Source organism: Collinsella sp. LCP21S3_D3 (assembly GCF_052118305.1).
In the GTDB taxonomy this organism is placed as follows: Bacteria; Actinomycetota; Coriobacteriia; order Coriobacteriales; family Coriobacteriaceae; genus Collinsella.
This window is the reverse complement of sequence record NZ_JBQKHK010000008.1, coordinates 57,473-111,263: the sequence shown is the minus strand read 5'-3', so window position 1 is coordinate 111,263 and position 53,791 is coordinate 57,473. Positions and strand designations below refer to the sequence as shown.

The window sequence follows — 53,791 nt, the reverse complement described above, 5'->3', positions numbered from 1 at the left end:
CGGCGCGCTCGCCCGCTCGCTAAAAACGCTCCGCGTTTTCTTTACGCTCGCGCCTCGACCGAGGTTCGAATCCATGCATGGCTTCCAAAAAAGAAAAGCCCCCGTTGCCGGGAGCTTTAAAGTCAATTGGTGCGGCGTATAGGATTCGAACCTATGACGTTCTGATTCGTAGTCAGACCCTCTATCCAGCTGAGGTAACGCCGCAACGCACGGATTATTATGCACGCGAGGCCCCGACGGGTCAAGCGACAATTTGAAAAAATTTTACGATGTGGTGATTATGCTGCTTGCGCCTCGACCGAGGTTCGAATCCATGCATGGCTTCCAAAAAAGAAAAGCCCCGTTGCCGGGAGCTTTAAAGTCAATTGGTGCGGCGTATAGGATTCCGCGCATCCGCTTCGCGGATCCGCACCGGCTTCGCCCGCCTGCCGGCGCGCTCGCCCGCTCGCTAAAAACGCTCCGCGTTTTCTTTACGCTCGCGCCTCGACCGAGGTTCGAATCCATGCATGGCTTCCAAAAAAGAAAAGCCCCCGTTGCCGGAGGCTTCAAGTTCGATTGGTGCGGCGTATAGGATTCGAACCTATGACGTTCTGATTCGTAGTCAGACCCTCTATCCAGCTGAGGTAACGCCGCAGCGCAAGACATATGAAACCATTTTAGTTAATTGGAGTCAAGCACAATCTTGATTTTTTTCTAGACCATTTTCCTCATGCAGCTCCGCATGTATCACCGTTTCCCATACGATCGATCGGCTTTTCAACCACATCGAACCCAACACCGAGATCCCTCAATAGCGAGCGCACCCGCTGGGCGCAATCATACTCGGCAAACGAGATACTCAGCATGCGTGCCACCTGGTTAGAAGTCCCGACTCCATAGAACCGTTCGAGTGTTGCAAGCCCTTCGTGCGTCACAAAGGTCTCGGCTACATGCGGCGACTCCTCAAAGCACCATTGGGTCAACGGACCCTCGCTCGTTTGCCGCACCACCAAGCCACCCATACCCGATGGCTCACACGTAACTAGCAGGTGCTCCCCACCTTCATCGCTCTCAAACAAAACTACCCGCTCATCAAACAGGTCCATCACATCCCCCTTCTCTCGCTCGTATCTAGTAAAAGCATAGCAGGTAGACGATCGTATACAGAACATTTGTTCGTGTGTTTTCTATTGAGCTGTCCGCGCGACATGGTAAGGCTCCGCGCACAAAAAAGGCGCCCCGGATAGGGGCGCCCCCGCAAATCGCTTATGCAGCAAACCTACGCGACCGGCTCGATCTTCTCGAGGCCGCCCATGTAAGGACGCAGAACCTCGGGGATCGTAATGGCGCCGTCGGCGTTCTGGTAGTTCTCCAGAATGGCGGCCATGGTGCGGCCAGCCGGTAGACCGGAACCGTTAAGGGTGTGCAGGTAGCGCGAGCCCTTGAAGTTCTCGGGATCGCGATACTTGATGTTGGCGCGGCGGGCCTGGAAGTCGCCGCAGTTGGAGCAGGAGCTAATCTCCTTGTAGGCGTTGTAGCTCGGCAGCCAGACCTCGATGTCGTAGGTCTGACGGGCAGAGAAGCCCAGGTCGCCGGTGCACAGGCTAATCACGCGATACGGAAGACCCAGCTGCTGAAGCAGGAACTCGGCCTCGGCGGTCATGCTCTCGAGCTCCTCGTCGGACTCCTCCGGCTTGGCAAACTTGACCATCTCGACCTTGTCGAACTCGTGCTGGCGGATGATGCCGCGGGTGTCGCGACCAGCAGAGCCGGCCTCCTCGCGGAAGCAGGGGGTGAAGGCGGTGTAGCGGCGCGGCAGGGTGTCGGCATCGAGAACCTCGCCGGCGTGCAGGTTGGTAAGCACGACCTCGGCGGTGGGGATCAGGAAGTTATCGCCCGAGACATGATAGGCGTCGTCCTCGAACTTGGGCAGCTGGCCCGTGCCAAACATGGTCTGACGCTTGACGACGATGGGCGGCCACCACTCCTTAAAACCACGGCTGGTGTGCGTATCGAGGAAGAAGTTGATGAGGGCGCGCTCCAGACGGGCGCCGGCGCCACCGAGAACGGTGAAGCGGCTACCGGAGAGCTTGTTGCCGCGCTCGAAGTCGAGGATGTCGAGGTCGGTGCCCAGATCCCAGTGCGGTTTAAAGTCGAAGTCGAACACGCGTGGGGTGCCCCAACGACGGCGCTCGATGTTCTCGTCCTCGTCCTTGCCGTACGGGGTGGCCTCGCAGGGGATGTTGGGCAGGTGAGCCATAAAGTCGTACTGCTCCTGCTCGAGAGCGGTGCGGCGCTCGGCCAGACCGTCGATCTTCTCGTTGACGGCGCGCACGGCCTCCTTGGCGGCCTCGGCCTCGTCCTTCTTGCCCTCCTTCATCAGGGCGCCGATCTTCTTGGACTCGGCATTACGCGTGGCCTGGAGCTCCTCGACCTCGGTGATGACGGCACGACGCTCATCGTCGAGCTCAAAGAACTTCTCGCGATCCCAAGACGTCTGGCGGTTAGCCATGGCGGTATCGATGGCATCGGGGTTCTCGCGTACAAACTTGATATCAAGCATTAGATCCTCCGGCGATATACATTCCATTTAGGTTGCAACCTTGTACATGTATGGGCAAGTATATACTTATGAGCGTTTACGACCCAACTCAACTACGCAAGAAGGCACCCAATGGACGCAGTTTTTTCCTTTTTGTTTGGCACCCGCACCGGTTTTGCCATCCTTTTCGCCGGCGGCATCCTGCTGTTTGCGATTCTTGCCTTTGTAATGGAGAAGCGCACCCATAAGCTCTACGTCGACCGCGGGCCCAAATCCGAAGAAGATCAAGACAGCTTCTGGGACTAACCTGCCATTTAGGGACAGGTTTATTTTGGTCGGTTTTATCTGGGCAAACGCAAGCGCCCCGCAACCGGTATCAACCCGGTTGCGGGGCGCTTTTCGCTATAGAGATAAAACCGCAGGAAAAACCTGCCAAAATAAACCTGTCCCTAAATGGCAGGTTTACTGAAGGGTGGCGTCGATGGCCTTGACCAGGGCGCTGCGCATGCCGGCGTCCTCGAGCGCGACGACGCCCTTGATGGTTGCGCCGCCGGGCGAGCACACGGCATCCTTCATCGCCGCAGGATGCTGACCAGTTGCAAGCTGCAGTTTCGCCGTACCCAGAACCATCTGGCTCACAATGCGATAGGCGTCGGCGCGCGGAATGCCGTGCTTGACGGCCGCGTCGCCCAGGGCCTCAATCGCCATGGCAACAAATGCCGGGGCACAACCGCCCACGGTACCGCCCACAAACAGCAAGCTCGTATCGAGCTCAACGACAGTGCCAAGCTTTCCGAGCAGGTCGAGCACCACGGCACGCTGCTCGCCGTTGAGCGTAGAGGACTTCTCGCAGGCGATGACGCCCTCGCCCACCGAAACCGGTGTATTGGGGACCGTCGAGATGTGCGCGACACCCGGCAGGACCTGCTCCCACTTGGCACTGTCCCAAGTCCAGGCGACCGAAAGGACGACCTTATCGGCAAGAGTATCCTTGAGCGGAGCGAAGACCTTCTCGATCATGTACGGCTTGACCGCAGCAACCACGATATCGGATACAGCGACAACCTCCGCCGCATCACGACAGGCAAGTATCCCACGCGCCCCACAGCGCTCAACCAGGGCATCGTAACGGCCCGCGCAGGCACACATGTCGCTCGCAGCCACACCGGCGGCAATCCAGCCATCGGCCATAGCGCTCGCCATATTGCCAAAACCGACAAATCCAATCTTCATATCTCATAGTCCTCTCAGACAGGTTCTTCAAATCGAGAGCTATTGTCCCACGGCATTGTTTCGTGTTGCCGACCTATTTGTGATACGGCTCACCACGGCTAATCTTGCAGGCGCGGTAGACCTGCTCCAGCAGCACCACGCGCGCCAAGTTATGCGGCAAGGTAATGCGTCCAAAGCTGAGCATTTCGTCAGCTCGTGAGCGAACATCGTCGCTCACGCCGTCCGATCCGCCAATCACAAAGGCGATGTCGCTGTTGCCTCGCAACATAAGATCATCGAGCCGCGCCGAGAGTTCCTCACTCGAGCGCTCTTTGCCCTCAATGGCCAGCAGGATCACATGCGCTCGGGGCGGCAGGGCTGCAAGAATCGCCGCTCCCTCCTTGTCGCGCGCGGCATCCACGCCGCCCGCCTTGGCCGGGTCGATATCGGCCACCTCGCGCATATCCACCTTGGCATAGGCGCCCAGGCGCTTGGTGTACTCGGCGCAGGCATCCTTCCAAAAACGCTCTTTGAGCTTACCGACGCATACAACGGTGCACTTCACGCGCGCCTACTCCTTCGAATCGTTTTGAACTTTGCCGGCGGTCAGCATCTGCTCGAACATAGAGGCCGACTGCGAAAAGTCGCTCGGCAGCACGACCGTCGATGTTTTACCCGTGCGAGCGAACTCCGTCATCATCTCGGACCATTGCGTAAACATGAACAGCTGGTTGGCCTCATCGTTGCCGACGCCCGTCTCCTGGATAATCTCGAGCGAATCCTTGATACCCAGCGCGATGGCCTTGCGCTGGTTGGCGATGCCTTCGCCAGCCTTTTCCATTGCCTCGGCTTCGGCGGTCGCCTCGGTAACGCGCTTGATGCGGTCGGCCTCAGCGAGCTCCTGCGCAGCAGCGCGCTTACGCTGGGCGGCGTTGATGTCATTCATAGAGTTCTCGACCTCGGTCGGCAGCGCGATCTTGGTGATGAGCGTCGACACGAGGGTAAAGCCGTAGGCGGCCATCTGCTCGGATACGGTGGCGTTGACGTCCTTGGCAATGTCATCCTTCTTGGCAAAGACCTCATCAAGGGTATAGACAGGGATGGAAGAGCGCAGGGCATCGGTAATGAAGTCGCGCATCTGGTCGACGGGCTCCTGCAGCATGTAGTAGCTCTTGTAGATGCCCGAATCTGCCGGGCCGGCTCCCATGTCATAGCTCACGTGGTACTGAGCAGAGACCTCAAGGCCGATAGTCACGTTGTCCTGGGTCTTAACGTCGATCCCAAAACCGTTTTTCATGGTGCGCAGACTCACCGTGGCGGCCTTGCGGTCGATCACGGGCACCTTCATGTGGAAACCCGCGTTGACGATGCGGTTAAACTTGCCCAGGCGCTCGATGATCACAGCATGCTGCTGTTCAACGACATAGCAGGCGTTGGGAAGCAGTAGCAACAAAATGATGATGGGAAGTAGAAGGCTCGTAAGGGCAGCGATAATACCGGATAACAGCATGGTCTCTCCTCCGATGGGCACACGTTGGCACTAGGATACCCGCACAAAGCAGCCATGTGACACCATCAGGAAGCCCATAACAAAAAAGCTCCCATTGCTGGGAGCTCTTTCAATCAATGGTGCGGGCGAAAGGACGTCCGCGTATCCGCTGCGCGGATCCGCACCGGCTTCGCCCGCCTGCCGGCGGACTCGCCAGCTCGCTAAAAACGCTCCGCGTTTTCTTGACGCTCGCTCCTTCGCAGGTTCAAGTCCCTGCGATGGGCCCATAACAAAAAAGCTCCCATTGCTGGGAGCTCTTTCAATCAATGGTGCGGGCGAAAGGACTTGAACCTTCATGGGGTTGCCCCCATACGGACCTGAACCGTACGCGTCTGCCAATTCCGCCACGCCCGCGTGCAGGAATTAGAATAACGGAGCGCCACCGTGAACGCAAGAACTATTTTTGAAAAAGTTTGCGGGCATTGTCCCACGCAGCTTGCGCAATTGCCTCTGCTTTCTCTCCAGTACGATCGACACGGTCGTTAACCAGCGCGTTTGCTGTGATGGAAATCATTGCAGGCTCGCACTCAAGACCGCGAATGGGCTCCGGCGCCATATAGGGACAATCCGTCTCGAACAAAATACGGTCGAGCGGGGTCGCCGCGAATGCCTCGCGCACATCATTGTTGCGCTTAAAGGTGGCCGCGCCGCCATAGGCGATATAGCAGCCCAAACCCACAAAGCGCTCCATCGTGGCGCGATCCTCGCCAAAGCAGTGCAGTACGCAACCGGCCTGGGGCACGCCGACCTCGCGCAACACGTTGTACGCATCCACATGCGAGGAGCGCTCCTCGTCCGTGTCCTCATGACGCAGATGCAGCTCTACCGGCACATTGCGGCGTACGGCAACCTCGAGTTGGCGCGCCATACAGTCGATCTGCACGCTGTGGGGCGCCGGCGCGATGTCGTCGTCGTAATCCATGTGGTAGTCCAGACCTATCTCGCCGATACCGACGCATAAGGGATCATCAAGCGCAGCAACGACCTGTGCATGAATGTCATCGGTATAGTCCGGCGCGCCATAGGGGTGCACACCGGCGAGATACTTTATCTGCGGAATATCCCGCATCGGCAAAATCTCGCACACCAGCCAGTCGCTATAGTCCGTCACGCTGCGTTTGTCGGCAATGGGATCAAAAATCGTCACCAACAGGTCGACGCCTACAGCCTTGGCGCGCACAAGCGTCTCGGGTACTTCCTTGCCCCAAAACGAGAGCAAGTGCGCGTGCGTATCGGCAAGCGGCGCCAAGGGCACGGGGCAAGCAACCGTCTTCTTTTTCTTGGTAAACGTCACGCGCTCGTCATTAGGCATCATGGATTAGCTCCTGAGCCAGACGGACAAAATCGGCAACGCCAAGCGTCTCGGCGCGTGTGGTGGGCGCGATGCCGCAAGCCTCAAAGGCGGCATCGAGCACGTCCTTGGCAAAGCCGTTGGCGCTCATGGAATTGCGAATGGTCTTGCGACGCTGAGCAAACGCAGCGTCAATCACGCGGGCCACAAACTCGCAATCAAGCCCCTCGGGTGCTACGCCGTCAACACGGTCGATGCGCACGACGGCCGAATCCACATGCGGCGCCGGCATAAAGCAGCGCGGCGGCACCTCAAAGCGACCCGTCACCTGCGCATACAGGCCGAGCTTTGCCGTATAGCCGCCGTAGGTCTTGTTGCCCGGCGTTGCGACAATGCGATCGGCAACCTCCTTTTGAACCATGACGACGGCGCGCTTGAGCGCGGGCATCGTCTGGAAGAACTGCAGAATGATCGTCGCTGCCACGTTATAGGGCAAGTTCGCGACAAATACCGTCGGCTCACCGCCCGCGGCCTGCTCAATCTGCTCCGGGCACACCTTGAGCGCGTCGCCCATGATAAAGCGGAAGTTGGCATAGTCGGTGGCATGGGCATCGAGCACCGGCTCGAGCTCGGGATCGGCCTCAATCGACGTGACGCACGCCGCCTCCTGAAGCAGCGCAAGCGTGAGCGTTCCAACGCCCGGACCAACCTCGAGCACGCGCTCATCGCCCGCAAGTTCGGAAAGCTCGCAAATACGCTCGATCACATGGTTGTCGATCAGGAAGTTCTGGCCCAGGCGATGCTTGGTCGCAAGGCCAAACTCCTCCAGCAGCTCCCTTGTTGCCGTGGGGTTTGCCAAAGGCGAAGTTGTCATAGTTGCCTCCTTAGCATGGTGGCGGCGTCTTGAAACAAAAGGGCATGGACCGTTGCGGCCATGCCCTTACACCTAAACAGCAGATTGCCGATATGGCGCGCGGCGTCTTAACCCAGACGCGGGAACAGCGGCTCACCCTTCTCGACGGGCTGACCACCGGCAAGCAGACCCCAAGCGCAAATGCCCTTGAGGTCGTCGCTCGCGGCCTCGTCCTCGCACGACAGGCGGCGCAGGGCCTCGGTAGAAGTCTGGGGCATGAGCGGCATCAGCAGGTGAGCGGCAATGCGGATGGCCTCGAGCAGGTTGTAGATCACAAACGCCAGCTCGTCGGCCTTGGCCTCGTCCTTGGCAAGTGCCCAGGGCTCGGAGTCCTCGATGTAGTGGTTGGCGGCGTGGATGAGCTCCATAACCTCGTCTTTGGCTCCACCGTAATCGAGCACGTCCATCTTGGCCATGTAGCGCTCGGCCAGGCCATCGGCGATCTTTGCCAGCGGGTTATCGAACGCATCGAACGATGCGGGCTTGGCAGGCGCGCAACCATCAAAGTACTTACCGCTCATGTTGAGCGAACGCGAGATGAGGTTGCCCCAGCTGTTAGCGAGATCGGCGTTGTAGACCTGCTCCATGCGATCGAAGCTGATAGCGCCGTCGGTGCCGGGGACCACGTCGGTCATAAAGTAGTAGCGATAACCCTCGACGCCCAGCATGTCGATAACATCCTGCGGGGCAATGGCGTTGCCACGGCTCTTGGACATCTTCTCGGCCTTGCCAGTCTCGGCATTGCGCACGGTCAGGAAGCCGTGGGCAAAGACGTGCTCGGGCAGAGCCTCGCCAATGGCCATGAGCATAGCGGGCCAAATGACGCAGTGGAAGCGAATGATGTCCTTGCCCACAATGTGGAACTGCGCAGGCCAGCGATAGGCCAGCTCGGCACGGGCCTCGTCGGTGTCGACACCGTAGCCGACAGCCGTCATGTAGTTGAGCAGCGCGTCGAACCACACATAGGTCACATGGCCCTCATCGAACGGAACCTGGATGCCCCAGTCAAAGCTCGTACGGCTCACGGAAAGGTCGTTGAGGCCACCCTCGACAAAGCTACGCACCTCGTTCATGCGGAATGAAGGCTCGACGAAATCGGGATGCTCGTCATAGAGCTTGAGTAGCTTGTCCTGGAAGGCGGAAAGCTTGAAGAAGTAGGACTCCTCCTGCACGCGCTCGAGCGGACGATGACAGTCGGGGCACAGGTGCTGGCCGACGCTGCCGTATTCCTCGTCACCCTTCTGGACCTGCGTGTCGGTAAAGTAAGTCTCGTCGGGCACACAGTACCAACCGTCGTAGCTGCCCTTATACAGGTAGCCAGACTCCTTCATGCGCTCCCACAGATACTGCACCGCATGATGCTGGCGCGGCTCGGTGGTGCGGATGAAGTCGTCGTTGGAGATCTCGAGTTTGCTCCAAAGCTCCTTGAAGTGCGGAGCCTGGCTGTCGGTCCACTCCTGCGGCGTCATGCCATGCTTGGCTGCGGCCTCGGCGACCTTCTCGCCGTGCTCGTCCATGCCGGTCAGGAACTTGACGTTATAGCCAGCGGAGCGGCGATAGCGAGCCTGGACGTCGGCGATGATGGTGGAATAAGCCGTGCCCAGATGCGGATCGGCATTGACGTAGTAGATAGGCGTCGTGATAAAGAACGAAGGCTTGCTTTGATCCATGGGGTTTGTCCTCCAGAAAAACGTTGCATACAGGGGATGATTCTAACGCAAGGGCTGGATATCCTCCATCTATTGCATATTGAGCACCATGGCATAGACATCGCGCTTGCGGCGTGAATACTTCTGAGACAGGCGCTTGGCCACCGCAGAGGCGGGCTCCCCCTCCTCGAGCGCGGCGCGGATATCCGCGCGCAGGGCCTCATCGGGATCCGCTGCCGCTGCGCCAACCGGCACGATGCCGGCCTCCTCGTCTTCACTCGGTGGCGCGATGACCAGCGCAATCTCGCCCTTTACTTCGCCACGGGCACGCAGCCCCTCGGCAAGCTGGGCGGCGGGCCCGCGCAAGACCTCCTCGTGCAGCTTGGTGAGTTCGCGGCAGACGGCAACCTCACGCTGGGGAAAGACCTCCGCCACGGCCTCGAGCGTCGCCACGATGCGATGTGGAGACTCGTAGAAGATGAGTGCGCCGGGCACCACGGCAAGGCGCTGCAAACGGCGCACGCGGTCGCCGTGCTTTCGGCCCAAAAAGCCCTCGAAGAAAAAATGCTCGCAGGGAATGCCGGACGAAACGAGCGCTGTGACGCAAGCAGAGGGCCCGGGAATAACTTCGACGGGCACATCGGCCTCACGCGCCGCCTCGACCAGCGCCTGGCCGGGATCGGACACGCTCGGCATGCCGGCATCCGAGGCAAAGGCAAGGGTCTCACCCGCCAGCAGGCGGTCGACCAGACCGGTGGCGCGGCTGGCGATCACATTCTCGTCGCAACGGACAAGCGGCTTGGAAATGCCCAGGTGCATCAGTAGCTTTGAGGTCACGCGCGTGTCCTCGCAGCAGATCGCATCGGCGGCGGCAAACGCCTCGCCAACGCGCGGAGACAGGTCGCCCAGGTTGCCGATGGGTGTTCCGACCACATAGAGTTTGCCCGTATGGGCGCTGTTTTGCGTCATATCAACCTATTCAATCATGCCGCGCTCGAGCGTACCGAGCGCCGCGCGGGCGTCCCATGCTGCGATGCGTTTCTCGGTCTTCCACGTTTGGAAGAACCAACCGGCAGCCGGCGCAAACGAAGCCAGCTGATTGGCGATAAACACGCGCTCGTAGGCATTGCGGCCCTCGGGCGTAACCGACGAGTTGGCAAAGATCGCCGCGCCCGACCATTCGCCCACCAGCACGGGGAACCCAGTTGAAATCGCTTCTTTAAGCTCGCGCTTGTTACGCGAAATCGCCGTCGTCAGCCCGCGGGGGCTCGTGATGTCGAGCGCATGCTCGTCGCGGTAATGGTACAGGTGAAGGTCCATGTAGACGTTCTTGTACTTGGCGCCGCGCATAAAATGCTTCCACTCGCCGGGATGTCCCGACGACGAGAAGACGACGATCTTATCCTCGGGCATATACGAACGGACGAGCTCGTAGGCATCGCGATAGAAGTTGCGCAGGTAGTGCGCCGGAATGCCATCCGTCATGGTAAAGAGACTCTTGCGGACACTCATCTGCGGCGTATCCAGCAGCTCAATGCCCAGCAGGCTTTCGGCTTCGCCGTAGCGATCGGCCAAACGCTCCAGCACGTCGAGCGCAACGTGACGACCGTTGGTGGACGAATGCCACTCGGCAACAGCCTCCGGCGTGGTGGGCGAATCGTTGGAATCGCCCTGGCCACCGGGCACAGTCGCTAGATCGAGCAGCACGCGAATGTCGTACTTGGCAGCCCACTCAATTGCACGGTCAATGTAGTCGATAACCGAAATGTAGGACGCATCGGACTCCTGCGAGCCAAAGGCATACCAGGGCACCGGCAAACGCACGGCATTGAGACCAATCTGCGCCATACGGCGAAAATCATCTTCGCTTACGAATGTCTCATAATGGCGACGCATGCGCTCGTTATAGGCAGCAGTGCCCATGGCTTCTTGCAGTTCCGCCGCATTGGACGCACCTGTCGCCGCGTACAGCGACGGGGTCACCCAAGGCTCGGGAATAAACCAGCCAGAGAGATTAACGCCGAGTATCCTCTCCATCACGGCCCCCTTCGAATCGTGCAGGGCGAACCCGCATCGTATTGCATAGGAAAAGTATCGTTTTGAGTATACCCGCGCACACGGACAGCCGATCGAACGGTCTGCAAAGTGGCGCAAAAGTAGGAGTAATGTCTGGGCGGGCACACCCGAGATGGTACGCCAAGATGTGCACGCGCGCCGAAGGCAGGCGCCGGAAGGCGCATCCCGTTTTTTGCTCAATAATGGAATGCATTTTCCGCCAGCAGGCCCAACCGGAAAGCATGTCCCGTAATTTCACGTCATTCCGGGTCGCATTTTCCCAAGCGCCCCTAAAGCGGAAAGCGCATCCCGCTCAGGATTGAAATTCTGGGATGCGTTTTCCGCGGGTCCACATAAAAGAAAAGGACCCCTTTGCAGAGGTCCTAGTCAATTCAAGGTGGCGGGGAAGGGAATCGCGTCCGCGCGCTGCGCGGACGGACCGCTGCGGCGCTTGCGCGCCTTGCGAGCTACGCTGGCAAACGCTATCGCGTTTCCTCAGCTCCGCGCCCTCGCGGGGTTCGATTCCGTGCGGGGGCTACATAAAAGAAAAGGACCCCTTTGCAGAGGTCCTAGTCAATTCAAGGTGGCGGGGAAGGGAATCGAACCCCTGACACGAGGATTTTCAGTCCTCTGCTCTACCAACTGAGCTACCCAGCCATTTGAGGTGTGCCTTCTTTCAAGGCTTGATTAGTATAACCAAGGACGCGCTCCGGTCAACCGAGAATTTGAAAAAAGTTTTTGGACACCGCCTCGGTTCTGTAAAGCAGCACGTCAGAGACATCAACCGGCCGCAAGAAGTTTTTCGCTCAGGGCCTTCAAGCCTGCACTCGTTGCAAGACAGTGGGCGATACAAGGATTGAAAGGCGTTCCAGCACCGCCCAAGCACCGGGACAGGAGCACATGCGCCAGGGGCGGACATTTTCGTAGCGTGCAAGGATATTGCCGCTGCAATCAATAAAGGCAATGTCGATGGGATAAGCCATAAAACAGGTGTGGACCGAAGAGCAGGACGGAAACGCCATGACGAGCGGCAGTCCGTCAGCCGTAATCGGCACGCGGCCCAGCATGCCGCGCAAGCGTGCGCCAAACGATTCTGCCACCATAAACTCTGCCGGCGACCAACCGAGCCTATTGAGCGCACGCACGTAGGCGATATAAGACAAGACGGCGCTCACATGACCACCCCCGGTCGCCACGGATCGACCGTAACCGCGCGCTCGTGCGACAGCTTCGCCGGCGTCCCCAGAGAAACGCCGGCAATGCTAAGCAATCTAGGCCACGGCTCATAGTACATGACGCAGGCATAGGTCCTAAACGTCCCGGACAGAGAGAGCAAGCCGCCGTCAGACGACGCCGAGCTCTGCTCGCTCGAGACCTCGACCTGCAGATTATAGCCCTGCATAGCCGCCTGAATCTCGGACTGGACACGCACCGAGGCATCGACAGAGCTCTTGTCGCCCTCCCCTTCCGGCGCCACAGCGTGCGCCAGCACGATATCGGGCACCACGCGATCGAAGCGCGCAACGGCGCCGGCAAAGACCATGACGTTGTACACAATGAGCGCAAGCGCCAGCAAAGCGGGAGCGACCACTGCCATCTCGACCGTCGCCTGGGCGCGCTCCTCGCGCAGACGCATGCGGATACTCATTACGACCCACCGCCCAGAGCGCCAACCAGCGTGGCGACATCGACGGTAAGCGGGATGGAACCACCGCCGGGCAACGGAATCTCCGCAAGTGTGAACACTGTACCGCTAATGGTGCGTTCGACTTGATATTCCAACGCCTCGCAAAGCGCCTTGGGATCGGTCACGCCCAACGGAATACTTCGCAGTTTGTCTTGCGCTTGAGAGAGACCGGCAATGTCAGACCCCGGACTCTTAATGACGTTAGCGGAATCGGTCAGCACCGGCTTTCGCAGGCGCAAGTCGCACGGTTCCAAACCCAGCGCCGCCACGGACGCCGAAACGGTATCGCCGAGCCACGATGCAATGGAGCCCAACGCGCCGCTGCCCCCTCCTAGGTCTTTAATCATCTCGTCCATAAGTTCGTCGGCTGAACCTTGGATGTCTCCGTATCCCACAAGCAGGCGTCCCCAAACATCCATGACGCCATCGAGTACGCCGGCAACGCCGCCCGAGCGCTCTTCCAGTGTCGAGAAAAACCGCGAGAGCACGTTGTTTTGCGCCGTCGCGTTGTCGGGAGCCAAGACCGCGGCAGAGATTGCACCGCGACTGCCGAGCGTAACCGGCTTATTGAATGAAGAGTTGAGCTTACCGGGACTGGTCATATCGCCCGAGACCGCAAAGGCGACCACGCCGTTTCGGCCGGGCGGGGCGATACGCGGCCGCTCGCCCGAAAGCGCCTTGATGGCCTGGTCAAACGCATTACCCGCGCGATCGGCCTCGTCCTCGGTCTGACGCATAAGCTCGAGCTCTTTGTTGCGACATTCGACGTATTCTTCCAGAGCCCTTTTAAACTCGTCAAAGTGATACTCGAAGCCGTTTTCGATAAATGATGGAGGCATGAGGGCGCGACCCAGGTCAACGACGTCAAATTGGCACTCCTCGCACACATCGTGGCCATCGTAATCGACGACGGATGCCAACCCGCCCGGCGACCCATTCTTATAGTTGGGGCATCCGGTCCCATAGTGCAGGTATGTCTTGCCACCAATATCACTCGTAGGCCACATGGCATCGGTGTAGAGCTGGGTTCCCTTCACCTCATCTGGAGTGCGTGGCAGGAATGGAATCTGGGGTAAGATTTTTTCACCATCATCTTTAATATACGAGTGATCGAGTTCTTCGATTGCATAAGCGTAAAACGCTTTGCGCGCGACAGACTCCGCCTCCATCTCTACACCCCCACCAAGCGGCCTTTCATTCGCCAGGCGCCGGCGGTAATAGGCCTTCGCGCGATCGAGCGCCACTTGCGGCTCCCATGTGACACTCGAGGCATAGTGCGGATTCTCAATATCCGAAAGCTTCGCCAAGCTCCTCGCGCGTTCCCACATGCACGAACAGCTTCCGACTGCGCCTCTGTCCGATCCGCCGCAGTCGGCAAGCCAGGCGCGTTCCTTGGCCTTTGACGTTTTCTCGGACGCTTTCTTCAGTTCCTTGGCAGCATAGTCAAGGTCTTTTGAGGTGCTCTCGATGGCATCGGTCGAGATTTCTGACCCCTCGAGCGCAACAAAGTCCGACTCCGATGTCCTGGGCACGGCGAGCGCTGTGCCGGTATAGGTCACGTTATCGGTATCCTGCGCCGAAACAGCCTGCGTAGCTCGCGCGGCAACCAGATATGGCAGAGCCGTTTCGACTTTTTGCAAACCCTCCGACGCACTTTTGGCAAACCTATTGCGCGTTTTAATAATCTCAATCCCGGTATCGACCATATCGCTTGCGGCTATTTTCCCACCCGGCACCAGCATGGCAACCAAGCCGGTGCCGATTGTGGCAAACCCCGCCAGGCCCAAGCTCAAAATGCTCGCATCCACCACCGTGGCCGCTGTATGGTAGGACGATATCACGTTGGCACCCGCCAGAGCACCGCTATCGGCCGCCACCTGGGTATCCCCGGCACGCGACATACTCCATATCGCCGCCGTCGACGAAAACAGCAGCGTAAGCACCACAAGTATGACGACCGCCGAAGAAAGCGTAGTGTAGGCACCGTCCTCGATAAACAAGTCGATACCGGAGCGGCCCATGAAGCCGCCCCGCTTGCGGCGGGCATTCGACCGGCAACGGCACACGAGCCCTCGCATCATTCGCAGCAGGCGACGCCTAATCCCACGCGGCAATCCACGAATCATAGTCTCCCTCCAGCCATCCGGAACGCGATCGATACGAAACGTCGACTTTCAACTCAACATTCCCTCCTCCCCCCACATTGCCCATGGCCTGCGCGAACGCGCCGATCACGGGCAGCGGCTTTACATCACCCGCGATAGATACAGACGAAACGCCCCCTGCGTCCGCCCGGCCAAGCTCGATATCCCACGACAGCGGTCCGCCGGCGTGAAAGATCGAGACATCGGGCACCGCGGCGAGACGGCGGCGGGCAAACTCCTTGAGGTCGTCGTCCTCCGCCGTCGTCGTGGTCATGAGCCGCGCCGTCTCGGCGGCGGCAGACTCCATGACCGCACGCGTATAGAGCAGGCACACCGGCTGCAGCGCAAGCAGGATGAGCGTCAAAAACGTCGGCAGCAAAAAAGCGGCCTCGACCGTGGACTGCGCCCAATCCTCGCGTGCGATATCAATAGAGCGCGATGTCTTTGGCGCCTGCGGCGGCGTCGATAACCGATGTCGAGGCGACGCCATGGGACGCCGCCCGTGCAGCCAACGCCGCCAAGCGTCCGTCGGTGCCGGCGCGCCAAAGCCCCGCAATCGCCAGCACGATGGAAAGCAGCGCCATGGTGACGATGGCGTACTCAACGGTTGATTGGGCAGACTCCTCGCGCAAAACGTCAAGCATTTCACGATCCCTCCTTTGACCCCGATGCTTGCGGAACCAAGCGCACCGCGCGTAAGCGGCACGAGGCGTCACCGGCATCCGCGGCAACCGTCACCATGTCGACCCAGCCGCGCCCATCGCGCACGATGGCGCCCCATACGTTGCCCTTGATGTCGAGGTAACCGCTTAGAGCGAGCTGGGCTGTGGGCACCTCGCGATAAACACGCAACAGGTCCGCGGCAGCCTCGGTCATCGGTCGCTCCTCGGCCCATGTCAGCCGGGCTGCGACTGCGTTGTCCGCAGATGGACCCGCCGCAGCATCCGCCCGTTCGTCGAGGGCGCGCAGAAAAGTTTGTGCCGTGACGGCGGCATCCCTGTCGGCCGTGTCCCGCGCTTTGTCATCGGGAGGCGCCACCGCGCCCGAGCTCCCATCCGCGACGGCCCCAGAACGCTGCTGTCGCACGGCATTCAGCCCCCAGAGCGTCGCCGCAATCGCCACAATCAGGCAAGCGAGCACCAGCAGCACGCCAACAGAATGCCCGCCTTCTACAGGCTGTTGATGCCGTCTTTGATCGCGTTCCATAGCTTTTCGACGTTGCCCTTAAATGCAACGATGGCAATGATCGCGATTACCACGAGCACGCCGACCAAGATGGCGTACTCGGTGGTACCCTGAGCGCTTTCCTCCTGTACCAGCGCCTTGGCACGTTGACAGGAACGCATTGCACGGTAAAGCGTCCGACTCCAAACCCTACCCATAACGTCAGCCATTTTGTTCATGTATTCCTCCCTACATCATCCCGCCTGCTCCCAGCAGCGGGCCCAATATGGATAACAGCAGTGCCGGCAAGATGAGCGTGCCGGTGGGAATCAGCAGCTTGACGGGCGCTCGTTCAATCTCGCGCTCGACCGCGGCACGATGGGCGGCGCGGATCTCGCGACTTTGGGCAGCAAGGGTCTCGGCAAGCGGGGCACCCAGGGCGAGCGCTTGACCCACCGTAATGGCAAAGGTCTCGAGCGCCCGCACGTCCAGGTCCTGCGCGGCCGCCAACAACTCGTCCTCGCGCGCTCCCACGCCCACCTGCCACGCCATGCATGCCCGTTCAAGCCGAACAGTCAGCGCCGATCGACGATTGGCGCAAAAGATCTCGAGCGCCGCATCGAACGAAAGGCCGGCGGAAAGCCCCAGGCGCACCACATCAATCATCTCGGACACCTCACCGAGCGAAACCTGCGCTGAGTTGTCCACGCCAAATGCGCCCCTCACCCACGCAATAGCGGCATCGATCACCGAATGGGCCGCAGCAACGACTAGCACCGCCTCGCGCTTGCAGGCCCCTGCGATCTTGCGTGCATCCGCCCGATCCAAACCCGTCGCGACAAATACACTCAGGGCGCACAGGCAAGCCGCAACTGCAACCGGGGCGCTCATAGCTCCACCCGCATAATGCGCCGGATAACCACCAGGGCAACGGCGTTGAGAGCAAGACCCAACACCACAGCGCCCGCACCGGCAGGCGTCACAAGACCGCGACGAAAATCTGCCGAAAGCAGGGCCAGCACCGCGCACATACCCGCCGGCATCGCCGCGACCATATGCGCCGACATGCGCGCCTGCGACGTTTTGACATCCAGGCGGCGCTTGAGCTCAATACGCTCCCCCACCATGCTCGACGCCTCGGACAGCAGATCGGCAAGCGGGGCACCGGTCCGCTGCGACACCTTGAGCGCCAACGTAACAAGCGAAAGCCCGGGGGCGTCGATGCGGACAAGCAGGTCGTCGAGCGCATCGGCAGCCGAAATGCCACAGTCGATCGCCGCCGCCACCCGCAGAAACTCGGTATGCACCGGCTCTTGCGCGTGAGCGCCCACAAACCGCATGCCCTGGACCAGCGAATGTCCCGAGGCAAGCGACATGGAAAGTGCCGTAAAGGCCTCGGGCATGGCTTCCTCCACATCGCGCTGCTCGCGTCGGTGGTCAAAGACGTCGCGTGCGGCGCCGGCGGCAAAGGGCGCAACCGCCCCCAAAACAAAGCCGATGGGCGATAGCGACACCACGGCAAGCACAAGGCAGCAGACGCCACTCGATAGCAGCAGGAACGCTAAGCGTGAAGCATCATCCTCAACGACAAGACCGATGCGGCGCACGGGAGCCAACGATGCCCACGAACGGGCGATCTTTTTTAGCAGATCGTTTTCCACCAGCTCACGCGGCAGCTTCTCTGCCGCCGTCTCGAGCGTCTGGCGCACCAGCTCCGCCAGCGGCACCCTCGGCACATGAGGCTCCACTCCGCATACCGTCGCGGCCGAAAACCCGGCAAGGCCCCCTACGACGAGGGGCACAACGACCTCCATTCGTCCACCTCCTCCTGCGTAAGCGTTCCCGAGCGCAAGCCCTCTGCGATAAACGGCGGCTCGCGGTTGAGGGTCCAGGTGCGCTCGGCGGCATCGAAGGTCACGTAGCGCTCGAGTTCCACGCCACCCGACGCGCCGCGTCGCACCCCCGAATAGGAGGACACAAAACGCCGGCCGTCCGCATGGCGCTCGGACATCACGATGCCGTCGAGCGCCATAGCGATTTGTTCCTCGATAAGCTCGCTCGGCAGATCGATGCCATAGCGCGCAAGCAGCGTCAAACGCACCACGGTCTCTTGCTCGGTGCCCGCATGAAGCGTGGTGAGCGACCCATCGTGCCCGGTGTTCATGGCCTGCAGCATGTCGCAACATTCCGCACCGCGTACCTCACCCACCACAATACGGTCGGGACGCATACGCAGGGCGTTGGTCACCAGGTCGCGGATTGTCACCGCACCCTCACCCTCAATTGAAGCCTCGCGCGCCTCCAGGCGAACCACATGCGGGTGATGCGCGAACTTGAGCTCGGCGGAATCCTCGATCGTCACGATGCGCTCGCCGGTAGATATCTCACACGATAGCGCGTTGAGCAACGTAGTCTTGCCCGACCCCGTACCGCCCGCAACCGCCAAATCTTGGCGCAGCGACACCGCACACGAAAGCAGTTGCGCATACCAAAGCGGCAGCGACCCCAGGCCCACAAGCTCGTCCAACGAACAGATGCGATCCGAGAACTTGCGGATAGTGAGGATCGGCCCATCGATCGCCACGGGCGGAATCACCGCGTTGACGCGATAACCTGTCTTGAGGCGGGCGTTGACGATGGGACTGCGCTCGTCGATACGCCTGCCCAGCGGCGAGATGATGCGGTCGATGAGCACGCGAATCTGCTCGTCATCCTCAAACGCATGCTCGATGGGGTATAAGACCCCGCCGCGCTCAAAGAAAGCCGAGCGGCAACCGTTGACCATAATCTCGGTGACGGTGTCGTCCTCGATGAGCGGCTGCAGCGGGCCCAAGCCCACCACGTCATCCAAGATCTCGTTGATGATGGTCTCACGCTCGGGCGTCGCCAGGTCGGTCGGTTCTTCCACGTTGAGTGCCGCCTCCACCGCAGGACGCAATTCCGAGCGGGCAAGAACCGGATCGACGTAGGCACTGATGCGTGCCACCTCGTCGTAGCCCACGCGGTCCATCACGGCCCGCTTGGTGCGGCGCTTGACCGCACGGCGCCGTCCCACATCGACAGGTGCCGTCGCCGCTGCCGCACCGGCTGCTTTAATTCTCGTTTGCAGGCTCATCGGCAATCACCCTCACGCGACCAGGGAAGGCGGATGCGCGGGCGTTCGGTGCGCGTTGCACGGTCGGCGACCATATCGCTCCAAGGGCCGACGGCGCAGCCCAGCTCCACGAGCATCTCACGCGTGGCCTCGCGCACGCTGGTCGCAAAAGCGCTGGTCTGCCCCACTGCCTCGTCAGCGCGCCCAAACGCCATGAGCGCGGCGAGATCCTGCCCGCCATCGGCGATACGAATCTTGGAGCTCAACGCACAGGCAATCTCAAAGCGCATGGCGACATCCTCGTCCGCCCCACGCGCGCCAAATCGGTTGAATACGGCGCTCATGCGCGTGCGCGGCACGCCCACACGGCTCGCCAGCTCAATGACGCGCGCTGCAGACGTCGCGGAAGAAACTGCCGCATCACCCACGACAAGGCAACGGTCGCACGCCGCCACCGCAGCCGCCACGGCATCGCCCCAAAAGACCGAGGTATCGATAAGGACCACGTCGGACTCACGACGCAAGATATCGAGCAGCAGCTCTACCGGACGCGCCATGAGCTCGGCGCGCTCGGGCGCTGCGACAGGCCCCCAAAGCGTAACGCCTGGGGCAACGCGCATCGATGCAGCGACCACGTCTTGCTCCGCAAGTGCGCCCGCGACCGACGGCTCGATAAGTGTCGCCATGTCATGCGGGGCATCGGCGCCCAGCAAGTCATAGAGATTTCCAAACATTAGGTCCAAATCGAGTACGGCAGCTCGCAGACCCAGCAACGAAGCGGCATGCGCCATCGTGGCGACAATCGTCGATTTGCCACAGCCGCCCGATCCCGAGACGGCGCAGATGACCGGAGCTCGATGCAACGTCGACGCAGTGTCTGCCAGCGGTGCAGGGGCTGACGACGTGGGCGGCAACGTCCCCGTCTCGCCAGCCGCACCCAAGTGCTGCGTCCACGCCGGCACGGCAGGCTGCTCAAACTGTAGGGGCGGAACTGGGGATTCCGCTGTCACGTCGACGTGCGGGCCATCACCCGCGACAAGGCCCTCGACCTCATCGAGTCCATCGGCCAGGCTCACGCCGTGCACGTATCCCATATCTACGGCCAGGAGGTCTTCGCCATACGGCACCGACGCTCCGGCGTCATCACACGCAAGGGGGCCCGGGGGGCGCCGAACATGCTCGGCTTCCGCTTTCCCATAGTCATCAACACGCGGGCCTCTTGTAGCGCGAGGCGCCCCGGGTTCCCTATCAACAAAAACATCGGGCTCAGGCGACACGCCCCAATCGGAATCAACCGCTCCCTCGCCCACATGTCCGCTGCCGCATATGCTGTGCGCAGCGATGACCTCGGTCGCCCCCGCGCGAAACAGCCCCTCGATATCCGACGGATCGAGCGCCTCTATCAACACCACGACGCGGCTCACGCGTCCTTCGGCAGTCAGGCGCGCGACGGTCTCTCGCACATCTTTAGTATCAAACAGGGATGCCGCGATAATGGCAGCGCCACGGCGCGAAGGAAACGCCCGAGCCATAGACACCAACCCGTCTAGGTCGCCCACGCGAAGCACCTGCGCGCCCGCATCGCGGCCCTCGACTTCCTGCTGCAGCAGTCCGTAATCGCCACACGCGCAGCACGCAAGCCAGATCGCCTTCATCACTCGTCGCCTCCGCTCTTTTTGCCGCGTGCCGTGGCGGGAATCGTCAAGCTGACCGTTCCTTTGCCCGAGGCTCCCAGCAATTCCTTGACGTCTTTGGGGTCGGCCGCCAGCGTCACCCACTCGACCTTGCCTTCGCGCGTGGCACCGGCCTCGTCGCTGGTATCGATCACATACGCGCCGCACAGCCGATCGGTCACGCCGTCTTTTTGCACGTACACATCCACGTAGCTGCCCACGCCTGCGGCTCCGCCCACCGAATGCTCGGCATCGACCGCCACCGAAACGGCAACCTTGCCCTTGGGCACCTCGAGCGTATGGCTCTCGGCTTTGGTGTAGACATCGCAGACCACGGCATTTTTGGGAATACGCGAGGTCGTCACGTCGCCACGCACCTGGCGCAGTTCGGTCGCCGCATCGCGCGGCAGCAGGCTCGCGAGCCACTCTTGGGTTACGACATTGGTCTCGTCGAGGGTCTCACCCACATCGATATCACGTGCGGCAACGCAAACTTCGACGCGATCGCCGCCGTATTTGGCCAAGGTTTTGGCCTGGGCCTGCTCGGCCCGCGAACGAACCGATGACCCGTAAACCATGCAGAGTGCCGCGGCGAGCACGCCCGCTGCCAGACTGATGGCGATGCGCTTGCTCTTGTTCACGGCAGCTCCTCTCAAGACAGCACTGGGCGGACGGGATGCCCGTACCACTATTGTCCGAGCGGCCAAACAACAAAACAGCGCGATCACCATCTTGGTTTTAAGTGTCAAACCAATTACCAGCCAAGAGCTGACCAACCCGTCAAGCCCGCGGCAAGGTTTTGGTCAGCGCGTCGGCAAAACGCTCATTTAAGGGCGCATCGCCAGTAAAAAAGCCGCCTCCCGCACAGTTGGAAGACGGCTGTCATAGATTAATTCAATTACAGATGGACATCGGGATCGAGCATTTGGGCACTCACACGCATGGATGACGCCAAGTTTTGGAACGTTTCCAGGCGCAGGCCATCGATCTGCCCGGCATCGGCGGCCTCGCGAACGGCGCAGCCCGGTTCGTGGGTATGCGTGCAGTCGCCAAACCGACACGCACGCGACGCCTCGACGATTTCGGGGAAGGCACGCGCCAGGCCCCGCTCGTGACCAACGAGTGGCAAACTGCGCAGGCCCGGAGCGTCGGCAATGACGCCGGCGTCGCCCGGCAGCGCCACCATCACGCGCGCGACCGTGGTATGGCGGCCTTGGTCGTCGCGCTCGCGCACACCACCGGTAGCCAGCGCATCGTGGCCCAGCAGCGCATTGAGCAGCGTCGACTTTCCAGCCCCCGACTCACCCAGGATCATGGCGCACGTTCCCGCCGGCACGCAGGCGCGCACCTCATCCAAACCACGGCCTTCGGCAGAGGACGTCACGATCACGCGCACGTCCGGGCCCACCAGACGGCGCACGCGATCCAGATCGCGCTCGAGTTCCGCGGCCTCGCAGCGGTCGGCCTTGGTAAGCACCACCACCGGCTCGGCATCGCAGTCGAGCGCCAACACCAGCGAGCGCGCCACGCGGTCGAGCAGCACCTCGCCGGCGCCAAGTGCCTGCACGATCAGCACGCTATCCACGTTGGAACAAAGCACCTGACGCTCGCCGCGGGCGCGGCCACGCCAACGCTCAAAACTCGTGCGTCGCGGCAGGACGCATTCGATTACGCCCATGTCGTGCCCGGGCGCACGACGCACCGCCACACGGTCGCCCACAGCCGGCAGCAGCACCTCGTCCTCGCCGCGCGACTTGGCAAACCCCACGGCATGCTCGGCACGAAAGGTATCGTCGGCCGTCGCCACCAGCGGAAACCCGCGATCTAAGCGCACCACGGCACCCAGCTGCATCTGCTCGGGCTCCTCGGCGTGGGCGCAAAAATCGTCAAATGCTGCCTGCTGAGCCGCGGCGACCGGCAGATCGCCAAACGCCGGAACATCCTGCAGCGCATCGAGTCCCGGCACGCTCGCCAGCAGCTCCTCGGCAGACGTGGGGGCTTCGGTCGCAAGCTTCCGACGACGATCACGCTTGGCCCGCGCCCCCGTCGTCTTTTTCTTCGCCTTAGCCCTAGCCTTGCCCACAAGCGCCTCCCAGCACCACAAATCACAACTGAGCAGGTATTTTAAATCAAAAAGAGCTGGCCGGGCAAAGCCCTAACTCAAAAAGAGCCGGTCGAGCAAACGCTCGACCGGCTCACAAACTTTCCCTCAGCCCTTTATCATCCGCGCGGGAGAAAAGCCAGCAAGGATGCCGCAGGGCCCGCCCGCCGGGAGGGGTTTCCTAAGGGCACATCCCGCAGCCGCAAAGCGGCGAGGACGTGCCCGTGGAAACCCCGCAGGCGGTCGGGCCCGGACAGGAACGTTACTCTTTTTCGACTGCGCGCATGATCGCCTTGTAGATCTCCATCAGCGGAATGATCAGGAAGGCAAGGCCCAGCGCGGCGATAACGCCCTTGAGCTCAAGCGTCACGGGGCCAAAGAACATCTCGGCAAGCGTCGGCTGCACGGTTACGATCACCGTCAGCACCAGCGCCAGCGCGGCAGAGGCCCACAGCCACTTGTTCTGCTTCTTCATCTTAAACAGCGACGTGCGGCGGCTGCGCATGTTAAAGCAGTGGAAGATCTCGACCATGTTGAGCGTGATGAAGGCCATCATCACGCCTTCCTCGTCGGCGACGCCGGCGATCATATCGGAGATGTGGATGTAGCCCATGTCAAAGTACACGCCCACAAAGAAGCTCGCCAGCACCAGCGCGGCAATGATCAAGCCCTGGACCACGCAGTCCAGACCCATATTGCCGGCAAAGACGCCGTCCTTGGCGTTGCGCGGCTTGCGCTTCATGATGTCGCCCTCGGCATCCTCCATGCCCAGCGCGAGCGCGGGGAAGCAGTCAGTAACCAAGTTCACCCACAGCAGCTGCACCGGCTGGAAGATGGTAAAGCCGATGAGCGTGGCGATAAACACCGAGAACACCTCGGCAAGGTTGGCCGAAAGCAGGAACTGGATGACCTTGCGGATGTTGTCGTAGATGCGGCGACCCTCTTCGCAGGCACCGATGATGGTGGCGAAGTTGTCGTCGGCAAGCACCATGTCGGCGACGTTCTTGGTAACGTCGGTACCGGTGATGCCCATGCCGACGCCGATGTCGGCGCGCTTGATGGACGGGGCGTCGTTGACGCCGTCGCCCGTCATGGCCACGATCTGGTCGCGCGACTTCCAAGCCTCGACGATGCGGGTCTTGTGCTCGGGCTGGACGCGGGCGTACACGCCGTAGTCCTCGATGTGCGCGTCGAGCTCCTCGTCGCTCATGCGATCGAGGTCGGCACCGGTGATGGCATGGCTGCGATCGGTGACGATACCCAGCTGCTTGGCAATGGCCACGGCGGTGTCGATGTGGTCGCCCGTGATCATGACGGTGCGGATACCGGCATCGTGGGCCTCGCGGATGGCGTCGGCGACCTCGGGGCGGACCGGGTCAATCATGCCGGACAGGCCGCAGAAGACCAGGTCGTGCTCGAGGGCGGCGGGGCTGCAGTCGCTCGGGACCTCGGTGTAGGTGCGGCTTGCCAGCGCCAGCACGCGCAGGGCCTCGTCGGCCATGGCCTTGTTGGCGGCCACGAGCTCGACACGACGCTCCTCGGTCAGGGGGACGACCTTATCGCCCTCGTAGATGTGGGTGCACAGGCCGATCACCACGTCGGGCGCGCCCTTGGTGTATTGCTCGTACTCGCCGTCCAGGGTCTCAACGACCACGGACATCATCTTGCGGCCCGAGTCAAACGGGGCCTCGCCCACGCGCGGGTGCTCGGCAGTCAGACCAGTGAGGCCCGCCTTTCCGGCATCGTTGACGAGCGCGCACTCGGTCGGCTCGCCCACGGCCTCGCCCAGTTCCTCGTCCCACTGGGCATCGGAGCACAGCGCCATGCCTGCCAGGAACTTCTCCTTAGGCGCAGCGAGCTCGTGCTTGACGACGGTCATCTTGTTTTGGGTAAGGGTACCGGTCTTGTCGGAGCAGATGGTCTGCGTGCAGCCGAGAGTCTCGACGGCAGAGAGCTTGCGGATAATTGCCTGGCGCTTGGCCATCTTGGTCACGCCAAGCGACAGCACGATGGTCACGACGGCGACCAGGCCCTCGGGGATGGCAGCGACGGCGAGCGAGACGGCGACCATAAAGGTGTCGAGCAGGGCAGTCGGATCGGTAAGGACGTTGCCCACGCCGTGGCGGACGATGTCGACGCCAAAGATCACGACGCAGATGACAATCACCATAATGGTGAGGATACGGCTGAGCTCGGCGAGCTTCACCTGCAGCGGTGTGAGCTCTTCCTTGGCCTCGGCCAGGGCACCGGCGATCTTGCCCATCTCGGTATCCATGCCGGTGCCGACCACGACGGCGCGGCCACGGCCGTACACAACGGTGGAGCCCATGTAGCACATGTTCTTGCGGTCGCCGAGCGGCACGTCATCGGTGCCCGCGGCAAGCTCGATCACGTTGGCGTGCTTCTCGACCGGCACGGACTCGCCGGTGAGCGCGGCCTCTTCGATCTTCATCGTGGCGCTCTCGAGCACGCGGCAGTCGGCCGGGACGGAGTCGCCCGCCTCGAGCATGATCACGTCGCCGGGTACGAGCTCGGCGCTCGGCAGGTGCACGAGTTTGCCGTCGCGTAGAACCTTGGACTGCGCCGCGCTCATCTCCTGAAGGGCCTCGAGGGCCTCCTCGCTCTTGGCTTCCTGGACCACGCCCAGCACCGAGTTGACGATAACGACGAACATGATGATGGCGACATCGGCAAAGTCCGCCTCGCCCTTAACCATGCCCGTGAGCGCGCTGATAACGGCGGCAACGATCAACATGATGACCATGGGGTCGGCCATCTGCTCAAAGAAACGCTTCCACAGCGGCGTCTTCTCGGCTTCCTCAAGCTTGTTAGGGCCTGTCTTGGCGAGGCGCGACGACGCCTCGTCGTTGCTCAGGCCGAGGTTCTCATCGACACCTTGGTCGCTGAGCACCTCCGCCGCGGCGGACAGGTATTCCTTTTGCATATAGAGTCCCCTCCTGGGATTCGGGCCACTCAGCAGATTGATGCCCGATCATAATTCCCAGGAGAAGGGCAAGGGCTCATCAAGGCTGCCGTGCTGAGCGGCAGTTGATAGTGGAGCTATGGTACCCCAAAGCGACGCGTCTAGCCAAAACAATCCATTTGGAAATATGGTCCGTATGCAACGATGCGGACCGTGTGATGCTCAATACTGATAAAACGTTTTTTCTTAGGCGCGTCGCCAAACTAAAATATCACCCAGATAGCAGCGGTTAGAGCGGTTGGTAAAGTTTTTTCATATACCGTTTTTCCCGTAAAAAATGAACTTCTAATTCGGCATACGGTCGATTTTTTGGGGTATTCGGTCGGTATTTCGTTATAATCAACTCAGTTTTATTTCTTATGGTTTATCTATCAGCGCAAGACGATGTCAGATGGAGGTCTGAATGTACAAGCGCACTAAGATTGTATGCACCATGGGTCCCGCCTGCGATAGCGACGAGACCATCCGCGAGATGATCAAGGCGGGCATGAACGTCGCCCGTTTTAACTTCTCGCACGGCTCCTACGACGAGCACCACGGTCGCATCGAGCGCGTCCGTCGTATTTCCAAGGAGCTCGGTATGCCCGTCGGCATCCTGCTCGACACCAAGGGCCCCGAGGTCCGCACCGGTCTTCTGGTCGACGGCAAGAAGGTTGCCGTCAAGACCGGCGACAAGATCGTCGTTACCGCTCAGCCCACGTCCGAGGATTTCCACGGCACCGCTGAGCACATCTCCCTCGACTACCTGGCTCTGCCCTCCGAGGTCGAGAAGGGCTCCCTCATCCTGATCGATGACGGCCTGGTTGCTCTCGAGGTCGAGTCCGTCGACGGCCAGGACATGACCTGCGTCGTCAAGAACGACGGCCTGATCGGCGAGCGCAAGGGCGTCAACATGCCCAACGTCAACATCTCGCTGCCCGCCATCACCGAGCGCGATCGTCAGGACATCCTCTTTGGCCTGACCGAGAACATCGACTACATCGCCGCTTCCTTCATCCGTGACGGCGAGTCTGTCCGCGGCATCCGCGAGCTTTGCCGCGAGAACGGCGGCGAGCACGTGACGATCTTCCCGAAGATCGAGTGCGCCCTGGGCGTCGAGAACTTCGATGAGATCCTCGAGGCTTCCGACGGCATCATGGTCGCCCGTGGTGACCTGGGCATCGAGATCAAGCCCGAGCTCGTTCCGCACATCCAGAAAGAGATCATCGCCAAGTGCAACGCGGCCTACAAGCCCGTTATCACCGCTACGCAGATGCTCGACTCCATGCAGCAGAACCCGCGCCCGACGCGCGCCGAGGTTGCCGACGTTGCTAACGCCATTTACGACGGTACCGACGCCGTCATGCTGTCCGGCGAGTCCGCTGCCGGTAAGTACCCGGTCGAGGCCGTCAAGATGCAGGCCAGCATCGCTCTCGAGACCGAGAAGTACCTCCCGGCTCACGCTCCGCTCGAGGTTCCGACCGATGCTCACGGCACCCGCGTCGTCAACAACGTTGTGGGTATGTCCGCTGTGAACATGGCCACCACCGTTGGCGCCAAGTGCATCACCGTGCCGACGACCACCGGCCGTACCGCTCGCCTGATCTCGCACTTCCGTCCCAACATGCCGATCTGCGCGTTCTCCCGCCACGAGTGGGCCGTCCAGCAGATGATTATGTACTGGGGCGTTATCCCGCACAAGGCCGAGATTACCCAGGGCACCGTCAACGGCACGATCGTCAAGGCGATCGAGACCGCTAAGGAGCTCGGCTACGTCGAGACCGGCGATTTGACCGTCGCTACCGCCGGCGATCCCCGTATGAGCGTCCAGCTTGAGGACAAGGTCTCCTCGACCAACGTCGCCTACGTCGCTCAGGTGCGCTAAATCGCACTTGCAAGCACATTTGCATTAAAAAGGGCCCGGAAGGCTTTGCCTTCCGGGCCCTTTTTCTGTGCGCCGATGCCTACCGCACGGCATGACACGCACCCATTTCTTTACCAAAAGCGCGAAATCCGCCCTCCGAGGCCCAAAAAATAAAGCCCCAAGCGCTAAAAGTGTTCGCCCGGTGGCAAACCCACACCTCACACAGGGCTGATAAATCGTTTTAGCAAGGTCTAAATCGACCACGTTTTCGGAAGTGCGGGGAAAAATTGCCTACCCCCGAGCACAAGCCCTTTTATTTCAACAAAACCCCTGATAAAGTTGGCTTAAATACCGCTTATGGTTGACCTGTTTGTCTTTTTCCCCGCACTTCCGAAACCGATAGCTTTTCTAGCCCAAACTACGCTCAAACGATCGGATCGCTATGTCATTTCTTGCCTGCGGACCCACGGCTTTTCAGTACTATCGCATACCGCCCCAGATACTGGGACTCTATCCGGCAATCCTGCCGCCCGACCATGACCATCGCTTGGTGCATTACTCAAAACAACCAGTATTTAAAGACTTGCTCGGCACACCAGTCTGGAGATTCGTGGGCGAAAGAAAACAGCGCGCGAACGGAAAGCTATTTCATAGCCGTCTGCTAACCCAAGAGCCGCCTCCTGGGTCGTTTAGGCAGACTGAGCATGGATTTGATGTCACGTCGCCCGAGTTTACGCTGCTCAACCTTGCTACGCAGGTCTCACGCAACCAGTTACTCATGGCTTGCTACGAGATGTGCGGCTCCTTTGCAGTGTTCACGCCTTGTAAACGGGCGCAGCAGCAGCTCGATGAAGCAATTTCGCTTAAGCTCATTCCGCCCGACTGTGGTTGGAAACGTGTTGTCGACACCAAGGGCAATGACACCAACTTGTGGAAGCGCACGCCGCTTCTTTCCGCAGCGGATATCGCCGCGTTCGCCAAGCAGGCCGCAGGCCTGCGCGGCGTTAAACAACTGCGCTGGGCGGCCGAGCACATGACGGGACAGACCGCCTCGCCCTTCGAAGTACAGACCTCCATGCTTGTCTCGCTCCCCCGCAACGAGGGCGGCATGGGCATCAATATCGCAAACAACGTGCGCATCCCACTCAGCGACGCCGCGCGCTCACTGTATGACAAAACCTGCTGCTACGCCGATATCCTCATAGAGAGCAGCACCGACAGCATGGGCGTCATTCTGGAATGCCAAGGCCGCTCCGCCCATGACAGCGAAGCCGCGAGCCTCTCCGATGCCGAGCGCACCACCGCCCTCACAAGCATGGGCTATGACGCTATCCAGATAACCTATGATCAAATCAAGGACACGAAGAGCTTTAACAGCATCGCCGAGCTAATTCATAAAAAGGCGGGGCTCCCTTACGTTCCAAAATCTAAGCTGGAACTCACTGCCGCAGAAACCCTTCGGCGGGAGCTATTGGTCAATTGGGATGAACTGTTCACCGTTACGTCAGCCGGCTAGCAGCTAGCGACCAGAGGGACTGCGGGGACGTCAGAAGCGGCAACGCGGGCGGCAAAACCCGCCTCGGTTAGCTCGACGACCTCGGTAAACGTTGCGTCAAAGAACTCTTCGGTCAGCAGACGGTACGGCGGATGATCCGGATCGCCGGGGTTTTCGCGCACAATCTCGTGCATAACGCCAATGGTCTTGAGCACATACTCTTGTGGAATCGAATACTGACCAAACTGGGCCGCCGCGGTATAGAGGCGATCGGTCGCACGCGGGATAGAAACGATGCCGAGCGTCTTGCCAAACCAGTCAAAGTCTCCCTGCTTCTTAATGCGGAACTCCTCGCACGGCTTGCCGCCGCGCGCCTCGAGATATTGGTTCACGCGCGTGTTCCACACGGTATCGGCCACCAGATGCGACCAAACGCCCAGCGTCAAATCGAGCAGCGACTGCGCCACGTCATCGGGCGCGAGCGAAAACTCGGCGGCGCCGGGGCCGTCAACCGGCTCGGCGTCTTTGTAGCGCTGCGGATAGTGCACCCGATTGAGCCTTTCACGCTCTTCGACAATCGAGGTCGCTGCAGCCGGCGCACCCGCCGGCGCACCTTTAAGCAACGGCGCCACATAGGTGTCCCAAAACTCATGCTCGCGTGGCTTAGGAATGGGCTCGGGCTTGGCAAAGTGCGTGATGCGATACGGGATGGGGTCGGCAATACCGGGAACCATGTACCCCACAAAAATGTCCGGAACCACGCTGCCAAACAAAAAGGCATTGCGGTCGCGCACGTTATCGGCAAGCGCGCCGGCACGCGCCAGAAGTCGTTCCGTCTGAGCGATATGAATATTCCAACTTGGCATAGCCACCCCCGTAAAAATCCGGATAACTATACCATTCGCAGCAAGTCACGTGCGCGGCCGCAACCCCACTATGCGGCAACTATTCTGCTGCACCGTTTTCGGTTCCATATGATGGCACGGGAGCCCCGACCACGTGGTGATATCGATCGATATAAATCGCACGGGCCCCAAGACGTCGTACTAAATCCTGATGATGCGTGCTCATCAAGACCGTCTTACCGGCAGCAACATAGGCCAGTAGAAAGTTGACCACGATGTCGCAAGAGTCCTCGTCAAGTCCGTTGGTAGGCTCGTCGAGCACCAGAATATCGGGGTTCATCGACACGACGGCAGCCAGCGCCACACGCTTCTTTTGCCCGCCCGAAAGCTGATAGGGCGAGGCATCGACCAGATCGGCAACCTGAAACAGCTCCATGGCATCACGGACGCGGCGCCCAAGCTCGTCCGCCGAAAGCCCCATTTGAGCCGGGCCAAACGCGACCTCCTCGCCGACCGTGGCGCAAAAGAGCTGTGCATCGGCGTTTTGGAACACGAAGCCCACGCGCTGATGGAACCGCTGGGCCGTCGCGGAATCCTTGAGATATGCCGCATCGACCACATGTCCATCAAACAGGTACGTACCCGCATCCGCAAGCTCAAGGCCGTTTATAAGCCGCATGATTGTCGTCTTGCCGCAGCCGTTGGGTCCAAGCAGAGCAACCAGCTCACCGCGATTAACCTGCAGCGACACGCTATCGACCACCGTATGGCCCGCATAGGAAAACACCACGTCGCGAAACTCGATGAGCGGCGTGGCCTTGGCGCCGGCAGCACCGCTCGCACCCATCGCACCATTTGTATCGTTTGCCAAAACGTCGCCCTTCCCTGTTCACATCGACGGCTTGACCGCCCGCGCTACAGCACCGCGCACAACACGGCGAGCAGCACCACAACGGCCGCATAGACCGCGTCGCGCCAGCCAAAGCCGTTCCGTGCAGGCGCCGGATATGCGCCGGCAAAACCGCGGCAAAGCATAGCCTCGTCCATCGCGCGGCTGCATTCCATCGCCTTGATAAAGGTCATGCCCATGATACCCGCGATCGAATCGGTACGCGAAAATCCTGCAGGCGCACGGCCCACACTGCGAAGCATGACCGATTCGCACAGGTCGTGCGCCGTGCGACCCAGCACCTCGATGTGTTTGAGCGCCATATCAAACGTAAAGATAACCTCGTCGGGCAGGTGCAGCATCTTAAGCGCCGCCGACATGCGACTCCAGGTAAGCGTCCACGAAACGCCCAGCACCAATGACACATTAACAAAGGTCTTGAGCGCAATCTTGAGCATGGCGCCCGTGGCAGAAGCGCCCAGCAGCAGGGCAGGCAGCGCCAAAACCACGGCAAACCCCGCGGCAGCCAACGCCGGCACAAAGGTCGCGTGCAGCCCGCGTACGGGGCGCACCGCAACGAGCACCAACGCGATCGCTGTCATCAGCATCAAGTACAGCGGGCTCTGCGTCAGGCATACGCACAGGACGCAGACGAACATCCCCACCAAACGCACTGGCGCCGAAACGGAAGAAAGGGCGCGGTCGATAATCGACCCGCCCTTATGCACGCCGCCACCTAGGCGAACCCGCTCAAGCAGGCTCGCCAGGTGCAGGACATTCTTTTGCATCACACGATGCCGAGCCCCCGCGGGCTCATAACGCTGCTCGGCCGCAAGCCAGCTAGGCAGCTCGACCGTCGCCATGGGCTCCGCTTTCCTTGACCGTTAGCGAGACCAGACGGAATGCGATGGTGAGCACCGCCACGCCAATCACTCCCGAGAGGATATACATCGCGGCCTGGCCGGCAAAGCCAAGGCCCTGCTCCTCGGAATAGGCCTGCAGATAATCGCCCGTGGGCAGGGCATCGGCAAAGGTCGGGGTATCGAGACCGACCGAAGTCTGCAGACTGTCGTCACCAGCCTCCTGAACGGCGGTCGCGGCGCCCTCAGCGTCCCACTCGCCCCAGGCGTCACCCGTGGCAAGCAAGCCGAGCGGCGTGGCCACGACAAGCACGGCGACCAGGATGAGCGTGGGGACCAGCGAGGTCTTCTTGGCAGCAGCGCCCTCGGCAGCAAGCTGGCCATCGGCAGCCTCGGGCCCGACGATAACGCTCGGCGCCGTCTTCTTAATGAAACCGTAGATGGCGGCCGTCGCCACGCCCTCGACCACGCCGGCTACCAACATGTGCGGGATCATCATGGCCGGAATGGCAATAGAGAGCGGGAAGGGGCAGTACAGCGGAGCGCCCGAAGCGTTGGTAAAGAACATCGGCTGAATACCAAACTCGATCGCCGTGCACAGGGCCGCCAGGCACAGGCCGACCCAGCCGCTTACGACGGCCGAAACCGAGGTGCCCCAGCTCCTGTCGTGCAAACGGCTGTTGAGCGCACGGAACACGATAGCGGCGGCAAACGGCAGCACGAAGGCCATGTTAAAGCAGTTGGCGCCAAAGGACAGGATGCCGCCGTCGCCAAACAGCAGCGCCTGCAGCGCCAGCGCGACCGAAACCGCGATGGCCGCGGCCTCCGGGCCCAGCAGCAGCGCGATGAGCGCGCCGCCGACGGCGTGACCCGTGGTACCGCCGGGCAGCGGCACGTTGAACATCATGAGCAAGAAAGAGAACGCGGCGCAGATACCCAGGAACGCCATGTGCTCGCGATCGAGCGTGGCGCGCACCTTTTTGATGCAGTGAACCCACACAGGGACCATCGCCACTGCCATGACGGCATCGGTCTGCGGGGACAGATAATTATCTGGAATGTGCATGTACGCCTCCCGGTTATCGGCGCACAGAATTACAACGCCGCTTAAATCACCTTGCCAGTGTTACGTATTGTCAGATTCGTAACACGCCACGGGCTATCATAGCAAAACGGCGCACTGCCGACAAAGCAGCACGCCGTTATGCAATGCGCGTGTCATATATGCAGGCTCAGCAGTGCCTTATACCGAGGATAGCAGTCACGTAAGGCTCGGCAGCAGCCACCGCTGACCCATACCCCAGTGCAGGACCTAGCCGCGGACCTCGCCGTTTACGCCCTTGCACACCTTGGTGACGATCTTCTGGTGCGCTTTTTCGACCTCTTCGCTGGTAAGCGTGTGGTCGTCGGAGCGATACGTAAGCGCAAAGGCCATGGACTTCTTGCCCACGCCCACGCGGACCGGATCGCGGTAGACGTCGAACAGACGCACACCCTCGAGCAGCTTGCCGCCGGCGCTGGTAATGCGGCGCTCAAGGTCCTCGCAAGTCACGGAGTTGTCGACCACGATAGCAAGATCGTGCTCAACAGCCGGGTACTGCGAGAACTCGCGGTAGTTCTCCTGGTTGCGGGCGCCCTTGATCAGCTTGTCCAGGTCGAGCTCAAAGGCAACGACGACCTCGTCGATACCCATGGCCTCGCGCGCCTCGGGGTGGATCTCGCCGACCCAGCCCAGCACGGTGCCGCCAGACAGAACCTCGGCGGCACGGCCCGGCTGCAAGAAGGCATAGCCCTCGCCCTCGACGGGACGGAAGCGAACCTTCTCGATGCGCAGCTGGGCGAGCAGCTCCTCGACGATGCCCTTGCCAAAGAAGAAGCGCAGCTTGCGGTACTTCATGTTCCAGGACTGCTCGCTCCACTGGCCCGAGAGCACGCCCGCCACGGACTTGGTCTCCTTGGGCAGGCTGGCGTTCTCGCGGCCGTGGAACAGGCTGCCGACCTCGTACAGGTGCACGTTGGGCGTGCCATGGGCCTCGTTATAGGCCACAGACTGCAGCAGGCCCGGCAGCAGCGAGCGGCGCATCTCGGTCTGCTCGGCCACCAGCGGGTTCATAAGTACCACGGGGCAGCCGCGGCCCTCGGTGGACATGCCGATCTTCTCCAGGTCGCCCGGGGCGGCAAAGCCAAAGGTCGTGGTCTCGTTGAGGCCGCAGGCGCGCAGGATCTCGCCGACCTTGCGGGTGAGCTTCTGCTCGCGGGTCAGGCCACCGATGTGGTTCTTGGCAGCCGGGATGGTCGCCGTCACGCGGCCCATGCCCCACAGGCGCAGGACCTCCTCGATCAGGTCGATCTCGCGCGGCAGGTCGGGGCGGAAGCTCGGCGGGGTAACCATAAAGTCCTCGCCGTCGCGCTCGACGGTGCAGCCCAGGCGGGTGAGCGAGCGCTCGATAAAATCGGGCTCGATGTCGGCGCCGCAGATGGCGTGCACGCGGGCCAGGCGCAGCTTAATGCTGTCGATGGTCTTGGGCGCGGGGAACACATCTACGTAGCCGGGAGCGACCTCGCCGCCGGCGATCTCCTCGATGAGCGCGCAGGCAACATTGGCCACATCCACGCAGCCGGTCTCATCGACCTGGCGCTCAAAGCGGATGGAGGCGTCGGAGATCAGCGACAGGTCGCGGCTGGTGTGCGAGGTGCGGCCGGCGTCGAAGCAGGCGCTCTCGACCATCACGTCGACGGTGTCGTCCTCGATCTCGGAATCCATGCCGCCCATAACGCCGGCCAGCGCCACGGGACGCTCGCCGTCGGTGATAAGGCCCATGCCGGCGTCGAGCGTGCGCTCCTCGCCGTCGAGGGTCGTGAACTTCTCGTCCTGCTGGGCGGCGCGAACCACCACGCGGCGCCTGCCCTCGCGCTCGGCAAAGGTGTCCAGGTCAAAAGCGTGCAGCGGCTGACCGGTGAGCATCATCACATAGTTGGTGATGTCGACGATGTTGTTGTGCGGACGCACGCCCAGGGCGTTAAGGCGCTTGACCATCCAGTCGGGCGAGGGGCCGACCTTCACGTTGCGCACAATGCGGGCGACATAGCGGTCGCACAGGCCCTCGTCGGCGATCTCGACCGAAAGCTCGTCGTCGGTCGCGCGGCCGGTCTCCGCCTTGATGGCGGGCAGCTCAACGTGGAAATCGCGATCGAAAATGGCACCGGTTTCGCGGGCCATGCCAATCATGGACAGGCAGTCGGGGCGGTTGGGCGTGATCTCGCAGTCGAGCACGGTATCACTCGAGCCCACATACTCGGCAAACGGCATGCCGCAGGGCGTATCCTCGGGCAGGATCATGATGCCGGAGTGGTCGCCACCCAGGCCGAGCTCGCGCGCGGAGCAGTTCATGCCCATGGACACGACGCCGCGAAGCTTGCTCTTCTTGATCTTGACGTCACCGGGAAGCACGGCGCCGATCATTGCCGTGACGATGTGGTCGCCGGCCTCGAAGTTCTGCGCGCCGCAGACGATCTGCAGCGGGGCGGGATTGCCGTCGGCGTCGAGGTTCTTGTCACCCACGTCGACCGTGCACACATACATATGGTCGCTATCGGGGTGCGGGGTCTTGGTGAGTACCTTGGCGGTCACCACGTGGTCGAAGGACTCGCCCACGGTGTCGATCGCCTCGACCTCGGTGCCGGTACGGATATATTCGTCCGAAAGGGTCTTGGGATCCTCCGGAATATCGATCATGGTCTTGAGCCAGTCGTAAGAAACGCGCATGTAGCTCTCCTAGTTCTTAATCTCCGCATAGGGAGGAAATATCAAATGAAGACGTTCGCCTTAGGGTTGTCCAGGTGCCCCAGGTTGGCGTGAAAGAGGAGCGACGCGTACTAAAGGTACGCGAGCGACGGTTTGAACGCCAAGATGGGGTGCCTGGGCAAGCCTAAAATTGGTTCAGGAAGCGCATATCGCCTGTCATGAGCGTTCTGAGGTCGGGCAGGTCGTAGCGCAGGGCAGCGACGCGCTCGGCGCCAATGCCAAAGGCGAAGCCGGTGTACTTCTCGGGGTCGATGCCGCAGTTGATCAGGACGTTGGGGTCGACCATGCCGCAGCCCAAGATCTCGATCCAGCCGCTGTGCTTGCAGAAGTTGCAGCCCTTGCCGCCGCAGACGTGGCAGCTCACGTCCACCTCGCAGGAAGGCTCGGTGAAGGGGAAGAAATGCGGGCGGTAACGCGTCTTGCGGTCCTCGCCAAACATGCACTTAACAAAGTAGTCGAGCGTGCCCTTAAGATCGCCAAAGGTGATGCCCTCGTCGACGACCAGGCCCTCGATCTGGTTGAACTGCGGCAGGTGACAGGCGTCGGCCGTGTCGGGACGGTAGACGGTGCCCGGGCAGATCATGTAGATGGGCGGCTTCTGCGACTCCATGGTGTGAATCTGCACGCCCGAGGTCTGGGTGCGCAGCAGCACGTCGGACTCGCCGTGGGCATGCGCCTCGGGGTGCGCGACGCTGCCGGGGTTGTTGTCGACCACATAGAAGGTGTCGCGGGCCGAGCGGCTCGGGTGATCCATGGGGGCGTTGAGCGCGGTGAAGTTGTAGTAGGAGGTGTCGACCATGGGACCGGACTCGACGGTGTAGCCGATACCGCTAAAGATATCCTCGGCCTCCTCGATGATCTGCTTGATCAGGTGCTGGTGGCCGATCTGCGGACGGATGCCCGGCAGCGTGATGTCGACGGCCTCGTGCTCCAGTGCGTGCTTGAGGGCGGCGGCCTTCATCTCGGTGGTGCGCTCGTCGAGCATGCCCTCGATCAGCTGGCGCATCTCGTTGGCGCGCTTGCCCATCACAGGGCGATCCTCGGGGGCGAGCTTGCCCATCATGCGCATCAGGCCGGTAATACGACCCTTGCGGCCGAGCAGCTCAACGCGCGCAGCCTCGAGCTTGGCGGCGTCGTCGGCGCCTGCGACGAGCTCCTTGGCCTCTTCCTCGAGTTTGACCAGATCATCAATCAGACTCATGTCTTCCCTTTCGTCTCTCGCGTTCCCCGCTCGCCATGACGACTGCCGCCGTCTGGCGTTGCAAAAACGCGGCCCGGTTCGGTAACAAAAAACCGTCCTCGGGCATGTGCATTGCCCAAGGACGGTTGAATTCCGCGGTACCACCTTGTTTGACCCGGCGGATGTCTGGCCCGCCGTGCCCACTCTATGCCCCTTATCGCGAGGCTCACGGCTTCCCTACTGGGGCTTCGCCGCCGCTGGCCGCGCGCCCGTTGAGGTTGCTGCTCGGGAGTGAACGCTTGGCCCTTGCCACCGCAGGAAGGCTTGCAGCCCATGACCTTCCCTCTCTTGCCGGCGACGCGGCGGGCAAAACCCTCTCCGTCAACGCATTGGGCTATAGGATAACACATTCTGCGAGCATATCGCCGCGTTCCGTTTTGTTCGCACTGGGTACAAGGAAGGTAGCTGTGCAAACTGGCCGCACGCCCACCCGTGGCGTCCGGTCTGCGAGATCAAGGATATAGGTATGGGAAAGAAACTCGATAAGAAGGCCATGGCCGCCGTGGCCAAGGCCTCTAAGAACGCCAAGGCGGGCAAGGGCATCAAGAAGCTCCGCAAGCTCGAAGGCAAACTATGGACCCGCGAGTACCTGCTCAAGATTGCCGAGTTCGATGGCGCGACGATTGCCCCCGCCAACGGCGCTGTGGCCCGCGCCGATGCTATGGGCACCCTTGCCGGCGAACATCACAAGCTCCTGACCAGCAAAAAGTCCGTCGAGCTTGTAAGCTCGCTGGCACACGAGACCGTCGCCGGCGGCAAGATCGACGACCCGCAGCTGCTCGACGAGATCCGTGTGCTCGGCCGCGACCAGCGCGAGGCAAGCGCCATTCCCACCGAAGAAGCCGAGGCCTGGACCAGGCTCACCTGCGAGGCCGACGCCGTGTGGCACAAGGCCAAGACGGCCAACGACTGGGCGAGCTTTGAGCCCTACGTGGATAGAATCGTCGCCCAGCTCAAGCATCAGGCCCAGCTCATGGACCCCAAGCGCGACCCATACGATGTTTGGCTCGACCAGCACGAACGCGGCCTTTCCGCCAAGAGCTTCGATGCGTTTTGTGACGAGGTCAAGGCCACCGTCGTGCCGCTCGTTCACGCCATCGGCGAGCGCGGGCAGCAGCCTACTGCCGACTTTTTGCATGCCCGCGTGCCCGAGGCCGCCCAGCGCGCCATGAGCTTCGACCTGATGAAGCTCGTCGGCCTTAACCTGGACGACACCACGCTCGCCTTTACCGAGCACCCGTTTAGCGAGGGCTTTGCCGTGGGTGACGCGCGCATCGCGACGCACATCTACGAGGACGACTGCATCTCCAACGTCTATAGCATCATCCACGAGGCGGGGCACGCCATGTACGAGCTGGGCGTCAATCCCGCTTACGCGCGCACGTGTCTGGAGGGCGGCACCTCCATGGGCATTCACGAGAGCCAGAGCCGCTTTTTCGAGAACACCGTAGGCCGCAGTCGCGCTTTTATGGGCCCGCTGCTCAAAGTGCTGCGCCGTCACGCGCCCGAGGTCTACGGCAACGTGGACGAGGATACGCTCTACCACGCCGTGAACATCGCTCAGCCGTCGCTGATCCGTACCGAGGCCGACGAGCTCACCTACCCGCTGCATATTATGGTGCGCTACGAGATTGAGCGCATGCTGTTTGCCGGCGAGGCCACGGCCAAGGACATCCCCGCGCTTTGGAATCGCTTTATGGACGAGTACCTGGGTATTCCTGTTCCCGACGACACGCGCGGCTGCCTGCAGGATACGCACTGGAGCGGCGGCTCGTTTGGCTACTTCCCCACGTATGCGCTGGGCAGCGCCTACGATGCCATGTTTGTGCCGGCCATGTGCCGCGACGGTGTCGACCTTAACGGCGCCTGTGCGAGCGGCGACCTGGCACCCGTCCGCGCTTGGCTGGGTGAGCACATTTGGCAGTGGGGCCGCGCCAAGGACGCGCCGGAGCTCATCAAGGGCGCGTGCGGTATGGCATTCGATGCCCGCTACTACTGCAGCTACCTGCAGGACAAGTTCACCACGCTGTACCAGCTGTAAGGATTGACCAGCACGCCATCGCCAACGCCAACCATGTTGACGTCGATGTCTTGGCAACGTCAGCGAAAACGGCCCCAAGAGAGCAAGGTGACGTGAAATGAAAGGGCGCTGACCTTCTGGTCGCGCCCTTGAAATTGAATGCCAGATTGCCGTTTGGGGCCGTTTGTAGCGTCGAGCGGTTACGCGGTTTGGTAAAACCGCGTAACTACAGAGCCTCCAGCGCGGCGGCGATGCGCTTCATGGCGGCGTCGGCGGCGTCTTGGTCGGGGGCCTCGGCCAAAACGCGAATCACCGACTCGGTTCCGCTCTTGCGCACCAGCACGCGGCCCTCGCCCGCCAGCAGCGCCTCGGCCTCGGCGATAGCGGCCTGCACGCCCATGTTGCCCAGCGCAGCATCCTTGTCCGCCACGCGTACGGCAACCTGCGCCTGCGGCAGCAGCTTGCACGGAACCGCGAGCTGCGAAAGCGTCTCGCGTTCGGCACGAATCACTTCCATCACACGCAGCGAGGTCATGATGCCGTCGCCCGTACGCTCGATATCACCAAAGATCGTATGGCCCGTCTGCTCGCCACCCAGGCTGTAGCCGCCCTCGCGCATCTTGGCATACACGTGGCGGTCGCCCACGCCGCTGGTCACGGCACTCAGGCCGGCAAGCTCCAGCGACTTAATCAGGCCAAAGTTGCTGGCGATCGTCGGCACCACGGTACCGCCCGAGAGGCGCCCGTGCTTGTTAAGATACACGCCGCACACGTACAGAATCTGGTCGCCGTCGACCACGCGGCCGCGCTCGTCCACGGCCAGGCAGCGGTCGGCATCGCCGTCGTAGGCAAAGCCCACGTCCAAGCCTTGCTCCACCACATGGCGCTGCAGGCGCTCCATATGCGTAGAGCCGCAGTCGACGTTAATGTTAAAGCCGTCGGGTGCGGCGTTAATCACGCGCACATCGGCGCCGAGCGCATCGAACACCGGCTTGGCGACAGAGGACGCCGAGCCGTTGGCGCAGTCAATGCCAATCTTGACGCCCTGCAGCGAAAAGTTCGCGCTTGCAATGAGCGAGGCAATGTAGCGGTTGCGACCCTGCATGTAGTCAACCGTGGCGCCAATGTGGTTGCCCGTGGCCAGCGGCACCTCGCTCTTGCCATCGATGTAGTCCTCGATGAGCTCCAGCACGTCCTCGTCCATCTTAAAGCCGTCGCTGTTGACGAGCTTAATGCCGTTATCGCAAAACGGGTTGTGGCTCGCACTGATCATGATGCCGCAATCGAAGCAGCCCTCCACGGTCTGGTGCGCCACGCCCGGCGTAGGAATCACATGCAGCATATAGGCGTCTGCGCCGCTCGCAACCAGACCGCTCACCAGCGCCGCCTCGAACATATAGCTCGAGCGACGCGTGTCCTTACCCACGATCACGCGCGCCTTGGCCCCGCGCCTGGCGCCGTAATACCAGCCCACAAAACGGCCGATCTTGTACGCATGCTCTACGGTCAGCCCAACGTTGGCCTCGCCGCGAAATCCGTCGGTGCCAAAGTACTTCATGCGCTCTCCTTACAAAATAGGGGCGAACAGATTGCCTGTCCGCCCCAAAATAGTACTCGATTATCTGCGCTACCAGAAAAACCCTACGCCGACGCGCTATCGCGAGCCGCCTGGCATGTAGGAGTCTGACGCAGCGCAAGCGGCTTGTCCCCCGCCTCGGCCGACGTGGTCAGCGTATACGTGATCGTCGTCGTCTCGCCAGCATGCAGGTCAACGGTGCCCGAATAGAAGGGGATTCCATGCCACGTAGCGGCGCCAAGACCAAACTGGGTGCCCTCAACCGTAAGGTCACTGATGTTGCCGCCCGTCGGGGCAAACAGTGAGACATTCAGACGCTCGTCGTCGCGCGCGGCATCGGGCGCGCTCGCCGCGACGTAGTCGGGCAGCTTGCCTGCCTCCTCCTGCGTCATGATGTTCGTCAGGGTAACGGTGATGCGATACGAGCACGTGCCGTCACCGTTCTTGATGCCCTGGCCAATCTGCGTATCGGCGTTCAGGTACCAGTCGAGCTTGGAGAAGCTCAGGTTGTTAAAGTAAACGCCGGCAACAGGATCGGCACTCGGGTCATCCGGATCGGGCAGCGAAGCGTCAATGCCCGTCTCTTTGATGGCATTCTGCTCATCATCGTTTCTCATCCACGCGATCAGGCGGCCCTCTTCGGCACCGCGCTCGAATGCACCGACAAGCTTCGTAACGTCGACGTCACCGATGCCACCGAGAATCTTGTCGAAGGCAGCGCTGGCGACGGATGCAAAGATGCCGTCCGACTCCTCGACCGGATAGTTCCAGTACACATCGTGCATGAGAACCTTCGCTGCGTTGGTACCGTCGACGACCGTACCATCAGGCAGCGAGACATTACCGACAAGGCCCAGCAGGTACTGCAAGAACACCGGATCGATGCCGACGACGCCATCAACGTCCTGCCCATACTGGGACTTCCACAGCGCGGCGACACGCTGCGAGTTGCGGGGCCAATCGGGCGAATAGGTATTGCCCGAGTTGTACAGGTTACTGTGGTTGCCGAACAGCGCCTCATCCTCTTCGTCGACGCTCTCGACTGCCTCATCCTCGCTGAGTCCAATGCGGGGAACAAACTCGCCAATCGACATCTGGCCGTCAGTGACCGAAATCAGGCCCTGCGAACCGCCAAAGCCGCCGCAAGCACGAATCTCGACGTTGTTCATGGCGTACATAAGGTAGTTGCGCGTCTGGCCGTTGGCGCCGAGCATCTGGGGAAGGACGGGGGTGACCTTCTCCGCCGCGTCAACCGCACCGTTGAGGGTGGCAAAGCCGTCCTTGGCCTTATCGACCAGCTCGGTCACCTGGGAAATATGAGTATCGCCAATGCCCTGGACCTTCTCGTTGGCGCTCTTGAACACCTTCGAGCTGCTGGAAAGCGAATCGGCGACCGCCTGCAGCGCGGACACGTTGATTGTTCCGTCCTGGAACAGCTTGCCGGGCGTTGCCTGAGCGAGATTATCGGCCATGGGGACCAGCGCGCCGCTCGAAACATCGGACAGAGCGTCGACCATGGTGCGGGCGGCGCTAATATCGCTGCCATACACCGGAATGAACGAGGCCATCGTCCACACCGGGCTCGAGGTCTCCGCCTTCATGCTGCTGCAAAGGTCGTTGATCTTCTTCGTATCGTCGGGCAAGGTCGAAAAATCGCCCGACGTGATCTTACCCTTAAGGTCTGCGACGATACCCACGGCCTCCTTTGCCTGGGCCTTCACGGTCTTTGCCGAGTTAAAGAACATGAAGCCGCTCACGCCAAGTGCAACGAGGACAACCGCGACGACAGCAACGACCGCTGTGGCGGCATAACGGTTCTTGTTCTCGCCCTTGCGATGACGATGACGGACCAGCCCGTCCGACGTCGTGCTCGACGAAGTGCCGCCGCCGTAGTTCAGGCCAAAATCGTAATAGTCTTCTTTGGAACCCGAGCCCACAAACTCGGCACCGCTATCGTCCAGACGGGCAAACGTGCCGGTCTCGGAAGCTCCCGTGTAAATCGTGCCCAAGTTGCCCGTGATGCCTGCATCCTTGAGCGACGAGGTGTTGCCGGCAGCATTGGCGCTGCCTGCATTGCCTGCGGGATTTGCGGAGACCTCGCGCGGTGGCACTGCGGGGGTAGCCCCGGTCGCAGCGGCCTGGCCGTTTGCGCGGGCCGCCTTTTTTGCCTTCTGAGACTGCTCATACAGAGCGGTGAACATCGCCGTCTCGCCCGGAGACGTGCGATTGCCGGCGCCGTTCTGGCCAATGCCACCCGGAGCGCTGGGCCTTCCCGCCCCGTTAGAACGCGGCGGGACCGCAGGACGGCCGTCTCCGCTACCCTTAAAATGATTTCCAGCCATAGAGAAATCCTCGCAATACAAAAGTCGATAAACGTTATCAGTTTATGTCATATTGAACGCGCGCAGCTAAACTCCAGACATGCGTCCTGATTACACGCAACATGCGCGAATCCCTATTCAGTTTTTAACTTGTATCAGCCGCTACGTCGACTACACCGTCAAAAATACCATCGCGATAATCATGGCAAAACCCGCCAGGTCGGTGGGCAAAAATACCGTCCCCAACATAAGAGCGCTGGTGATGGTAGCCGAAACCGGCTCCATGGTTCCAATGAGGCTCGCACGGACCGAGCCGATCTCCTTAACGCCCTGCATATAGAACATATAGGCAAAAAACGACCCAATCACGATGAACACCGCGAGCGCGCCGACACCCGAGGGCTCGAGCGCCGGCATGTGTGCCCACGGCTGGGTGAAAATGCTCAGCACGATTCCTGCCGAAAGCATGGCTGAGCCCGTGACAACCGAGCTGCCGTATTCCTTGAGGATTCCGGCCGGAATAATTGCCATGCAGGCACCGCCCACGGCGCACAAAAGGCCCGCGAGCAGGCCCATCGGCGAAATGCTCAGCGTACTGGGGTCGCCGCCTGTGGCGATAAGAAACGTTCCGCCCAAGGCGAGCAAAACACCAAGCGTCTCGCGCGTGCGCGGAAGTCGATGCGTGGCAACGCAGGCATACCCCATGACGACCACCAGCTGCAGGCACTGGAACACCGTCGCCGTGCCCGCGTTGGTTAGGCGCACGGCAGACAGATAGCAAATCTGGTTGAACAGCAAGCCAAAAATCGTAAACAGGATGAGCTGCTTGCGGTCGGCGGGGGTAGTCCACAGTTTAACCAAGCGGTCGCGATCCTTGTTGAGCACGACGACCATAAAGAGCAGGCCGGCGCAAACCTGGCGCATGCTCATGAGCCAAAACGTCTCGATATGGCAAACATCGAAGAGGTAGCTGGCGCAGGTGCCAGAAAATCCCCAGAACGTTCCGCCGGCAGCCGCGGCAAGCACACCCAGGGCCATCTTGCGCGTCTGGGCGTCGTTGAGGCGGTCGCGCCATGCACGGCGGGTGCTGCGGCTGAGCTCATCGGTGCCCTCGGGCACATCAATGTTCGATATATCGGTCATCGGCACCGAAGTCCCTGCGCCTTCGACCTGCTCGACACGCTCTTTGCTCATCCCGCTCCCCCGAAACAGCCTGGAAACAATTCGGCTTACCTTACCACGGCGAAGGCACCAGCTGGGGGCTTGCCCGCTTATCGGTAGGACAATTCCGCAGACGTCTCTTCCATGGTTCGGCATCGCAACGGCTTTGCATTATGTGACAGCCAAATCGCGGCAGCGAGCTCTTTTAAAATGGGCGCGACAAAGCCCTTTGATTCCACAACGTTAGCGATTTTAAAAAATATTCTTGCCACCGAGTTCAAGCTCCGTTATATTATCCCTTGCGCACTTGCGCACCCTTGATCGGGCGTTTAGCTCAGGGGGAGAGCGCTTCCCTGACACGGAAGAGGTCACAAGTTCAAATCTTGTAACGCCCACCAAATGTTCGCAGCCCAGAGGCTATCCCTCTGGGCTGTTTTGTTTTATCTGCTAAGCCAAAAGGGCGCCGTGGCACCCAAAACCGCTTCGGCAGCTCCAATAACCATCCCAATCGAGGCTGATACCGCCTCTACATAACCGGCAATCATCCCGGCAGACCCCAAGTTGCTTCGGTATCGCCGACAATTACCCCTGCCACACCCAAAGTCGCCCAGACAACCCCGGCGATCGCCCCAATCAGCCCCAAAATCACCCAAACAGCCTTGGCGACCGCCCCAATCAGCCCCAAAATTACCCAAACAGCCTTGGCGACCGCCCCGATCTGGCCTTCGCAAGCCTCGCGGCCACATCCGGACAGCCTTCCCATAATCAGGTCTAATACTTTTCCCGAGAAGTGAACGACCTTATTTGGACCCCCGAAGCATCCACACTTTTTACAGCCAAAACCGCAGGATTCCAATGATAAAACCGCAGGAAATAAGCCACCAAAAGTGTCGATGTTTCGGGGGTCCGTTTTGACTCGTTCACTTCTCGGGAAAAGTATTAGACCTGACAATGAGACCCTTGGTCCCATGCCCAGCAACCGCCCCTACCAATGTTGACGCGCCTCGATTACGGCCTGCCAAAGCTTAAACCGCTTCGCTTCGACGCGCTTGAGGGCAAAGTATCGCTGCTCCTCGCTCATGCGCTTATTAAAAATGGGTCGCTTGTTCCGGTGCAGCTTCCGTCGGATGCGTTCGCACAGCCGGATGAGCTTGTCGTAGTCATTTGCCTGCTCAGTCGTCACGGTGAAGTGTGCCACGCCGCTCAACAGCTCCAACTCGTTGCGGCGCTCGGCATCCTTGTAAATCTTCTCGCGTCCGTCATGAATGGCATCGCTGTCGTAATCGACCATCGCGGTCAGCACCTCTGGCAGCAGCCCGGCCTTTACTTTATCCATGCCCACCTCGACTTTAGCCGTAAGCGTTATGTCGGGTGTGCGCTCCAACACGCGAAGCTTGTGATCGCGTCCGTCATTGTATCCATCGCGAATGAAGACCTTCTTGTTAAGTTCGGCCTTGCCCAATGCATACCCGCCGTAGCGCGCAGGCAGCGACATAAACATGCAGAGCCCCGACTCCCTCGGAGAGCGCGACCCCTCGATCACATATGCAAGCAGCGCCTTTGCCTTCGCGATACCCCTCACCTTGGGCGACTTCTCGATATACGCCTCGATGAGCTCCTTAGTCGTGAGCCTGCTATCGCGCATGCCCGCATCCCTGCCTGTTACCCCACCGGGAGCGAGGTTATCCAGCCGGTAATCCGATGTCATCGCATAGCCGGCATAGACGGCCGCTGCCATATCGCCATCGTGCACAGCCTGCAAAAACGCCAGCTCGGGAGAGCACACATACGCATCAAGGTCGCCCATCCAGTGGCCCAGCGAGATAAACGAACCCGCCGGGAGCTCGTTGGTGCACAGATGCGTCTTAACATGCTTGCTCTGCCGACGGCCGGCGCGCGACGGCACCAGCAAATCCAGCGTTTCGATCCCCAGGTCATAGCGATCGATAACCTCCTGCGCTTCTTGGTCCAAGAGCGCACAGGCACCTGCAATCGACACGACCTCTGGCTCCGAATCCCCAAAGCGAGGGTTCGGCATGTGCGCCAACAGCGCCAATGCGGCGTTATGTGAAACGATAAAGTACCTCATGGCGCGAAGATAGCACGCACGCCGGCGGCGGCTGGCGGTCCTGTTAAGTTTCCGGTAAACGACCGGCGGTTTTTTCGCCGAGGTGCGCCAAAGTGTTCATTCGCCGATGCCCAAACCGCAATCCGTCAAGCTTTTGGCAAGGTTGCCGCTCAACTGGCCAAAAGCCGACCATCTACTTGCCAGTTTATCCAAGGCGTAACCAACCAGTCCGCACCGCGGCTTCTCGGCAAAACGCCACAACGTCCACACCCTGCGGTATCCTTGAGCCACTTACACCTGTAGCACCAAGGAGCCACCATGCGCACCGAGCTCAATGTTCCCTTTTCGCGCAAAGAAGAAGCCAAGGCGCTGGGCGCCAAATGGGACCGGACCAAGAAGATCTGGTATGTACCCAGCGGCGTCAACCCCGAGCCCTTTGCCGAGTGGCTGCCCGGTGTTGACCGATCCGACCCCTCTGCGCCGTATATATATCTAGTACTGGGCAAGCGCGAATGCTGGAAATGCCACAAAGAGACCTCGGTCGCGGCCTTCGGCATTCCCTATCGAACCGATGACTGCGAGGGCATCGCCATTGCGCACGCACCCAACAAGGCCGGGCATATTGCCATCGACACAGCCAATGCCAACGCACTCGCCATCGTGCCCGCTCTTGGCTGCGTGCCGGGCGAGATCCGCGACTATCTTTCTAAGCGCTGTGGCTACAAGCCCGTAGGCGCGCGAGCCTCCAAAGCCCCATCACTCGGCAACACGTGCACCAGTTGCGGCGCGCTGCAAGGCAGCCGCTATCTGTTCGAAGAACCCACGTCCCCGTTTGCCCTCACTGCCATCAACAAGCTGCCGGCACTGGAGTTTGTGCGCGTCGAAGTTGCCGGCGTCTTTGGCGTCCCGGCCACGCATACCAATTTTGACCAGGCACTCTTTACCTGGGCACGCGACCATCACGCCGAGTTCCACAAGCAGCTCGGTGAGGGAATTTATTTGTAGAGACGACATCGAGGTATCAAGGAGCAGGGGCTGATTGTTAAATGATCTCGAAACGCTACAGCCCCAGAATATGCTCCAGGTAGCCCTTGTTGAACCAGAACGATTGCTTCGTCATCCAGCGCCCGTCGGGCAGTTCGTAAGCATTCCTTGCGATGTCACCGACCTCTGTTCCATCGGCAAACTTGTAAGCCGCTTTTGACGTATGTGGACGAACGTGAACAATTGGGTTGTCCGCCATACCGGGCAGATTGTTAGTCACTTTGAGCTTTCCGCTCGCATCCCGATATGGATTGAGCTCAATGCCCTCACGTATTACCTTTCGCGTCTCATCCCAACAAGCTTTCGCAGGGCCTTCGATTTCGTTTTCTCCCATCGCCCAGAACAAACAACGGTCGAGACGCAGCACGCCATCGTGGTCCTCGCGAAACACAACGAAGAAGAAACGATTGGTCTCAAGGCACACATGAAAAGGCGACGTTTCCCAGTCTTCCTCGATCAAACGCTTGAACTCAAACGGCGGGAACGACATAGCCTGCTCGATGTGCCCCCTGTTGTTAACTCGAACAGTTCGAACGGAAATGCCTGCCTTGACGAATTCCTCGGCAGCATTGTTTTTGATTCCGAGCATACGATAGACGAGCGTTGTCCACTGCGCCTTATTGCCCGTGTACTCCAACCCGTATTGCTCCGCAATCTGGCGATCAGTTTCGCCATAGTGTTGCTCGATAAGTCCAGTTACGTAACTTTCGAAATCGATAGACTTGCCATCGTCCTGAACAATGCTCTCCCCGACTCGCGGAGCACCGAGGACATAAGTGTGGAGCACATAGTCCATATACGAGCGCTTGAGGGAAAAGGCGCGACGCTTTGCGCGATGGTGCTCAATCTCACCCGTATCGGTATTGAAGTATTCATAATACTGGTCCGCCCACATCGTGGCCTCAGTTGCGCCCTTCGTGCAAGCACCCAGATAAGTTGTCATGCCTTCTGAAAGCTCGTCCGCACGGCCATCCTGAATATAAGAAATGATCTTCTCGTAGTCGGCGCGAATGATTTTCATATCCTCTTCGGGCAGTCGAACCATGACCGCACGCTCAATGCGCTGGTCGTATTTGTCGATAGAGCGATCGCGGCCGTAGTAAATCAGCAGGATATTGCTGAGCTTGGTCTTGAGATGCGAGCTGTCGTAGTCGAGCGAAACGGGACGGTCGTAGGGAATCATCGTCAAGACAAGACGTTCACCGGCAGATTTACGACCGTCTTTAAGTACGTCAAAACACGTTGCCTTGAGCTCGACACCAGCCTCGGGAAAGTCCGGCCGGTCGTCGCTGTTGGCCTTGTAGCCAAAGTAACGCTCCTCGATCAGGGTTCCCATACCGCCCTTGTACTTCTTGGACCCAAAGTCCTTGGGCGCGCTCTCCCCCTCCGGCGCAATGCCAAGCTCAAGAATATCGCGAAACGTCATCCCGTCGAGATTGGCAGCATAGCGCTCGATGCTTGAGGGGTCAGAAAAATCAGTATCGTCAAGCATACGCTTGAAGTCGAGGTGCTTCTTGGACATGGGTACCTCCGAACGTCGCAACTAGCCCCATAGTAGTTCAGAGCAACTACTAACGCCCAGAAAATTGAGGTCTTGATCTTGTCCCCCCGATCGGCTATTGTTGTGAGCACCATAAACGGACACAGCAGCGATTGGAGAAACGTGTCTGAGATTAATATTGCCGAGCTTTTTGCGGGCGTCGGTGGATTTCGTTTGGGTCTCGAAGGCTATGCCGACCCTCGTTATCCCAATTTCTATATGAAACCAGCCGGCCCCTTCCGCACCATTTGGGCAAATCAGTGGGAACCGCCCGGAACCAAGGCGCGTCAGTTTGCGGCACGTTGTTACATGGACCGCTTTGGCGAAGATTCCGTTGTCAACGAAGATATCAATAAGGTCTTGGAGCAGGCTGAAGCCGGCGAAATTAAAATCCCCGATGTGCAAATGGTCGTCGGTGGCTTTCCCTGCCAAGACTACTCTGTCGCGCGTCCTCTCAATCAGGCGCACGGCATCGAGGGCAAGAAGGGTGTCCTCTGGTGGGACATCTATCACTTCCTCGAGATGAAGGAACCCAAGTTCGGCCTCTTCGAAAACGTCGACCGCCTGCTCAAATCGCCCGCGTCTCAACGCGGTCGCGACTTCGCCATTATCCTAAGCTGTCTTGCCGACCTCGACTACACGGTCGAATGGCGCGTGGTCAACTCTGCCGAATACGGTTTCCCCCAGCGTCGCAAGCGTGTTTATATCTTCTGCGAAAAGGACGCTGGCAGGGTTGATCTCGTTGATCGCATGCACAACGGCATCATGGCTAAAGCCTTCCCCGCCATCTATCCCGACGAGATGTCCGAGCTCGACGTTTTACCCGACCCCTACGAGAACTCAACTCGTTTTGGCGTCGGCCAAAAGACCTCTCAATTCAAGAATGCCGGCGTCATGCAGGGCTGTCATGTTCTGACCTGCGACTTTGCCGAAGACTATCACGGTGAGCGCCACGTGCTTGGCGACGTGCTTGTCGACGAGGCTGATGTCCCGGAGCAGTTCTACATCTCCGACGAAAAGCTTCCCGACTGGCGCTACCTTAAGGGCAGCAAGCGCGAAGAGCGCACTAACAAAAAGACAGGCTTTACGTACACGTATTCCGAGGGAGCCATGAGCTTCCCGGATGCTACCGACAAGCCGAGCCGCACCATCCTCACAGGAGAAGGCGGCACGGGAGCGAGCCGCTTCAAGCACGTCATCGAATGTCCCGATGGCCGTTTCCGCCGTCTTGTTCCCGACGAGCTCGATCAGCTTCAGGGATTCCCGAAAGGCTGGACCGATACGGGCATGACTGACGGCCATCGAGCCTTCTGCATGGGCAACGCACTCGTCACCGGCGTGCCCCACCGTATTGGTGAAGCTATGGTCGAAGTGTATGGCCTCTAAGGCAAGTAATCCGGAGCCGGCAGTTCACGCTGTCGGCTCCGTTTTTCTATCCCACTCCCCTGTATACTGATGTAGCACGTGTTTCATCCGGGCTTATTGGGCCGGATTGTTCATGGGAGGGTCTTATGGCTGCTTCGAATCCGCCTAAGGGAAGCGTTTCTTCTTCGTCCATCAAGCCGGTGACGCGCAAGGCCGTGCGCTGCCAGCGCGAGGTCGCTTGGCTTGTCACGCAGGCGGCGGGCAGGCTCGTGGCGACCACTCAGGACGTCAATGCGCCTACGCCGAGCTTTGTGTTAGCGGCGGCGCTGGATTCTGTGCGCCAATTGGAGCTTGCCGCACAGGATGCCAGCGGCCACCTCGACTACCAGAATGTTATGGCGCCCGACCTGCAAACGTTCTGCCACATGGCCAAGTTGCCCGCCGCGCCCAATGCGCTTTCGGACGCAGGCTACATGTTTACGCTTTCGGGCGCGGACCTTATCCGCGATATCTACGCATACTGCAGCGAGCTCACCGAGCGCCACGTCTTTGACGCGGCAGAAATCAAACCGGGATATGCCATCAAGCTGGTTCTTAGGCTGTTCCTGATGGACGGACACGCGGACGCGCAGGCATAGGACGTCTTTCGGCACCATTCATCAAGCCGGCGCTGGCCGCCTTATCTTGGTTGCCGCCACGTGAGTGAGGATTTTTGGACGGTCCGAAAATCCGCGCTCGTGTGTCCGAATATCCACGCTCGCGCGGCGGTCACGCGGGGCCTTTGTCCAATCCGCCGGCATCGTCTCCAGTTCGCCGCAGAGCCGCGGCCCCATATGGGTATACTCACGAGGATTCGACTCGATTCGCCCCCGCTGGAGCGTCAAAGGAGACTGCATATGCCCACCACCTCAACCGACCCGCGCGCCGCTGCCGCCGCGCTGCTGGTGCCCGGCACCACCTGTCACGGCTTTGCCGTCGAGCGCTGCGAGACCGTGCCCGAGCTCGACTCGGACGCCTACGTGCTGCGCCACACCGCCTCGGGCGCTCGCCTGCTGTACCTGGCGTGCGACGACGAAAACAAGGCTTTTGCCATTGGCTTTAAGACGCCGCCGGCCGATTCCACCGGCGTGTTCCATATCCTCGAGCACTCGGTGCTGTGCGGATCGGCCAAATTTCCCGTCAAGGAGCCGTTCGTCGACCTGATCAAGAGCTCCATGCAGACGTTCCTCAACGCCATGACCTACCCCGACAAAACCATCTACCCCGTCGCCACCACCAACGAGCAGGATCTGTACAACCTGATGGACGTGTACCTGGACGCGGTGTTCAACCCGGCCATCTACACCAAGCCCACCATTTTTGAGCAGGAGGGCTGGCACTACGAGCTGGACCTGCCGGAGGGCGCCGAGGGCGAGGGTAACGGCAGTTCCGCAAGCCTGCGCGAGGGCACGCTACGCTATAACGGCGTGGTTTTCAATGAGATGAAGGGCGCGCTGTCCGACCCCATGAGCGTGCTGGACGACGCCGTCAACGCCGCGCTCTATCCCGACACCGCCTATGCGCACGAGAGCGGCGGCGACCCGCGCGCGATCCCTGCGCTCACCTACGAGCAGTTCCTGGACACGCACGCGCGCCACTACAATCCTTCTAACTCCTACATCACGCTCTACGGTGACCTGGACGTGGACCGCGCGCTGGCGTTTTTGGACGAGCGCTATCTGTCGCAGCCGAGTGCCGCGAGCCGCCGCATGGACGCAGCCGTTGCAGCCGGCGAGGACCCGTCCACGCTGGCGCCCAATCCGCTGGTCGTGCAGGCGCCCGTGACCTGCGAGTACAAGCGTGTCGAGATGGCAACCACACCCGAGAACGCCCTGGTGGGCCTGGGTCTTGTGCTGGGCAGCGCGCTCGACCGCAAGCGCACGATCGCGGCGGACATCCTGTTCGAGGCACTGCTGGGTTCCAACGAGGCACCGGTTAAGAAGGCCATTCTGGCCGCCGGCCTGGGCGGCAACGTGGTGAGCTACACCGCGGCCGAGAGCCTGCAGCCCTACGAGATCATCATGCTGCAAAACGCGCAGCCCGGCGTGGCGCGCGAGCTGCGCCGCGTGTTCCAGGACGCCTGCCGCGACCTGTGCGAGCACGGCGTTCCGCGCGAGCGCCTAGAGGCCATCATCAGCAGCAACGAATACGACCTGCGCCAGCGCGACTACGGTATCGCCGACGGCGTGGCCATTGCGTGCGACGCGCTGAGCACCTGGCTCTACGATGACGACGCCGCGACGCTGGCGCTCAAATACGGCCCGGTGTACGAGGAGCTGCGCGGCGAGCTGGACGGCAGCTATTTTGAGGACCTGCTGCGCGAGCTCGTGCTGGAAAACGACCACATGGCGCTGGTCGAGCTGGTGCCGGTGGATGCCGCCGAGGGTGCGGAGAGTGCCGAGGCTGCCGAGCTGGCAGCCAAGCGCGATGCCATGACCGATGCCGAGCTGGCCGATGTGGTCGAGCGCACGGCTGCGCTGCGCGCCGCGCAGGAGGCGGATGACGCGCCCGAGGCCAAGGCCACGCTGCCACGCCTGCGCGTGTCCGACATTGGCGAGGCGCGCCCCGAGCCGCCGCTGGTCGTGGACACGACCGCGCCCATCCCCTGCCTGCGCCACGGCATCCCCACCAACCGCTTGGCCTACGCCATGCAGTATTTCGACCTGAGCTGCGTCGCGTTTGAAGACCTGCCCTATGTGACGCTACTCTGCCGCCTGCTCAAACAGCTACCCACGAGCGAACACTCGGCCGAGGAGCTCGACAACCTTATCGCCGGCAAGCTGGGCTTTTTGAGCTTTACGACCGAGGTCATGACGCAGCCCGACGTGGACGGCGTGCGCCCCTACCTGGTGGTGAGCGCCGGCGCCCTGTCCGAGAAGATCGATGCGCTGGCGAGCCTGCCGCGCGAGGTGTGGTCGAGCACGCTGTTGCTCGATGCCGACGCCGACCGCGTGCGCGACGTGCTCACGCAGATTCGCATTGGGCTTGAGCAGGGCTTCATTAACAACGGTCACTCGGCGGCGCTTGGCCGCGCGATGAGCTACAGCTCGCCTTCGGCCGTGGTGCGCGAGCAGCTTTCGGGCGTGGACTTCTACCTGTTCCTGCGCGATCTGCTCGACCACTTTGACGAGCGTCTGGACGATCTGCGCGCCAAGCTTGCCGAGCTGGCAGGCCGCATCTTTGTGGCCGACGGCTGCCTGGCGAGCTTTACCGGCAGCGATGAGGACTTTGACGCGTACTGGGCCGCCGCGGGCGACCTGGGGTTGGGTGTGGGCGACGGTGCTGTTGCCGGCCGCGACACGCTCGTGGTGCCGACGCCGTGCGACCGCCACGAGGCTTTTGTCATCCCCAGCGACATCTGCTTTGCGGCAAGCGCATGCGACCCGCGTCGCCTGGGCATTGACGTGACGGGCGCCTGGGCGGTTGCCGCCAACGCGCTCTCCTACGACTACCTGTGGAACGAGATCCGCGTGAAAGGCGGGGCGTACGGCTGCGGATTCCGCGCGGCAGGCGAGCGTCAGGCGGCGTTCTACACCTACCGCGACCCGGCAATCGACCCCTCGATTGAGCGCGTGGCGCGCGCAGGCGAATGGCTCGGCGGTTTTGAGCCCGACGAGGCCGCCTTTGAGGGCTTTATCGTGAGC

The 53,791-nt window shown here is 60.9% G+C and carries 44 protein-coding genes and 5 tRNA genes (1 of these 49 only partly in view); 10 read left to right on the top strand and 39 right to left on the bottom strand.

Annotated features, from left to right (window positions below):
* Window positions 1-127: 127 nt before the first annotated feature.
* The 4 genes from ACTQ1S_RS05585 to serS form a co-directional block, all read right to left on the bottom strand.
* Window positions 128-204 (bottom strand) — tRNA-Arg (locus tag ACTQ1S_RS05585).
* Window positions 205-556: 352 nt separating this feature from the next.
* Window positions 557-633, bottom strand: a tRNA-Arg gene (locus ACTQ1S_RS05580).
* A 74-nt stretch (window positions 634-707) separates the two neighbouring features.
* Complete coding sequence (locus tag ACTQ1S_RS05575) at window positions 708-1,085, bottom strand: hypothetical protein (RefSeq protein ID WP_441064119.1); 378 nt, start codon at window positions 1,083-1,085, stop codon at window positions 708-710.
* Between the two features lie 173 nt (window positions 1,086-1,258).
* Window positions 1,259-2,542, bottom strand: a complete 1,284-nt coding sequence (serS, locus tag ACTQ1S_RS05570; protein ID WP_441547256.1) for a serine--tRNA ligase — start codon at window positions 2,540-2,542, stop codon at window positions 1,259-1,261.
* 111 nt (window positions 2,543-2,653) lie between these two features.
* Between serS and ACTQ1S_RS05565 the strand changes: the two genes are divergently transcribed.
* The gene (locus ACTQ1S_RS05565; RefSeq protein WP_195838594.1) at window positions 2,654-2,827 is read left to right on the top strand and encodes a DUF6724 family protein; all 174 of its coding nucleotides are present in this window, start codon (window positions 2,654-2,656) and stop codon (window positions 2,825-2,827) included.
* Between the two features lie 156 nt (window positions 2,828-2,983).
* Here the strand turns inward: ACTQ1S_RS05565 and proC are convergent, their stop codons facing one another.
* From proC to cpaB, 22 genes are all read right to left on the bottom strand, one after another.
* Complete coding sequence (proC, locus tag ACTQ1S_RS05560; protein WP_441064120.1) at window positions 2,984-3,754, bottom strand: pyrroline-5-carboxylate reductase; 771 nt, start codon at window positions 3,752-3,754, stop codon at window positions 2,984-2,986.
* 73 nt (window positions 3,755-3,827) lie between these two features.
* On the bottom strand, window positions 3,828-4,298 hold the full coding sequence (gene rlmH, locus ACTQ1S_RS05555) for a 23S rRNA (pseudouridine(1915)-N(3))-methyltransferase RlmH (protein ID WP_370450649.1): 471 nt from the start codon (window positions 4,296-4,298) through the stop codon (window positions 3,828-3,830).
* 6 nt (window positions 4,299-4,304) lie between these two features.
* The gene (locus ACTQ1S_RS05550) at window positions 4,305-5,243 is read right to left on the bottom strand and encodes an SPFH domain-containing protein (protein WP_117848150.1); all 939 of its coding nucleotides are present in this window, start codon (window positions 5,241-5,243) and stop codon (window positions 4,305-4,307) included.
* 306 nt (window positions 5,244-5,549) lie between these two features.
* A tRNA-Leu gene (locus ACTQ1S_RS05545) sits at window positions 5,550-5,636 on the bottom strand.
* Window positions 5,637-5,679: 43 nt separating this feature from the next.
* Complete coding sequence (locus ACTQ1S_RS05540) at window positions 5,680-6,597, bottom strand: TatD family hydrolase (protein ID WP_441064122.1); 918 nt, start codon at window positions 6,595-6,597, stop codon at window positions 5,680-5,682.
* Window positions 6,587-7,447: a 16S rRNA (adenine(1518)-N(6)/adenine(1519)-N(6))-dimethyltransferase RsmA gene (gene rsmA, locus ACTQ1S_RS05535; protein WP_441064124.1), complete on the bottom strand. Its 861-nt coding sequence runs from the start codon at window positions 7,445-7,447 to the stop codon at window positions 6,587-6,589. Before rsmA ends, ACTQ1S_RS05540 begins: the two co-directional genes overlap by 11 nt.
* Before the next feature lie 107 nt (window positions 7,448-7,554).
* The gene (gene metG / locus ACTQ1S_RS05530) at window positions 7,555-9,156 is read right to left on the bottom strand and encodes a methionine--tRNA ligase (protein WP_441064126.1); all 1,602 of its coding nucleotides are present in this window, start codon (window positions 9,154-9,156) and stop codon (window positions 7,555-7,557) included.
* A 69-nt stretch (window positions 9,157-9,225) separates the two neighbouring features.
* Window positions 9,226-10,104: a 16S rRNA (cytidine(1402)-2'-O)-methyltransferase gene (gene rsmI / locus ACTQ1S_RS05525; protein ID WP_441064127.1), complete on the bottom strand. Its 879-nt coding sequence runs from the start codon at window positions 10,102-10,104 to the stop codon at window positions 9,226-9,228.
* A gap of 6 nt (window positions 10,105-10,110) precedes the next feature.
* Window positions 10,111-11,172, bottom strand: coding sequence for a glycoside hydrolase family 5 protein (locus tag ACTQ1S_RS05520; RefSeq protein WP_427728410.1), 1,062 nt, complete (start codon window positions 11,170-11,172; stop codon window positions 10,111-10,113).
* Between the two features lie 602 nt (window positions 11,173-11,774).
* Window positions 11,775-11,847: transfer RNA gene (locus ACTQ1S_RS05515), tRNA-Phe, on the bottom strand.
* Window positions 11,848-12,005: 158 nt separating this feature from the next.
* A complete protein-coding gene (locus ACTQ1S_RS05510; protein WP_441547255.1) occupies window positions 12,006-12,365 on the bottom strand; it encodes a DUF192 domain-containing protein in 360 nt (119 codons plus the stop codon).
* The gene (locus ACTQ1S_RS05505; protein ID WP_441547254.1) at window positions 12,362-12,838 is read right to left on the bottom strand and encodes a hypothetical protein; all 477 of its coding nucleotides are present in this window, start codon (window positions 12,836-12,838) and stop codon (window positions 12,362-12,364) included. The genes ACTQ1S_RS05510 and ACTQ1S_RS05505 overlap by 4 nt, the downstream gene beginning before the upstream one ends.
* Window positions 12,838-15,003, bottom strand: a complete 2,166-nt coding sequence (locus ACTQ1S_RS05500; RefSeq protein ID WP_441547253.1) for a hypothetical protein — start codon at window positions 15,001-15,003, stop codon at window positions 12,838-12,840. The genes ACTQ1S_RS05505 and ACTQ1S_RS05500 overlap by 1 nt, the downstream gene beginning before the upstream one ends.
* Complete coding sequence (locus tag ACTQ1S_RS05495; RefSeq protein ID WP_441547252.1) at window positions 14,975-15,511, bottom strand: TadE/TadG family type IV pilus assembly protein; 537 nt, start codon at window positions 15,509-15,511, stop codon at window positions 14,975-14,977. Before ACTQ1S_RS05495 ends, ACTQ1S_RS05500 begins: the two co-directional genes overlap by 29 nt.
* Window positions 15,447-15,665 carry a hypothetical protein gene (locus tag ACTQ1S_RS05490; RefSeq protein WP_154517649.1) on the bottom strand — a complete coding sequence of 73 codons (219 nt, stop codon included), beginning with the start codon at window positions 15,663-15,665 and terminating at the stop codon, window positions 15,447-15,449. The genes ACTQ1S_RS05495 and ACTQ1S_RS05490 overlap by 65 nt, the downstream gene beginning before the upstream one ends.
* A gap of 1 nt (window position 15,666) precedes the next feature.
* Complete coding sequence (locus ACTQ1S_RS05485) at window positions 15,667-15,897, bottom strand: hypothetical protein (protein WP_154517646.1); 231 nt, start codon at window positions 15,895-15,897, stop codon at window positions 15,667-15,669.
* Between the two features lie 293 nt (window positions 15,898-16,190).
* The gene (locus ACTQ1S_RS05480; RefSeq protein ID WP_427719148.1) at window positions 16,191-16,424 is read right to left on the bottom strand and encodes a hypothetical protein; all 234 of its coding nucleotides are present in this window, start codon (window positions 16,422-16,424) and stop codon (window positions 16,191-16,193) included.
* A gap of 10 nt (window positions 16,425-16,434) precedes the next feature.
* Window positions 16,435-17,076 (bottom strand): type II secretion system F family protein, encoded by a 642-nt coding sequence (locus ACTQ1S_RS05475; protein ID WP_441547251.1) that lies wholly within the window; start codon window positions 17,074-17,076, stop codon window positions 16,435-16,437.
* Complete coding sequence (locus ACTQ1S_RS05470) at window positions 17,073-17,999, bottom strand: type II secretion system F family protein (RefSeq protein ID WP_441547250.1); 927 nt, start codon at window positions 17,997-17,999, stop codon at window positions 17,073-17,075. Before ACTQ1S_RS05470 ends, ACTQ1S_RS05475 begins: the two co-directional genes overlap by 4 nt.
* On the bottom strand, window positions 17,972-19,300 hold the full coding sequence (locus ACTQ1S_RS05465; RefSeq protein WP_427728424.1) for a CpaF family protein: 1,329 nt from the start codon (window positions 19,298-19,300) through the stop codon (window positions 17,972-17,974). Before ACTQ1S_RS05465 ends, ACTQ1S_RS05470 begins: the two co-directional genes overlap by 28 nt.
* Window positions 19,297-20,934, bottom strand: coding sequence for an AAA family ATPase (locus tag ACTQ1S_RS05460; RefSeq protein WP_441547249.1), 1,638 nt, complete (start codon window positions 20,932-20,934; stop codon window positions 19,297-19,299). Before ACTQ1S_RS05460 ends, ACTQ1S_RS05465 begins: the two co-directional genes overlap by 4 nt.
* Window positions 20,934-21,593 carry a Flp pilus assembly protein CpaB gene (gene cpaB / locus ACTQ1S_RS05455; protein ID WP_370450646.1) on the bottom strand — a complete coding sequence of 220 codons (660 nt, stop codon included), beginning with the start codon at window positions 21,591-21,593 and terminating at the stop codon, window positions 20,934-20,936. Before cpaB ends, ACTQ1S_RS05460 begins: the two co-directional genes overlap by 1 nt.
* Here cpaB and ACTQ1S_RS05450 point away from each other — a divergent pair.
* Window positions 21,580-21,783 carry a hypothetical protein gene (locus ACTQ1S_RS05450; protein WP_441547248.1) on the top strand — a complete coding sequence of 68 codons (204 nt, stop codon included), beginning with the start codon at window positions 21,580-21,582 and terminating at the stop codon, window positions 21,781-21,783. The two genes, cpaB and ACTQ1S_RS05450, sit on opposite strands and share 14 nt — an antisense overlap.
* Window positions 21,784-21,850: 67 nt before the next feature.
* Here ACTQ1S_RS05450 and rsgA read toward each other — a convergent pair whose 3' ends face one another.
* Complete coding sequence (gene rsgA / locus ACTQ1S_RS05445) at window positions 21,851-22,804, bottom strand: ribosome small subunit-dependent GTPase A (RefSeq protein WP_427795936.1); 954 nt, start codon at window positions 22,802-22,804, stop codon at window positions 21,851-21,853.
* A 511-nt stretch (window positions 22,805-23,315) separates the two neighbouring features.
* Window positions 23,316-25,997, bottom strand: coding sequence for a cation-translocating P-type ATPase (locus ACTQ1S_RS05440; RefSeq protein WP_441547247.1), 2,682 nt, complete (start codon window positions 25,995-25,997; stop codon window positions 23,316-23,318).
* Between the two features lie 442 nt (window positions 25,998-26,439).
* Between ACTQ1S_RS05440 and pyk the strand changes: the two genes are divergently transcribed.
* Window positions 26,440-27,900, top strand: coding sequence for a pyruvate kinase (gene pyk, locus ACTQ1S_RS05435; protein ID WP_427793920.1), 1,461 nt, complete (start codon window positions 26,440-26,442; stop codon window positions 27,898-27,900).
* A 421-nt stretch (window positions 27,901-28,321) separates the two neighbouring features.
* The gene (locus ACTQ1S_RS05430) at window positions 28,322-29,395 is read left to right on the top strand and encodes a hypothetical protein (protein ID WP_427728432.1); all 1,074 of its coding nucleotides are present in this window, start codon (window positions 28,322-28,324) and stop codon (window positions 29,393-29,395) included.
* On the opposite strand, the gene ACTQ1S_RS05425 is transcribed toward ACTQ1S_RS05430, so the two are convergent.
* The 6 genes from ACTQ1S_RS05425 to pheS all read right to left on the bottom strand — a co-directional run bounded on the left by ACTQ1S_RS05425 (window position 29,392) and on the right by pheS (window position 36,974).
* Window positions 29,392-30,240 carry a hypothetical protein gene (locus tag ACTQ1S_RS05425; protein WP_441547246.1) on the bottom strand — a complete coding sequence of 283 codons (849 nt, stop codon included), beginning with the start codon at window positions 30,238-30,240 and terminating at the stop codon, window positions 29,392-29,394. The two genes, ACTQ1S_RS05430 and ACTQ1S_RS05425, sit on opposite strands and share 4 nt — an antisense overlap.
* A 79-nt stretch (window positions 30,241-30,319) precedes the next feature.
* Window positions 30,320-31,090 (bottom strand): energy-coupling factor ABC transporter ATP-binding protein, encoded by a 771-nt coding sequence (locus ACTQ1S_RS05420; RefSeq protein WP_441547245.1) that lies wholly within the window; start codon window positions 31,088-31,090, stop codon window positions 30,320-30,322.
* Window positions 31,091-31,134: 44 nt separating this feature from the next.
* On the bottom strand, window positions 31,135-31,971 hold the full coding sequence (locus ACTQ1S_RS05415) for an energy-coupling factor transporter transmembrane component T family protein (RefSeq protein WP_441547244.1): 837 nt from the start codon (window positions 31,969-31,971) through the stop codon (window positions 31,135-31,137).
* The gene (cbiM, locus tag ACTQ1S_RS05410; protein WP_441547243.1) at window positions 31,949-33,034 is read right to left on the bottom strand and encodes a cobalt transporter CbiM; all 1,086 of its coding nucleotides are present in this window, start codon (window positions 33,032-33,034) and stop codon (window positions 31,949-31,951) included. The genes ACTQ1S_RS05415 and cbiM overlap by 23 nt, the downstream gene beginning before the upstream one ends.
* A gap of 246 nt (window positions 33,035-33,280) precedes the next feature.
* A complete protein-coding gene (pheT, locus tag ACTQ1S_RS05405; RefSeq protein WP_441547242.1) occupies window positions 33,281-35,734 on the bottom strand; it encodes a phenylalanine--tRNA ligase subunit beta in 2,454 nt (817 codons plus the stop codon).
* Window positions 35,735-35,897: 163 nt separating this feature from the next.
* The gene (gene pheS, locus ACTQ1S_RS05400) at window positions 35,898-36,974 is read right to left on the bottom strand and encodes a phenylalanine--tRNA ligase subunit alpha (RefSeq protein WP_154517607.1); all 1,077 of its coding nucleotides are present in this window, start codon (window positions 36,972-36,974) and stop codon (window positions 35,898-35,900) included.
* 505 nt (window positions 36,975-37,479) lie between these two features.
* On the opposite strand from pheS, the gene ACTQ1S_RS05395 reads away from it, so the two are divergent.
* Entirely contained in the window at window positions 37,480-39,054 is a 1,575-nt protein-coding gene (locus ACTQ1S_RS05395) for a carboxypeptidase M32 (RefSeq protein ID WP_441547241.1), read from the top strand.
* Window positions 39,055-39,259: 205 nt separating this feature from the next.
* On the opposite strand, the gene glmM is transcribed toward ACTQ1S_RS05395, so the two are convergent.
* From glmM to ACTQ1S_RS05380, 3 genes are all read right to left on the bottom strand, one after another.
* Window positions 39,260-40,591 (bottom strand): phosphoglucosamine mutase, encoded by a 1,332-nt coding sequence (gene glmM / locus ACTQ1S_RS05390; RefSeq protein WP_441056577.1) that lies wholly within the window; start codon window positions 40,589-40,591, stop codon window positions 39,260-39,262.
* Between the two features lie 83 nt (window positions 40,592-40,674).
* Window positions 40,675-42,951, bottom strand: a complete 2,277-nt coding sequence (locus ACTQ1S_RS05385; protein WP_441547240.1) for a DUF4012 domain-containing protein — start codon at window positions 42,949-42,951, stop codon at window positions 40,675-40,677.
* A gap of 150 nt (window positions 42,952-43,101) precedes the next feature.
* A complete protein-coding gene (locus tag ACTQ1S_RS05380; protein ID WP_427719126.1) occupies window positions 43,102-44,124 on the bottom strand; it encodes a DMT family transporter in 1,023 nt (340 codons plus the stop codon).
* A 290-nt stretch (window positions 44,125-44,414) separates the two neighbouring features.
* On the opposite strand from ACTQ1S_RS05380, the gene ACTQ1S_RS05375 reads away from it, so the two are divergent.
* Window positions 44,415-44,489 (top strand) — tRNA-Val (locus tag ACTQ1S_RS05375).
* Between the two features lie 587 nt (window positions 44,490-45,076).
* Here the strand turns inward: ACTQ1S_RS05375 and ACTQ1S_RS05370 are convergent.
* Window positions 45,077-46,090 (bottom strand): hypothetical protein, encoded by a 1,014-nt coding sequence (locus tag ACTQ1S_RS05370; RefSeq protein ID WP_441547239.1) that lies wholly within the window; start codon window positions 46,088-46,090, stop codon window positions 45,077-45,079.
* 387 nt (window positions 46,091-46,477) lie between these two features.
* Here ACTQ1S_RS05370 and ACTQ1S_RS05365 point away from each other — a divergent pair, with 387 nt between their 5' ends.
* Complete coding sequence (locus ACTQ1S_RS05365) at window positions 46,478-47,164, top strand: DUF5710 domain-containing protein (protein ID WP_441547238.1); 687 nt, start codon at window positions 46,478-46,480, stop codon at window positions 47,162-47,164.
* A 55-nt stretch (window positions 47,165-47,219) separates the two neighbouring features.
* Here the strand turns inward: ACTQ1S_RS05365 and ACTQ1S_RS05360 are convergent, their stop codons facing one another.
* A complete protein-coding gene (locus tag ACTQ1S_RS05360; protein ID WP_427719133.1) occupies window positions 47,220-48,725 on the bottom strand; it encodes a Sau3AI family type II restriction endonuclease in 1,506 nt (501 codons plus the stop codon).
* 141 nt (window positions 48,726-48,866) lie between these two features.
* Between ACTQ1S_RS05360 and dcm the strand changes: the two genes are divergently transcribed.
* The 3 genes from dcm to ACTQ1S_RS05345 all read left to right on the top strand — a co-directional run.
* A complete protein-coding gene (gene dcm / locus ACTQ1S_RS05355) occupies window positions 48,867-50,129 on the top strand; it encodes a DNA (cytosine-5-)-methyltransferase (protein WP_441547237.1) in 1,263 nt (420 codons plus the stop codon).
* A 125-nt stretch (window positions 50,130-50,254) separates the two neighbouring features.
* Window positions 50,255-50,746, top strand: a complete 492-nt coding sequence (locus ACTQ1S_RS05350; protein ID WP_441547236.1) for a hypothetical protein — start codon at window positions 50,255-50,257, stop codon at window positions 50,744-50,746.
* A 258-nt stretch (window positions 50,747-51,004) separates the two neighbouring features.
* Window positions 51,005-53,791, top strand: the 5' portion of a protein-coding gene (locus ACTQ1S_RS05345; RefSeq protein WP_441547235.1) for an insulinase family protein. Its footprint extends 258 nt past the window's final position; 2,787 of the gene's 3,045 nt are visible here — the first part of the coding sequence; its start codon is at window positions 51,005-51,007; its stop codon lies off the right edge, out of view.

Coding starts and splice junctions, on each gene's coding strand:
- ACTQ1S_RS05575 (WP_441064119.1), bottom strand. CDS start 1,085: ATGGACCTGTTTGATGAGCGGGTAGTTTTGTTTGAGAGCGATGAAGGT.
- serS (WP_441547256.1), bottom strand. CDS start 2,542: ATGCTTGATATCAAGTTTGTACGCGAGAACCCCGATGCCATCGATACC.
- ACTQ1S_RS05565 (WP_195838594.1), top strand. CDS start 2,654: ATGGACGCAGTTTTTTCCTTTTTGTTTGGCACCCGCACCGGTTTTGCC.
- proC (WP_441064120.1), bottom strand. CDS start 3,754: ATGAAGATTGGATTTGTCGGTTTTGGCAATATGGCGAGCGCTATGGCC.
- ACTQ1S_RS05550 (WP_117848150.1), bottom strand. CDS start 5,243: ATGCTGTTATCCGGTATTATCGCTGCCCTTACGAGCCTTCTACTTCCC.
- ACTQ1S_RS05540 (WP_441064122.1), bottom strand. CDS start 6,597: ATGATGCCTAATGACGAGCGCGTGACGTTTACCAAGAAAAAGAAGACG.
- rsmA (WP_441064124.1), bottom strand. CDS start 7,447: ATGACAACTTCGCCTTTGGCAAACCCCACGGCAACAAGGGAGCTGCTG.
- metG (WP_441064126.1), bottom strand. CDS start 9,156: ATGGATCAAAGCAAGCCTTCGTTCTTTATCACGACGCCTATCTACTAC.
- rsmI (WP_441064127.1), bottom strand. CDS start 10,104: ATGACGCAAAACAGCGCCCATACGGGCAAACTCTATGTGGTCGGAACA.
- ACTQ1S_RS05520 (WP_427728410.1), bottom strand. CDS start 11,172: ATGGAGAGGATACTCGGCGTTAATCTCTCTGGCTGGTTTATTCCCGAG.
- ACTQ1S_RS05505 (WP_441547254.1), bottom strand. CDS start 12,838: ATGAGTATCCGCATGCGTCTGCGCGAGGAGCGCGCCCAGGCGACGGTC.
- ACTQ1S_RS05500 (WP_441547253.1), bottom strand. CDS start 15,003: ATGATTCGTGGATTGCCGCGTGGGATTAGGCGTCGCCTGCTGCGAATG.
- ACTQ1S_RS05495 (WP_441547252.1), bottom strand. CDS start 15,511: ATGGCGTCGCCTCGACATCGGTTATCGACGCCGCCGCAGGCGCCAAAG.
- ACTQ1S_RS05490 (WP_154517649.1), bottom strand. CDS start 15,665: ATGCTTGACGTTTTGCGCGAGGAGTCTGCCCAATCAACCGTTGAGTAC.
- ACTQ1S_RS05485 (WP_154517646.1), bottom strand. CDS start 15,897: ATGACCGAGGCTGCCGCGGACCTGTTGCGTGTTTATCGCGAGGTGCCC.
- ACTQ1S_RS05480 (WP_427719148.1), bottom strand. CDS start 16,424: ATGAACAAAATGGCTGACGTTATGGGTAGGGTTTGGAGTCGGACGCTT.
- ACTQ1S_RS05475 (WP_441547251.1), bottom strand. CDS start 17,076: ATGAGCGCCCCGGTTGCAGTTGCGGCTTGCCTGTGCGCCCTGAGTGTA.
- ACTQ1S_RS05470 (WP_441547250.1), bottom strand. CDS start 17,999: ATGGAGGTCGTTGTGCCCCTCGTCGTAGGGGGCCTTGCCGGGTTTTCG.
- ACTQ1S_RS05465 (WP_427728424.1), bottom strand. CDS start 19,300: ATGAGCCTGCAAACGAGAATTAAAGCAGCCGGTGCGGCAGCGGCGACG.
- ACTQ1S_RS05460 (WP_441547249.1), bottom strand. CDS start 20,934: ATGAAGGCGATCTGGCTTGCGTGCTGCGCGTGTGGCGATTACGGACTG.
- rsgA (WP_427795936.1), bottom strand. CDS start 22,804: ATGCAGCTGGGTGCCGTGGTGCGCTTAGATCGCGGGTTTCCGCTGGTG.
- ACTQ1S_RS05440 (WP_441547247.1), bottom strand. CDS start 25,997: ATGCAAAAGGAATACCTGTCCGCCGCGGCGGAGGTGCTCAGCGACCAA.
- pyk (WP_427793920.1), top strand. CDS start 26,440: ATGTACAAGCGCACTAAGATTGTATGCACCATGGGTCCCGCCTGCGAT.
- ACTQ1S_RS05430 (WP_427728432.1), top strand. CDS start 28,322: ATGTCATTTCTTGCCTGCGGACCCACGGCTTTTCAGTACTATCGCATA.
- ACTQ1S_RS05425 (WP_441547246.1), bottom strand. CDS start 30,240: ATGCCAAGTTGGAATATTCATATCGCTCAGACGGAACGACTTCTGGCG.
- ACTQ1S_RS05415 (WP_441547244.1), bottom strand. CDS start 31,971: ATGGCGACGGTCGAGCTGCCTAGCTGGCTTGCGGCCGAGCAGCGTTAT.
- cbiM (WP_441547243.1), bottom strand. CDS start 33,034: ATGCACATTCCAGATAATTATCTGTCCCCGCAGACCGATGCCGTCATG.
- pheT (WP_441547242.1), bottom strand. CDS start 35,734: ATGCGCGTTTCTTACGACTGGCTCAAGACCATGATCGATATTCCGGAG.
- pheS (WP_154517607.1), bottom strand. CDS start 36,974: ATGAGTCTGATTGATGATCTGGTCAAACTCGAGGAAGAGGCCAAGGAG.
- ACTQ1S_RS05395 (WP_441547241.1), top strand. CDS start 37,480: ATGGGAAAGAAACTCGATAAGAAGGCCATGGCCGCCGTGGCCAAGGCC.
- glmM (WP_441056577.1), bottom strand. CDS start 40,591: ATGAAGTACTTTGGCACCGACGGATTTCGCGGCGAGGCCAACGTTGGG.
- ACTQ1S_RS05385 (WP_441547240.1), bottom strand. CDS start 42,951: ATGGCTGGAAATCATTTTAAGGGTAGCGGAGACGGCCGTCCTGCGGTC.
- ACTQ1S_RS05380 (WP_427719126.1), bottom strand. CDS start 44,124: ATGAGCAAAGAGCGTGTCGAGCAGGTCGAAGGCGCAGGGACTTCGGTG.
- ACTQ1S_RS05365 (WP_441547238.1), top strand. CDS start 46,478: ATGCGCACCGAGCTCAATGTTCCCTTTTCGCGCAAAGAAGAAGCCAAG.
- ACTQ1S_RS05360 (WP_427719133.1), bottom strand. CDS start 48,725: ATGTCCAAGAAGCACCTCGACTTCAAGCGTATGCTTGACGATACTGAT.
- ACTQ1S_RS05350 (WP_441547236.1), top strand. CDS start 50,255: ATGGCTGCTTCGAATCCGCCTAAGGGAAGCGTTTCTTCTTCGTCCATC.